At 57.7% G+C, this 57,671-nt stretch carries 52 protein-coding genes (1 of these 52 running past the window's edge); 26 read left to right on the top strand and 26 right to left on the bottom strand.

From position 1 onward, the window contains the following. Positions 1-433: 433 nt before the first annotated feature. The 10 genes from FHP24_RS21800 (at position 434) to FHP24_RS21755 (ending at position 12,370) form a co-directional block, all read left to right on the top strand. On the top strand, positions 434-2,089 hold the full coding sequence (locus tag FHP24_RS21800; RefSeq protein WP_139678333.1) for an ABC transporter substrate-binding protein: 1,656 nt from the start codon (positions 434-436) through the stop codon (positions 2,087-2,089). A 35-nt stretch (positions 2,090-2,124) separates the two neighbouring features. Beyond that, on the top strand, positions 2,125-3,135 hold the full coding sequence (locus FHP24_RS21795) for an ABC transporter permease (RefSeq protein ID WP_139678332.1): 1,011 nt from the start codon (positions 2,125-2,127) through the stop codon (positions 3,133-3,135). Next, positions 3,132-3,980 (top strand): ABC transporter permease, encoded by an 849-nt coding sequence (locus FHP24_RS21790; protein WP_139678331.1) that lies wholly within the window; start codon positions 3,132-3,134, stop codon positions 3,978-3,980. The genes FHP24_RS21795 and FHP24_RS21790 overlap by 4 nt, the downstream gene beginning before the upstream one ends. After that, positions 3,959-5,683 carry a dipeptide ABC transporter ATP-binding protein gene (locus FHP24_RS21785; protein WP_139678330.1) on the top strand — a complete coding sequence of 575 codons (1,725 nt, stop codon included), beginning with the start codon at positions 3,959-3,961 and terminating at the stop codon, positions 5,681-5,683. Before FHP24_RS21790 ends, FHP24_RS21785 begins: the two co-directional genes overlap by 22 nt. Next, positions 5,680-6,768, top strand: coding sequence for an LLM class flavin-dependent oxidoreductase (locus FHP24_RS21780; RefSeq protein ID WP_139678329.1), 1,089 nt, complete (start codon positions 5,680-5,682; stop codon positions 6,766-6,768). The genes FHP24_RS21785 and FHP24_RS21780 overlap by 4 nt, the downstream gene beginning before the upstream one ends. A gap of 152 nt (positions 6,769-6,920) precedes the next feature. Beyond that, on the top strand, positions 6,921-8,024 hold the full coding sequence (locus tag FHP24_RS21775) for an LLM class flavin-dependent oxidoreductase (RefSeq protein ID WP_139678328.1): 1,104 nt from the start codon (positions 6,921-6,923) through the stop codon (positions 8,022-8,024). A 115-nt stretch (positions 8,025-8,139) separates the two neighbouring features. Further along, positions 8,140-9,321: an acyl-CoA dehydrogenase family protein gene (locus tag FHP24_RS21770; protein WP_139678327.1), complete on the top strand. Its 1,182-nt coding sequence runs from the start codon at positions 8,140-8,142 to the stop codon at positions 9,319-9,321. Between the two features lie 64 nt (positions 9,322-9,385). Further along, a complete protein-coding gene (msuE, locus tag FHP24_RS21765) occupies positions 9,386-9,946 on the top strand; it encodes an FMN reductase (RefSeq protein ID WP_139678326.1) in 561 nt (186 codons plus the stop codon). 19 nt (positions 9,947-9,965) lie between these two features. Continuing rightward, positions 9,966-10,967: a C-terminal binding protein gene (locus tag FHP24_RS21760; protein WP_139678325.1), complete on the top strand. Its 1,002-nt coding sequence runs from the start codon at positions 9,966-9,968 to the stop codon at positions 10,965-10,967. 185 nt (positions 10,968-11,152) lie between these two features. Continuing rightward, positions 11,153-12,370, top strand: a complete 1,218-nt coding sequence (locus FHP24_RS21755; RefSeq protein ID WP_139678324.1) for an SfnB family sulfur acquisition oxidoreductase — start codon at positions 11,153-11,155, stop codon at positions 12,368-12,370. A gap of 53 nt (positions 12,371-12,423) precedes the next feature. Here FHP24_RS21755 and FHP24_RS21750 read toward each other — a convergent pair whose 3' ends face one another. After that, positions 12,424-13,098 (bottom strand): RBBP9/YdeN family alpha/beta hydrolase, encoded by a 675-nt coding sequence (locus tag FHP24_RS21750; RefSeq protein WP_180356080.1) that lies wholly within the window; start codon positions 13,096-13,098, stop codon positions 12,424-12,426. 250 nt (positions 13,099-13,348) lie between these two features. Between FHP24_RS21750 and FHP24_RS21745 the strand changes: the two genes are divergently transcribed. The 3 genes from FHP24_RS21745 to FHP24_RS21740 all read left to right on the top strand — a co-directional run bounded on the left by FHP24_RS21745 (position 13,349) and on the right by FHP24_RS21740 (position 14,246). Continuing rightward, the gene (locus tag FHP24_RS21745; RefSeq protein ID WP_139678322.1) at positions 13,349-13,537 is read left to right on the top strand and encodes a hypothetical protein; all 189 of its coding nucleotides are present in this window, start codon (positions 13,349-13,351) and stop codon (positions 13,535-13,537) included. A gap of 70 nt (positions 13,538-13,607) precedes the next feature. Further along, on the top strand, positions 13,608-13,784 hold the full coding sequence (locus FHP24_RS28805) for a hypothetical protein (protein ID WP_180356079.1): 177 nt from the start codon (positions 13,608-13,610) through the stop codon (positions 13,782-13,784). 171 nt (positions 13,785-13,955) lie between these two features. Then, entirely contained in the window at positions 13,956-14,246 is a 291-nt protein-coding gene (locus FHP24_RS21740) for a hypothetical protein (protein ID WP_139678321.1), read from the top strand. 43 nt (positions 14,247-14,289) lie between these two features. Here FHP24_RS21740 and FHP24_RS21735 read toward each other — a convergent pair whose 3' ends face one another. From FHP24_RS21735 to FHP24_RS21690, 10 genes are all read right to left on the bottom strand, one after another. Next, the gene (locus FHP24_RS21735; RefSeq protein WP_139678320.1) at positions 14,290-15,168 is read right to left on the bottom strand and encodes a MurR/RpiR family transcriptional regulator; all 879 of its coding nucleotides are present in this window, start codon (positions 15,166-15,168) and stop codon (positions 14,290-14,292) included. Positions 15,169-15,182: 14 nt separating this feature from the next. Next, positions 15,183-16,250: an ABC transporter ATP-binding protein gene (locus tag FHP24_RS21730; protein ID WP_139678319.1), complete on the bottom strand. Its 1,068-nt coding sequence runs from the start codon at positions 16,248-16,250 to the stop codon at positions 15,183-15,185. Further along, positions 16,247-16,996, bottom strand: coding sequence for a glycerophosphodiester phosphodiesterase family protein (locus tag FHP24_RS21725; RefSeq protein ID WP_139678318.1), 750 nt, complete (start codon positions 16,994-16,996; stop codon positions 16,247-16,249). Before FHP24_RS21725 ends, FHP24_RS21730 begins: the two co-directional genes overlap by 4 nt. An 18-nt stretch (positions 16,997-17,014) precedes the next feature. Then, a complete protein-coding gene (locus FHP24_RS21720; RefSeq protein ID WP_139678317.1) occupies positions 17,015-17,824 on the bottom strand; it encodes a carbohydrate ABC transporter permease in 810 nt (269 codons plus the stop codon). Next, entirely contained in the window at positions 17,814-18,683 is an 870-nt protein-coding gene (locus tag FHP24_RS21715) for a carbohydrate ABC transporter permease (protein ID WP_139678316.1), read from the bottom strand. Before FHP24_RS21715 ends, FHP24_RS21720 begins: the two co-directional genes overlap by 11 nt. Before the next feature lie 61 nt (positions 18,684-18,744). Continuing rightward, positions 18,745-20,004: an ABC transporter substrate-binding protein gene (locus tag FHP24_RS21710; RefSeq protein ID WP_139678315.1), complete on the bottom strand. Its 1,260-nt coding sequence runs from the start codon at positions 20,002-20,004 to the stop codon at positions 18,745-18,747. A gap of 166 nt (positions 20,005-20,170) precedes the next feature. Further along, the gene (locus tag FHP24_RS21705; RefSeq protein WP_139678314.1) at positions 20,171-23,359 is read right to left on the bottom strand and encodes an ATP-binding protein; all 3,189 of its coding nucleotides are present in this window, start codon (positions 23,357-23,359) and stop codon (positions 20,171-20,173) included. A gap of 136 nt (positions 23,360-23,495) precedes the next feature. Continuing rightward, entirely contained in the window at positions 23,496-25,301 is a 1,806-nt protein-coding gene (locus FHP24_RS21700) for a hypothetical protein (protein WP_139678313.1), read from the bottom strand. A 251-nt stretch (positions 25,302-25,552) separates the two neighbouring features. After that, positions 25,553-26,155, bottom strand: a complete 603-nt coding sequence (locus tag FHP24_RS21695; protein ID WP_139678312.1) for a nuclear transport factor 2 family protein — start codon at positions 26,153-26,155, stop codon at positions 25,553-25,555. A gap of 13 nt (positions 26,156-26,168) precedes the next feature. Then, the gene (locus tag FHP24_RS21690; protein ID WP_139678311.1) at positions 26,169-27,590 is read right to left on the bottom strand and encodes a hypothetical protein; all 1,422 of its coding nucleotides are present in this window, start codon (positions 27,588-27,590) and stop codon (positions 26,169-26,171) included. A 448-nt stretch (positions 27,591-28,038) separates the two neighbouring features. Here FHP24_RS21690 and FHP24_RS21685 point away from each other — a divergent pair, with 448 nt between their 5' ends. Continuing rightward, positions 28,039-30,771 carry an ABC transporter transmembrane domain-containing protein gene (locus FHP24_RS21685; RefSeq protein ID WP_139678362.1) on the top strand — a complete coding sequence of 911 codons (2,733 nt, stop codon included), beginning with the start codon at positions 28,039-28,041 and terminating at the stop codon, positions 30,769-30,771. Positions 30,772-30,815: 44 nt separating this feature from the next. Beyond that, entirely contained in the window at positions 30,816-31,271 is a 456-nt protein-coding gene (locus FHP24_RS21680; protein WP_139678310.1) for a cyclic nucleotide-binding domain-containing protein, read from the top strand. Between the two features lie 130 nt (positions 31,272-31,401). Here FHP24_RS21680 and FHP24_RS21675 read toward each other — a convergent pair whose 3' ends face one another. From FHP24_RS21675 to FHP24_RS21660, 4 genes are all read right to left on the bottom strand, one after another. Beyond that, positions 31,402-32,601 (bottom strand): OFA family MFS transporter, encoded by a 1,200-nt coding sequence (locus FHP24_RS21675; protein ID WP_139678309.1) that lies wholly within the window; start codon positions 32,599-32,601, stop codon positions 31,402-31,404. Positions 32,602-32,702: 101 nt separating this feature from the next. After that, positions 32,703-33,440 (bottom strand): LytR/AlgR family response regulator transcription factor, encoded by a 738-nt coding sequence (locus FHP24_RS21670; RefSeq protein WP_139678308.1) that lies wholly within the window; start codon positions 33,438-33,440, stop codon positions 32,703-32,705. Further along, the gene (locus tag FHP24_RS21665; RefSeq protein WP_139678307.1) at positions 33,437-35,089 is read right to left on the bottom strand and encodes a LytS/YhcK type 5TM receptor domain-containing protein; all 1,653 of its coding nucleotides are present in this window, start codon (positions 35,087-35,089) and stop codon (positions 33,437-33,439) included. The genes FHP24_RS21670 and FHP24_RS21665 overlap by 4 nt, the downstream gene beginning before the upstream one ends. Before the next feature lie 203 nt (positions 35,090-35,292). Next, positions 35,293-35,922: a GntR family transcriptional regulator gene (locus FHP24_RS21660; protein ID WP_139678361.1), complete on the bottom strand. Its 630-nt coding sequence runs from the start codon at positions 35,920-35,922 to the stop codon at positions 35,293-35,295. Between the two features lie 114 nt (positions 35,923-36,036). On the opposite strand from FHP24_RS21660, the gene FHP24_RS21655 reads away from it, so the two are divergent. The 5 genes from FHP24_RS21655 to FHP24_RS21635 are packed head-to-tail and all read left to right on the top strand — an operon-like array spanning position 36,037 to position 40,565. Then, a complete protein-coding gene (locus FHP24_RS21655) occupies positions 36,037-37,464 on the top strand; it encodes a M20 family metallopeptidase (protein WP_139678306.1) in 1,428 nt (475 codons plus the stop codon). Further along, positions 37,461-38,180 carry an ABC transporter permease gene (locus tag FHP24_RS21650; RefSeq protein WP_139678305.1) on the top strand — a complete coding sequence of 240 codons (720 nt, stop codon included), beginning with the start codon at positions 37,461-37,463 and terminating at the stop codon, positions 38,178-38,180. Before FHP24_RS21655 ends, FHP24_RS21650 begins: the two co-directional genes overlap by 4 nt. Next, positions 38,180-38,902: an ABC transporter permease gene (locus tag FHP24_RS21645; RefSeq protein WP_139678304.1), complete on the top strand. Its 723-nt coding sequence runs from the start codon at positions 38,180-38,182 to the stop codon at positions 38,900-38,902. The genes FHP24_RS21650 and FHP24_RS21645 overlap by 1 nt, the downstream gene beginning before the upstream one ends. Beyond that, on the top strand, positions 38,899-39,681 hold the full coding sequence (locus tag FHP24_RS21640; protein WP_394344654.1) for an ABC transporter ATP-binding protein: 783 nt from the start codon (positions 38,899-38,901) through the stop codon (positions 39,679-39,681). Before FHP24_RS21645 ends, FHP24_RS21640 begins: the two co-directional genes overlap by 4 nt. A 47-nt stretch (positions 39,682-39,728) precedes the next feature. Beyond that, positions 39,729-40,565 (top strand): transporter substrate-binding domain-containing protein, encoded by an 837-nt coding sequence (locus FHP24_RS21635; protein ID WP_180356082.1) that lies wholly within the window; start codon positions 39,729-39,731, stop codon positions 40,563-40,565. Positions 40,566-40,724: 159 nt separating this feature from the next. Here FHP24_RS21635 and FHP24_RS21630 read toward each other — a convergent pair whose 3' ends face one another. From FHP24_RS21630 to bglB, 7 genes are all read right to left on the bottom strand, one after another. Beyond that, positions 40,725-41,564 carry a D-hexose-6-phosphate mutarotase gene (locus FHP24_RS21630; protein ID WP_139678302.1) on the bottom strand — a complete coding sequence of 280 codons (840 nt, stop codon included), beginning with the start codon at positions 41,562-41,564 and terminating at the stop codon, positions 40,725-40,727. Between the two features lie 484 nt (positions 41,565-42,048). Continuing rightward, positions 42,049-43,308 (bottom strand): ABC transporter substrate-binding protein, encoded by a 1,260-nt coding sequence (locus tag FHP24_RS21625; RefSeq protein WP_139678301.1) that lies wholly within the window; start codon positions 43,306-43,308, stop codon positions 42,049-42,051. Between the two features lie 54 nt (positions 43,309-43,362). Beyond that, complete coding sequence (locus tag FHP24_RS21620; protein WP_139678300.1) at positions 43,363-44,478, bottom strand: ABC transporter ATP-binding protein; 1,116 nt, start codon at positions 44,476-44,478, stop codon at positions 43,363-43,365. A gap of 4 nt (positions 44,479-44,482) precedes the next feature. Further along, positions 44,483-45,391, bottom strand: a complete 909-nt coding sequence (locus tag FHP24_RS21615) for a carbohydrate ABC transporter permease (protein ID WP_139678299.1) — start codon at positions 45,389-45,391, stop codon at positions 44,483-44,485. Positions 45,392-45,393: 2 nt separating this feature from the next. Continuing rightward, positions 45,394-46,278 (bottom strand): carbohydrate ABC transporter permease, encoded by an 885-nt coding sequence (locus FHP24_RS21610; RefSeq protein WP_139678298.1) that lies wholly within the window; start codon positions 46,276-46,278, stop codon positions 45,394-45,396. Further along, positions 46,275-47,669 carry a family 4 glycosyl hydrolase gene (locus tag FHP24_RS21605; RefSeq protein WP_139678297.1) on the bottom strand — a complete coding sequence of 465 codons (1,395 nt, stop codon included), beginning with the start codon at positions 47,667-47,669 and terminating at the stop codon, positions 46,275-46,277. The genes FHP24_RS21610 and FHP24_RS21605 overlap by 4 nt, the downstream gene beginning before the upstream one ends. A 96-nt stretch (positions 47,670-47,765) precedes the next feature. Then, complete coding sequence (gene bglB / locus FHP24_RS21600) at positions 47,766-48,854, bottom strand: beta-galactosidase BglB (RefSeq protein WP_342782352.1); 1,089 nt, start codon at positions 48,852-48,854, stop codon at positions 47,766-47,768. A gap of 289 nt (positions 48,855-49,143) precedes the next feature. Here bglB and kdgR point away from each other — a divergent pair, with 289 nt between their 5' ends. Next, complete coding sequence (kdgR, locus tag FHP24_RS21595) at positions 49,144-49,932, top strand: DNA-binding transcriptional regulator KdgR (RefSeq protein WP_139678296.1); 789 nt, start codon at positions 49,144-49,146, stop codon at positions 49,930-49,932. A gap of 41 nt (positions 49,933-49,973) precedes the next feature. Here the strand turns inward: kdgR and FHP24_RS21590 are convergent, their stop codons facing one another. Next, on the bottom strand, positions 49,974-51,206 hold the full coding sequence (locus FHP24_RS21590; RefSeq protein WP_139678295.1) for a M24 family metallopeptidase: 1,233 nt from the start codon (positions 51,204-51,206) through the stop codon (positions 49,974-49,976). A 264-nt stretch (positions 51,207-51,470) separates the two neighbouring features. Between FHP24_RS21590 and FHP24_RS21585 the strand changes: the two genes are divergently transcribed. The 5 genes from FHP24_RS21585 (at position 51,471) to FHP24_RS21565 (ending at position 56,414) form a co-directional block, all read left to right on the top strand. Then, complete coding sequence (locus FHP24_RS21585; protein WP_139678294.1) at positions 51,471-52,952, top strand: ABC transporter substrate-binding protein; 1,482 nt, start codon at positions 51,471-51,473, stop codon at positions 52,950-52,952. A gap of 81 nt (positions 52,953-53,033) precedes the next feature. Beyond that, positions 53,034-54,008 (top strand): ABC transporter permease, encoded by a 975-nt coding sequence (locus FHP24_RS21580; RefSeq protein ID WP_281287465.1) that lies wholly within the window; start codon positions 53,034-53,036, stop codon positions 54,006-54,008. Between the two features lie 104 nt (positions 54,009-54,112). Beyond that, on the top strand, positions 54,113-54,862 hold the full coding sequence (locus FHP24_RS21575; RefSeq protein WP_394344655.1) for an ABC transporter permease: 750 nt from the start codon (positions 54,113-54,115) through the stop codon (positions 54,860-54,862). After that, positions 54,859-55,668, top strand: a complete 810-nt coding sequence (locus tag FHP24_RS21570) for an ATP-binding cassette domain-containing protein (RefSeq protein WP_139678292.1) — start codon at positions 54,859-54,861, stop codon at positions 55,666-55,668. Before FHP24_RS21575 ends, FHP24_RS21570 begins: the two co-directional genes overlap by 4 nt. Then, positions 55,665-56,414: an ABC transporter ATP-binding protein gene (locus tag FHP24_RS21565; protein WP_139678291.1), complete on the top strand. Its 750-nt coding sequence runs from the start codon at positions 55,665-55,667 to the stop codon at positions 56,412-56,414. The genes FHP24_RS21570 and FHP24_RS21565 overlap by 4 nt, the downstream gene beginning before the upstream one ends. A gap of 23 nt (positions 56,415-56,437) precedes the next feature. On the opposite strand, the gene FHP24_RS21560 is transcribed toward FHP24_RS21565, so the two are convergent. From FHP24_RS21560 to FHP24_RS21550, 3 genes are all read right to left on the bottom strand, one after another. Next, positions 56,438-56,833, bottom strand: coding sequence for a hypothetical protein (locus FHP24_RS21560; RefSeq protein WP_139678290.1), 396 nt, complete (start codon positions 56,831-56,833; stop codon positions 56,438-56,440). Positions 56,834-56,930: 97 nt separating this feature from the next. Continuing rightward, on the bottom strand, positions 56,931-57,125 hold the full coding sequence (locus FHP24_RS21555; protein ID WP_139678289.1) for a hypothetical protein: 195 nt from the start codon (positions 57,123-57,125) through the stop codon (positions 56,931-56,933). A 235-nt stretch (positions 57,126-57,360) separates the two neighbouring features. Next, positions 57,361-57,671, bottom strand: the 3' portion of a protein-coding gene (locus FHP24_RS21550) for a trans-sulfuration enzyme family protein (protein WP_139678288.1). It continues 934 nt past the right edge of the window; the window shows 311 of its 1,245 coding nt (coding positions 935-1,245); its start codon lies off the right edge, out of view — the gene reads right to left on this strand; the stop codon is at positions 57,361-57,363.

The following is a 57,671-nucleotide window of genomic DNA, read 5'->3' as shown; positions in this document are numbered from 1 at the left end:
TTTCCTTCGGGGCATATCGTCCAGGCGCTCCACAACCAATCTCCAACACCTCTGAAACACCAATCCCAATGACCTCACAAACTGCGGCAAATTAATCCATTAATTCCATAGAAAAAGAATAACCAGTCTTTCTCCGTGGCGCTGTGCTGATAGGCTGTGCGCCATGATCTTCTTGTCGAAAAGCAAAAGGACCGCGTCATGAACGGAATATGTACCGCCGATTGCGCTCTCCGCTCGAAACAGCCGTCCAAGGCTGTCTGACAGCGGCAACGCTGCACCCCACTCATCAGGATTTTTATCCAGGCATTCGCCTGCTCGGCAAGGAGCGGCAACGGGTTGCCGCGCGCAATTTTCCCGCATCGCGGATGAGCTTGCGTGCGCTCGGTAAGAATTCTGCAGACACAAGCTACGCCCAACCCATCAGGATCGCCCCATGACCGAACGTTCTTCCCTCCTCAGCCTTTCCCGGCGCCGTCTGTTGATCACGACATCCGCAGTGGCTGCCGCCGCCCTTCTCGTCTCGGCGACAGGCTTTACTCCGGCTCAGGCAGCCGACACTCCGAAAGACGGAGGTGACATCACCTTCCTGATCGACTCCCTCGGAGATAGCTGGATCCCCAACAATAGCGCGATCTCCAGCTTCCAGGGTCATATCTGGGGCCATGTCACCGACAAGCTCCTTTATGTCGATGCCGAAGGCAAGGTCAGCCCCTGGCTCGCCGAGCGCTGGGAGCAGAACGACAACGCCACCGAGTTCACGCTCTATCTCAAAAATGGCGTGACCTTCTCCGATGGCGCGCCGCTCGATGCAGCCGCCGTGGTTGCCAATCTCGACATCTGGTATGCCGGTCGCAAGAACGAAGGCATCAACCCGATTGGTCTCTTTCCCAAGACCTATGATCGCGCTGAAGCAGTCGACGCGTCCACGGTAAAAGTGTTCTTCAAGAAGCCGACACTCGGGTTCATCCCGACTTTGGGCTATCACGGCTCGATCCTGATCTCGCCCAAAAGCATTGGGCAGCCCGCTTCCGAACAGGCCGACCTGAGCAAGACCGCCGGCAGCGGACCCTATGTGGTCGAGAGCTGGAAGGAAGGCGATCATGTGACGCTGGTCAAGCGTAAGGACTACAACTGGGGGCCTGCGGCCGTCGGCCATACCGGCCCGGCCTTCCTCGATAGCATCACCTACAAGCTGGTGTCCGAACCGTCGATCCGGGTCGCCTCGGTCCAGTCCGGTCAGGCTGATGTCGCCTACAACGCATCCCCCCAGGAACTGAAGTCGCTAAAGGAAGAAGGCTTTACGATTGCAACGCCGCGTTATCTCGGTTTCGTCAATGGGTGGGCGGTCAACACGAAGATTGCACCCTATGATGACGTCAAGGTCCGTCAGGCGCTGCAGACCGGCATCAACCGTCAGGAAATCATCGACACGGTCTATACGCCTGACTGGAAGTTGCCGACGTCCTTCATCCAAAGCAACGTGCCCGGCGCCACCGACCATGGTGCATTATTGGCTTATCATCCCGACAAGGCGGAAAAGCTTCTGGACGAAGCAGGCTGGGTAAAGGGCGCTGACGGCATTCGTGTCAAGGACGGCAAACCTCTGACGCTGACGCTTCATTCAAACCCTTATCTCGCCACCTCCAAGTCGGTGGACGAACTCATCTCCCAGCAGCTCGGCAAGCTCGGCTGGAAGGTCAACATCCGGGCCTATGACGTGGTCACCTACGGCGAGAAGGTTAAATACGGCGGCCCGGCAATTCCGACCTACGAGGTGACACGCAGCTTCATCGATGCGGGAACCGTCGCCGGCATTTTGACCAATGCCAACAATGGCGAGAATTGGTTCGCTCTCGATGACCGCGATACGACATTAAACGGACTGCGCGACAAGATCGCCGGCGCCGGTTCTGCCGAAGAGCGGAACCCGCTCCTCGATACATTGCAGGAATACGTTCTGGATCAAGGCTATTTCATCCCGCGCACCCAGATCGTCCAGCGCATCTACGTGCAGTCACCGACGCTCAAGGGCGAAGTCTATAACGGCGTCGCCTATGCCAGCTACTACACGGCCTTCATTGCCGATTGACGCGTAACACAACCGAACCAATGCGAGGCACCGGCATGAGCAATGCCTACCTAACCTACGCCGCGAAACGGCTCGGCCAGGCGGTCGTCGTCATCCTGCTGGCCTATGTCTTCACTTTCGTGGTCGTCAGCATCCTGCCTGGCGACCCGATCACCAGCGTTCTGCGCAATCCGCAAAACGGTTTCAGCGAAGAAGAGATCGCCGAAATCATCGCCGCGCAGGGTCTGGACAAACCGGTCATCATTCAACTCTGGAACTCGCTGACCGGTTTTCTCACCGGCGATCTCGGCATGTCGATGCGGTCCAACAGGCCCGTATCGACCCTGATCAGCGAAGTTCTTCCCTCGACGCTCATTCTTGCTTCTGTGGGACTGGCTGTCGCGCTGATCCTGGCAATAGTGGTCGCCTACGGCACCCGTTTTCTTCCCAAACGATACGGACAGGGCCTTCTGCGTGGTTTTCCTTCGCTGTTCCTGTCCGTGCCGAATTTCGTCATCGGCCTGGTGCTGATCCATCTCTTCGGCTTCCAGCTGGGCATCTTCCGCGTCATCAATCCCGACAGTTTCTGGGCGACACTGTTTGCCGCGATCGCGCTCGGCATCCCGATTTCGGCACAGATCGCCGAAGTTCTCATCGCAAACCTCGATAAAGAGGCGGAGCAGGAATATGCCGCCGTCGCCCGCAGCCGCGGCCTGGGTCAGGCGCGCCTCTTCGCAAAGCACCTGCTCAAACCGGCCTCGCTGCCCGTCGTTACCGTCATCGCCCTTACGATCGGCGAACTTCTCGGCGGTTCGCTGATCACCGAGACTGTCTTCGGGCGAACGGGCATCGGCAGCCTGGTGCAACGTTCGGTGAGCACGCAGGACCTGCCCGTGCTGCAGGCAATCGTCTCGCTCGGGGCCGTGATCTTCGTCCTCGTCAATCTCGTTGCCGACCTTCTCTACCCACTGCTTGACCCGCGCGTAAAAATTCTTGGCGGGCAGAAACGCCGCCCAACCACGGCCGATGAGCCCTCCATCGGATCAACCAAGGCGGTAACATCATGACCTTCGCCTCAAACTTGACTCTGTCGGCATCCACTCGCAACAGCTGGGCGGAAGCCCTTCGTATGCCGGCGATTGTCGCGCTTTCCTTCGTGGTTGTTGCGACCATCATTGCCTGGTCGGTCGCACCGCAATTGTTCACGACCTACAGCCCGGTCATCGGCGTTCCGGCGGACAAGCTGCTTGGTCCCAGCACCGCGCACTGGTTCGGTACCGATCATCTCGGACGCGACCTTTACGCCCGCGTTGTCTATGGCACGGCGTCTTCGGTATCGAGCGCACTTGTCGCTGTCGTGATCGGCGTTTTAGCCGGCGGCTTTATCGGATTGCTGGCGGGGTTCCTCGGCGGCTGGGTCGATGTCGTTCTGGCACGACTTGTCGATGTCCTGCTTTCCATTCCGAAATTCCTGCTGGCGGTCATCGTCGTCACCGCCATCGGATTCGAGACGATCAATGCCGCAATCGCCACCGGCGTATCGGCCGTTGCCATCTTCGCACGCGTTACGCGGGCGGAGGTCATCAAGACCAGACAGGCGACATTCGTCGAGGCCGCGTTTCTGTCGGGCGGTTCGCGCTGGTACATCCTCTGGCGCCACGTCCTGCCGAATGCCTCGCGTTCGGTGCTGCCGCTTGCAGTCCTGCAATTCGGTGAGTCCATCCTGGTGATCGCCAGCCTTGCCTTCCTCGGTTACGGCGATCCACCGCCGGCTTCCGACTGGGGCCTGCTGATCTCGATCGGCAAGGACTACCTCAAATGGCCGTGGCTCGTTTATGCGCCCGCTTTCATCACGATCTTAACCGTCCTCTCAGTGAACAGGATCAGCCGATGGCTTCGCAAGACAGACTGACCGACACTCTCATTCGCGCCATCACCATTGCTCCCGCGCCACAACCAGCCGCACCGCTTCTTCGCGTCGACAATCTGTCGGTTTCCTATGGGCGGCAGGATGTCGTTCACGATGTCGGGTTCGAGCTCGGACGCGGCAAAAGCCTCGCCCTGATCGGCGAGTCCGGCTCCGGAAAATCGACTATTGCCCGCGCCGTGCTGCGGCTTCTTCCAAACGGCGCAAGAGCCTCCGGTGCTGTGCAATTCAATGAGCAGAACCTGCTGGCACTCCCCGAACGCCGGTTCCGGCCCTTGCGCGGCCGACAGATCGGCTTTGTCCCGCAGGACCCCGGCAACGCACTTAACCCTGTACGCACGATCGGTGTGCAGGCGATGGAAGCCGCAGCATTGACCGACGAACCCAGCGTAGCCATCCGCAGGGCGCTGATCCTCGATACATTCGCTAAGGTAGGGCTCGACAACCCGCAGCGGGCCTATGATTCCTATCCTCACCAACTATCCGGCGGCATGCTGCAGCGTGTGCTGATCGGCCTTGCGGTCCTGCCACGTCCTGCCCTTCTGGTTGCCGACGAGCCAACGTCTGCGCTAGACGTCACGATCCAGAAGCGGATTCTCGATCTCCTTTCCCGCTTGCAGCATGATCTGAATATCAGCCTGCTGCTGATCACCCATGATCTCGCCATCGCTGCCGAGAGAACGGATACTCTCGTCGTGTTGAAAAACGGTGTCGTGCAGGAAGCGGGCAAGACATCGGCGGTCTTTTCTTCTCCGTCGTCAGCCTATGCCAGAAAACTCCACGCCGATGTCCCGGCTCTCAACCCGGATCGTTACGCGAGGCTGCGGGAGACCGGTTTGCGTTTGCACCGTACTGAGGAAGCCCCGAAGATCGAAGTCAGCGCTGTCACGAAAAAATTCACGGTCGATGGCAAGGTACTGACAGCTGTCAACGATATCTCCTTCGCCGTCGCCCCCGGCACTACTCATGCCCTGGTTGGTGAGTCGGGCTCCGGCAAGACGACCACGATCCGGCTTCTGCTTGGGCTCGAAGAACCGGATAGCGGTGAAATCTCGGTCGCCGGGGAGCAAGTTTCCGGTCGTTCCCGCGAGTCGTTGCGTGCCGTCTGGCGGCACCTTCAGCTCGTCTACCAGAACCCGTTTACCTCGTTGGACCCGACATGGACCGTCGAACATCTGGTTCGCGAGCCTCTCGACCGTTTCAAGATCGGAACGTCTAAAGAAAGGGCCGAGCAGGTCCGTCAGGCAATCGCCAATGTCGGGCTCGACGAACACCTTTTGACCCGCAAGCCGGGCGCACTTTCGGGCGGACAGCGGCAGCGTGTGGCGATTGCAAGATCGCTGGTCCTGAAACCGGATGTGATCGTTCTCGATGAACCCACATCCGCACTCGATGTCAGCGTTCAGGCGGATATTGTCGAGGTTCTGCTGTCACTGCAGGCAAGGCTTGGCCTGACCTATGTTTTTGTCTCGCATGATCTGGCGCTGGTTCGCCAGCTCGCACACACCGTCTCCGTCATGCAGCGAGGCAGCATCGTCGAACATGGGACCGTCGCGGATATTTTTGGCAATCCCCAACATCCCTACACCGCATCACTCCTGGCTTCGATCCCGGGCGGCATCGCCGATCCGGTGCGCATGACGCATCCGAAGCCCCGGCAAGTTTTCCGAAAGGAGCAGATCGCATGACCATTGCGGTGCCCACCAGCACTCTACCTGCTTCGTTTCGTCCGAAACAGCGGCTCGGTTTCAACACACGCGTTTCGTTCAATGACGATGCGGGTCCGGCGCAAGGGCTGCGCGACGGGATCGAACTGTTCAAGCAGGCCGAGCAACTGGGCTACCAGTCAGGCTGGGCCTATCAGCGACACTTCGACCACTATCTGTCGTCGCCGCTTCCCTTCTTCGCCGCCGTCGGCCAGCACACCCAGCACATCACGCTCGGATCGGCGGTCATCCCGATGCGGTACCAGGACCCGATCTTGCTCGCAGAAGCTGCCGGAACGACGGATCTGCTGATCAACGGCCGACTCGAGCTGGCAATCGCAACCGGAGCCAACGGAGCTTTCGACGCCGTCTTCGGCACCGTCGATACCGACGCTCGCACGGAAGCCAAACGCCGTCAGGCGCGCTTTCTCTCTGCCATCTCTGGCGAAGTCCTTCATACCGTTACCGAAGCGGGCCAGGGAGCGCCGCAAGGTGCGGAGTTGCGGGTAACACCCTATAGCCCGACCTTGCGCGCCCGCATTCGACAGGGTTCGGCAAGCCTCAGCTCAGCCGTACAGGCTGCCGAACTCGGCATAGGGCTCATCTCAGGAACCGTCCTGCATGATCATGACGAAGGCGAGACATTCGGCGAGTATCAGGCCCGCCTTATCGATGTCTACCGTACGACCTGGCGCAGACTCTGGACGACAGAGCCGCCACCGGTCGCCGTCGCCGCTTCTATTCTCGTCGGGACGACCACCGAACTACGTGAAAAATATGCCGCTTACGATCTCGAGCGCCGCATCAACGGAATTGCCGCGTCGCGGCCCAAGGGGGCGCTCGCGCCTCCGAGCCAACCTGCCGGAGCGCAGATATCTCCCGTCTTCCAGGGAACGCCCGATCAGGTGATCGAAGCTGTTTTCAACGATCCCGGCCTTAGCACTGCAGACGAAGTGGTTCTCTTTTTGCCACCGGCCTTCGGCCTTGCCGAAAACCTGCAGCTGTTGAGTGATCTCGCCCATACCGTCGCCCCAGCATTTGGCTGGTCTCCTACCCCGCAGCATTGAATCCAACCGCAGTCGCGGTAAGGCCACCTACTTCACGGCCGGCTGCGGTGAATATTTTCTACATATTGCATAGAAAAAGAACGACCTGTCTTCCTCATTAATCCGCCGCTGCTTACCCTCTTCGCATCGGCCGGCAACCTCAAGGAGCCCACATGACCGCGGAATTTATCAGTGTAAGTTTCCCCAATGCGTCAAACGACCTGAACCCCATTCCCGACGCCCCTGTGGATCCACTTTTTCTGGAGCGCTATGCTCGTTCCCTGGATGATTACGGCTTCAACTATACGCTGATCCCTTACTCATCCTCCTCCTTCGACCCTTTCACGCTCGGCGCGACGGTGCTCGCGCATACGAAGCACATCAAGATCATCGTGGCGCTGCGGCCCAACACCGTCTATCCGACGGTTGCCGCCAAATCCCTGGCAACGCTTGATCAACTGAGCGGCGGCCGCGTCGTCGTCCACTTTATCGCCGGCGGCAGCGACGAAGAGCAGGCGCGTGAAGGTGACTTCCTCAACAAGGAAGAGCGCTATGAGCGGCAGGAGGAATATATCCGTATCCTGCGCCTCGCCTGGACATCGAAGGAGCCCTTCGATTTCGACGGGAAATATTACCAATTCAAGCAGTTCCGCAGTGCCGTGCGCCCGACCAATGGGCTCATCCCGATCTCGCTCGGTGGTTCGTCCGATGCCGCCTATCGCATCGGTGGCTCTCTCTGCGATATTTTCGGGCTGTGGGGCGAGCCGCTTGCCGAAACGAAGCAGCAGATCGAACGTATCTATGCAGAGGCGGCAAAAGCCGGTCGGACGGATCGCCCACGCATCTGGGTAACCTTCCGGCCGATCGTGGCCGAAACCGACGAGCTTGCCTGGGAGAAAGCACACAAGGTCCTCGATCAGCTGAACGCAAACCGCCAGAAAGGTCTGGCACGTGCTCCGATCAACGCGGCCCCACCGGCCAATGTCGGATCGCAGCGGCTTCTGGATATCGCCAAACGCGGCGATGTACATGACCGCGCCCTCTGGTATCCGACCGTCACGGCCACCAATGCCAGCGGTGCGACTACGGCACTCGTGGGTTCGCCGCGTACGATCGCGGACTCCATTCTCGACTACATCGATCTCGGCGCCGATCTGATCTCGATCCGCGGTTATGACAATTACAACGATGCAGTCGATTACGGGCGTTATGTCCTTCCGCTTGTGCGCGAAGGCATTCGTGAACGGGAAGAAGCCAAGAGAAAAGCTGCTGCGTGAGCGCGGAAGGTCCGGTCAGAGCGCCGGACCTTCGCCTGTTCCATGCGAACCACGACATCTTTTATTTTTCTCTTGAGCGAAAAACTCTATCGCAATCCGGAAAGCCTCGAACCGCATGTCCCATGATCCAACCGTCCTCGACGATACCGCGCGCATCCTCGCAGACGCCGCACCCGATGCGGATCAGACCGGTCAGTTTCCCTGGGCCGGTATCCGTGCCGTTCATAAGGCCGGCCTGCTGGAAAGCACCGTGGCCACCCGGTATGGTGGTGAAGGCGCGACGCTGAGCGATGCCGCTCATATCCTTGCGGCACTTGGGCGGGGTGACCCGTCGGTTGCCCTGATCAGCGCCATGACAATCTTCAACCACCTGGGACAGGCGACAAAAAGCCATTGGCCAGATGATCTCTACCGGCGTCTGCTGGGTGAGGCCAAGCAACGGCCGCTGCTGCTGAATGCTGCGCGCGTGGAGCCTGAGTTAGGCTCGCCGGCGCGCGGTGGCCTGCCGGCGACGATCGCGTGCCGCACGGCAGCCGGCTGGTCGATTTCCGGTCGCAAACGTTTCGTGACGGGTGCCCATGGACTCACCCATTTCCTCGTCTGGGCGCATACGGACGAAGTACCGTCGCGGGTTGGAACTTTTGTCGTGGCCAACGGCCTGCCCGGTATCGAGGTCATCGAGAACTGGAAAAGTCTCGGGATGCGGGCGACCGGATCACATGACGTCGAATATAAGAATGTCGAAATCCCGGCAGAAAACGCTCTCGATCTCGTCGATCCGTCGGTGGCTCAACAGGATAACCGCGCCCATGCGGCGATCAATCTCGCACTGACCGCCATTTATCTCGGCGCTGCGGAGGCTGCACAGGCTGCTTTCATCCAATTCGCGCATGAACGCGTGCCGGCCAATCTCGGCCATCCCATCGCCCGCACCGAACGGTTCGTGACCCTTTCCGGCGAAATCGATCTGCTTGTCTCCGGCGCCCGCCAGATCATTTTTGGCGCACTCGAGCACAATACCGGCGATGCGGAGCCGCTTATACGGGCAAGGCTGCTTGCCGGCCGACAAATCCGCAATGCCGTGGAGACGGCAGTCCGCGGGATTGGCAATCCAGGCCTCAATGCCGATCTGGGCCTTGAACGACATTTTCGGGACATCCAGTCCGTGCTCGTCCATGCCCCGCAGGAAGATACATCCGTCTCCATTCTAGGTCGCGCAGCTTTCGATCGATGGAACAAGAGCAAGGTCGATCGGTCTGGTGATGCAACCAATGTCCCCATTCTCAAGATGGCCTGAAGAAACAAGAAAATGATCGCTTGCGGCTGATTGCCGGTGAACGCATTTCTGAAAGGGAATTTGAATGAGCAACAATCTGATTGTCGGCTTCTCGGGCAATATCTCCCGTCCGTCGGGCACGAGACGTTTCGTGGAAAACGTGACGGAAGCATTGGCGGCGCAAACCGGCCTGCAGCATGTGGTCTTCGATGTGGAAGATTTCGGGCAGTCCCTTGCGACGGCAAGGTCGGTGGCAGATCTCGATCCCTCAGCACGCAAAGTAGTTAGAACGATTGTCGAAGCCGAGGCACTCGTCATCGGCTCGCCGACCTACAAGGGAAGCTACACGGGCCTGTTCAAGCACGTTATAGACCTGCTGGACCCCTCGGATCTGCGAGGCAAACCGATCGTTCTAACGGCGACGGGCGGTGGGGATCGGCACTCGCTTGTCGTCGAGCACCAATTGCGGCCGCTCTTTGCATTCTTCGAAGCCTTTGTGACGCCCACCGCAATCTATGCCTCGGGCCGCGACTTCACCGACGGCGCGCCATCGCCCGCCATCCTCGGTCGTGTAAACCAGGCGCTTGCGGAAGCTTCACTGCTTATCACTGCCCGTTCGCTCTCGGCCGCAATCGCCGCGGAATAGACGGCAGGGATAGGAAAGAATGACAGCGAAGAAATATGTGGTCGGAATTACCGACCACATGATCGGCATGCCCGATCTGGAAGCCGAGGTGCTCGGCGATGACGTGGAGATCGACTTCTTCGCCAGCGCGGACGAGACATCGTTTGCACCCGATCGCTTGACGAGGCTCGATGCCCTGATGGTCTGGGGCGCGCGGCTGGGAGAACAAAGCATCCGCCATCTGGCCCGTTGCAAGGGCGTGGTGCGTTATGGCGTCGGTTACGAGAAGATCGATCTTGCTGCCCTTGATGCCGCCGGCATCCCATTCGCCAACAATCCCGATTATGGCACGGAAGAGGTCGCGGATCATGCGATCGCAATGATCCTTTCCCTACATCGACGCCTCTGGGAACATGATGCGCGTGCTCGCGGATACAGTTCCGGATGGCAGATCCACAGCCTCAAGCCGCTTCCACGCTCGAACCGGGCCACGGTTGGCGTCGTTGGTGTCGGCAGGATCGGGACGGCAGTGATAAACAGGCTGAAACCTTTCGGTTTTCGTATCCTTGGTTACGATCCTGGCCAGCCGCCGGGACATGAGAAAGCCATCGGCTATGAACGGCCGGAGCGACTGGAGGAGCTTTTCGCCCAATCAGATATTGTGACCCTTCATTGCCCGGCGAATGCCCAGACACGCGGTCTTCTGGACGTTGGAGGTCTCGCCCGATTGAAGCGCGGAGCGATTGTCGTCAACACTGCTCGAGGAGAATTGATCGAGGATCTCGATGCGCTCGAAGCCGCGCTTCGTAGCGGGCAGATTGCGGCAGCCGCCATCGACACGCTACTGAAGGAGCCGCCCGGTGATCATCCTCTACTGACCGCGTGGCGTAACCGTGAGCATTGGCTTGCCGGCCGGCTGGTAATCACGCCGCACAATGCCTTCTATTCCGATCATGCCGCCGTCGAAATGCGTCGAAACGCTGCAAGGACGGTCAGGCTATTGCTTGATGAAGGTAAACTGCGCAATCAGGTCACGGAGTAAAATTGCCGGTCGAAATTGCAGCCGCTTGATCGTCACTTTACCCGGCTGGCCGGCAAATTGCAGTTCGTTACCCGGCAATGCCTCAAAAAGAAAAATACCCTCCGCTCGCGGCGCTATTTGAAGGTTTATTCCTTCTATCCTGACTGAGACCGTGGCTCAATGCCACCTCTGTACAGGAGGTTACGATGAGCAAGGTCATCAAGTTGGCAGGAAAGCTCAGGGCTGTTTCCCCTTACATCAGAACGGAAGACGAGGCGATCGAGGCTGCCAAGGCTTTGGCTGGCGAGATTCGCACCGGATCCAGTCTTCGGGACCGACAGCGTATCCTGCCGCATCACGAGATGGAGCTTACCGCCCAATCCGGCATTCTGGGTGTCACCGTCCCATCGGAATATGGTGGTGCCGACATTTCCAATCCGTTCCTCGCCGAGGTGCTGGCGATATTGTCTGAAGCCGATAGCTCCGTCGGCCAGATTCCGCAGAACCATTTCTATATACTAGAGGTCCTCCGCCTCGCCGGGACCGAGGAGCAGAAACGGTATTTCTTCACCCGCGCATTGGCAGGCGATCATTTTGCCAACGCGCTTGCCGAAAAAAATGGCGAGGCAGCAGGCATGATCAGTACCCGTCTTGTGCCGGATGGCCCGGGCTATCGCATTTCAGGGCAGAAATATTACTCAACCGGCGCACTGTTCGCCGACTGGATTGCCGTCTTCGCGCAAGATGAGCAAGACCGCATCGTGATGGCGATTGTACCGCGCGATACGGATGGCCTGATGATCACCGATGACTGGGCAGGTTTTGGTCAGCGGACCACAGCAAGCGGCACAGTGATCATCGACAACATCTACGTATCGGCAGATTCCGTGATCGCTCATTACAGGGCTTTCGAACAGCCGACGACACTTGGCTCGCTGGGTCAATTGCTCCACGCTGCCGTCGATCTCGGGATAGCCCGCGCGGCTTTTGCGGATATGATCGATTTCGTCAAAACGAAATCGCGCGGCAATCGCAATATTGATATCGAGATCGCAAGCGCCGACCCCCTGGCGATGGCCAAAACCGGATCGATCGCCGTTAAGATCGAGGCAGCGGCCGCCGTCATCGAACGCGCGGGGCGAAAGGTCGACATCGCCCAGATATCACCATCAGCAGCTGCGGCGTCGGACGCATCGCTTTCCGTGGCGGCCGCGAAAATCCTGACGACGGAGGCCGCGCTTGATGCAACCAACGCACTTTTCGAGCTCGCCGGAACGTCGGCAACGGACGAAAGCCTGAACCTTGATCGCCACTGGCGTAATGCGCGCACGCACACCGTTCATGATCCGGTGCGCTGGAAATATCACGCCATTGGTGATTTTCATCTCAACGGCCGGCTTCCAAGACCGAATGGTCAGTTCTGATTGGTCATTCCGTCGATAAGGCTACGAAGGCGGCCTGCGATTGAAGCGGTGGCTTAGAAGCTGGATGATCGAATCATAGCGCCGTGCGACACAGCAGTGGATGTCCATCTCTGCGAAAACATCGAACGTCGCACCAAGTGTTCAAAAAAGTCATATCCTTGGGCCCAATGTCCGAAGCCGCTTGCGACATTGATATGGCCGGCAAAGCCGATGGTCGACAGCTCGCTGCCCCAGGCTTTCACATGACGTTCCAGCTGTGGGACGCTCATGTAAGGGTCATTGAGGCTGCCGACGACGAGGCTTGGAAACGGAAGGCGCTCCAGGGGTTCAATGCCGAAATCAATCATACAGGGATGCATCTTCAAAGTTGTTTCCAGTGAACAGGGAGCGACCAGAAGCGCCCCGCGGATAAGGCCTGCCTGATGACGGTTGGCATAACTTGCGGCCAGAAGACATCCAAGGCTGTGCGCAACGAGAAAGGCGCCGTCGGTATTCGACAGCGCCTCATCAAGCTTCGCCTGCCAATGCGCCAAAACCGGACATGTCCAGTTTTCCTGTTCGACGACCGACGATTGTACATTCTCGCGCGTCCAGTGCCGCTGCCAATGTTCGTCGGAAGAACCGTTCAACCCCGGAATGATAAGCGTCTGGATCATGACCGACCTCACTGCCTTTCTAACGCAATGAGAAGATAGACAGCCGGTGACGTTGCGTCGGCGAAAGCGCATCCAAAATCTATTAGAAAGATAGATTAATTTGCCTCGTGGCACGAGGCATGCTCGGATAAATTATGGCGACGAACAAAGAATGAATGGAAGTCGGACATGAAAAGCTTCAGCAATGCAGGCCAAGGCAAGACCAGCCAGTTTGTGGAATCGTCCGTATTCCGATGCCACCTCCACTCCCGAATGCAGATGTGTATTGCGCCCCTCACGGCCGACAACATTGAACATAGATTGCGAGATTGGAGTATTGGACATGCAGAAGCAGGTCATTGAGCATGGCGGATTGCCAGTCGGCATAGCCATTCCGGATAGCGGAAAGCTGCGTTTTATTGCTGTGAAGTTTCACGTCATCGATCTCGACGATCGGCGTTTTTCCACGGTTGGGGAACTGAGGGCCGCGATCAGCGACCATATCAGATCTCAAAGACCGATCGCGGCCTGACGAAAGATCTCGCAAAAGCTTGATCGTCGGCGTCATGCGCGTTCGATAAATTCGTTCCCCAGAGAGCTACATGAAAGACATTATGAAATTAGCCGGCAACCGGACGATGACGGTCGGTGCAACGCTAATCGTTCTGAGCCTGGTTTTGCGCAGTCTCGACACCGGCATACCCAATTGCCTCATCGCGGCCGCTTTGGCAGCAGGTTTGGTTTCGGTGATCTTTGCCGCCGGGCGAATGGCCGACTAAGACGCTCTGACGCATCTGGGTTCCCCGATTATCGGACAGCCGAAAACGACAGACCTCGATAGGATCGAAAGCCAATCCACGTAGGGGATTTCGGATCAAAACGCCTCGGAGGCCTGCGTCTTGATTGCAGATATGCTTGTTTAATCCAGACGTTCAACGAGAAAGAGGCCGATGCGCAATCTTGACGAACCTGCCTTACCACCCCACATCCGGCGCGATTGGGACAAGATGCATCGCATGAAAACATTTCTAGAAAAGACGTTCGGCCCGACCGAACTCGCAATTGTTGAAACAGCGCTCGGCGAGTGGATTGATGAGGCTAATGTCGAAAGACAAAGTCCTGAGGCCGAATTGGCAGCGGCGATCGTCATCAACCTGTTCCGCGAAGGGAATGATACGGTTCCAGCGATGCGGAAAGCGATCTCTGCCCATCGCGGATTGAACGACCTCCGACACCCATAAACTCGTCGTGTGGCTGGCCCCACCTATTGCTCGGCGGCCAGCTTCAGCTCATCGTCAGACCCGACGACGCCCGGAATGATCGAAATTCGTTGAGCGCTTTTATCGACCGACCTTCATCAATCGATGCGAGATCGAGTATGATAGCATTGGCGATTGTCATCGGCACGACAAGAGATTGAGACTCGCCCGGCTCGCCGCGCGACACAAGAATCTGGTGATCCGGAACCGGATCAATGCGCGTCCCGCCGACATCGGTGATCGCAAGGGTCGTTGCCCCACATCTTGCCGCGACGCCACGCACTTCGTGAAGCAGTGGAGGTGCTCTGCGAAAAGCGAGAAGCCAGACAACGTCACCGGAAGAGAGCGTGGAAAGCAGTTCGGGGAGTTGATGCACCTGACTGCCAAGATCGACGGCTTCATATCCGGAGCGGTTAAGGCGCAGCGTAATCAAACTGCAAAGTGAGGCGAAATGGCCGCGCCCAAACACGAAAATCTTCCGGCAGTCTCGCAGACGCTCCGAAAAGGCGCGGATATCCGCGTCGGAAACGCTGTTGCGGGTCTGCTGGAGCGCCGAAATCTCGCTATCGAGCACGGATGCCAGCAACCCGTCGCTTTCGGCTTTCACCAGCCGAGCGGCCATACGGGCCGCGGGACTTTCGAAATCATTGCCGCCTTCGGTGAGGCTGGATTGCAGAAAACTGCGAAATTCCGGGTATCCTTTGAAGCCCAGCCGCCGTGCAAGCCGCACGGCAGACGCGGGATGAACACCGGCACGGAAGGAAACATCTTTTCCATTTTCCAGCGCAGCCCGGATAGGGTCTTGGATCAAAACGTCCAGCAGACGCGTATCTGCGTCCGTCAGCCGCGTCGAGTGACGGCTGATCAGGTCGCTTAGCGCAAGTGGAGAACCTGGCGTGTTCATCTCGTCGTCAACCCTCAGTTTGCAGCGGCTTCCCCACCATCCAGAACGATATCCATCCGATCGCCGCTTTGGCTATCAAAAAACAGAGCCCGATCAAGATCGTAGGAGATCCACAAGCTGCTTGTGTCGGTGGGAAGATCGCGTCGAGCGGTCGTGACTGTCAATCGTCCCGCCGGACTTTCACAATGAAGCAACATCTCCGAACCGGTCATTTCCGACAACAGGAGACGAGCGGGCAATGCGTTACCTCCCGGATTCTCCCCATGGACAGTGAGAATTTCAGGACGCAGCCCGACAGTCAGTTCTTGCAAAGATAGCTTCTTACCCTGCAGGCCGGGGAGCGCTTCGGCGGCCACAAAATTGATCGGGGGACTACCGAGAAAGCCCGCGACGAATTGATTGCATGGCCGGTCATAGATCATGTCCGGCCGGTCGAATTGCAGGACATGTCCGCCCTTCATAACGGCCACCTTATCGGCCAGCGACATCGCTTCGGTCTGGTCATGTGTGACGTAGACGATCGTCGCTCCTAACTGCCGATGCAATTCCTTGATCTCTGTCCGCATGGAGATGCGCAAGGCGTTGTCCAGATTGGACAAGGGTTCATCCATCAGGAAGATGGATGCGTTTCGAGCCATTGCACGGCCCATGGCAACGCGCTGGCGCTGACCACCCGAAAGCGCCGCGGGTTTGCGGTCAAGGTAAGACTCAAGCTGCAGCGTCTTTGCAACATCCAGGGCCCGCTGCTCACGCTCAGCTTTGCGCATGCCGCGCAGTTCAAGTCCGAAGGCTATGTTTTCGCGCACCGTCATGTGCGGATAAAGCGCATAGTTCTGGAAGATCATCGCGATATCGCGGTCTTGCGGAGCAAGGTCGTTGGCAAGTCGCCCACCGATTTCGATCCGGCCTTCTTCGCAGCGATCCAGACCGGCGATCATCCGCAACAATGTGGACTTGCCGCAACCGGATGGGCCGACGATGACCACGAACTCACCCGGCTCAATATCAAGCGACACACCATGAAGAATGCGCGGCCCGTTCGGATAAGACTTTCGGATATCCTGAAGCGAAATCCCGCTCATGCCGGGTTCCTCTCGTGATGGCTGTTGCGGACGGAGATCGCCAGTGTCGGCCGGTCTGTCGTGAAGACCTTAACGCCGAGATCGAGAGCCCGCTTGATCTGCTCGCTCGTGTGAGCAGCCCAGCAGCCGAACTCGATGCCTGCGGAAACGAATATTGCCTGCAGCTCTGCATCCGCAGTGTCGATGTGAACCCCAACTTCTGCAATGCCGTGAGCCTTTGCTACCTCGATCACCGTTTCAGGCCCCAATTGGCGCAGGACGGGTGGGCTGACCAACCATAGCCGCGGACGATTGGTAGCCGCCGCGATGTCATCCATGGATCGTACCAGAAACGACGAAAAGGTGGTGCGGTCCAGCATCCCATATTGCTGCAGCATCGAGACGACCTTGGGTACGAAATCAGGATAAGGGATGCCATCAGCGCCCGGCTTGATCTCGCAGCGGAAACCGACCCTGCTCTTTGCAAAGATCAAGCATAGCTCTTCGAGTGTAAGAGGATTGGCACCCGCGCCGTAACGGATCGTGGCCTTCTTTACCTCGGAGAGAGCCATATGCGCGATTGCGCCGCTCATATCGGTCGTGGCGTCGAGCGTCGGATCGTGATGGACGACGATGGCACCATCCGCGGTCGGATGGACGTCGAATTCCACCTCCTCAAGCATCATTTTTACGGTCGCGGTAAAGCCCTGCAGCGTGCTGTCACCAAATTCAAGCGTGCCGCCGCGATGGGATGCAATACGTGTCATGTCTGTGATGTCCTTGATTTATTTGACGGCGCCCATGGTGATGCCGCGCACGAGGTGGCGCTCGACCAGGAGGAAGCCGCAAAGAACCGGTAGAATGGTGATCGTCGATGCGGCCATGACGAGCGGCCAGTCGACCAGCCCCTCACCCGGATTGATGCGGTAAAGACGCGCCAATCCAATCTGCAGCGTGTAGAGATCCTGATCGCCGACCGCGACGAGCGGCCAGATGTAGCTGTTCCATTCCGTCATGAAGATATAAAGCGCCATGGATGCGATCGCAGGGCGCGACAACGGCACAATGATGCGCCAGAGTACCTGCAGCGGCTTTGCCCCATCCATATAGGCCGCCTCATCCAGCGCTTTGGGGATGCCGCGGATATACTGACGCAGGAAGAAGGCGGCAAAGCCATTGGAGATCGCTGGCAGGATGAGACCGGCATATGTATCCAGAAGTCCCACTTTTGCCAGCGAAAGATAGTTCGGGATCAGGCTGATATGGCTCGGGATCATCAGCGTTGCCACCGTTGCGCCGAACAGAAGATTACCTCCCCGGAACGAATAACGGGCGAAAGCGAAAGCCGCCATCGTGGCGAATGTGATACCGAATAAAGTCACCAGCCCCGAAACGATCAGGCTGTTCAGGAGATAACGGGCGAAATTATACTGCCCGACGGCACGCCCGTAATTGTCCAGCGTGAATCCAAGTTCACCCGCGTAATAGGCATCTGCCGTCTGGAACGAAATCCAGACCGAATAGAGGACAGGCGAGAGAAACAGGAGGCCGGCAATCAGGGCAAGGCCTGCGAGAAAGGGATTCTCAGGCTTCATAATGCACCTTTCTGCCGATGATGCGGGATTTGAGTATCGCCAGTGCGACAAGCAGGACGAACAGCATGACCGCGAGCGCGGAACCACGTCCGATATCGAACAGCACGAACCCGATCTCGTAGAGCAGGTTGACCAGCATATCGGTTGCGCCGGCGGGGCCGCCTCGGGTCATGACGTTTACGATCGTGAACACTTGAAACGCTTCGATGACCGAAATGACCAGAAGGAAATAGGTCGTTGGCATGACCAGCGGCATCGTGATCCGGCGAAAGACGTGGAAACGGCGACCGCCATCGACGGAAGCTGCATCATAGAGTTCCCGCGGGATGGCCTGAAGCCCGGCTATATAGATGACAATGTCATAACCCATCTGCTTCCAGGTATTGACGAAGATCAGCACCCAGAGTGCGAGATAGGGATCCTGCAGCCATTGCACCTTGCCGAGGCCAAGCGTGCCGAGGATCGCATTGACCATGCCGTAATCCGTCGAGAACACCCAGGAAAAGACAACGGCGATCGAGACCGTCGACGTTACCGACGGCAGAAACAATGCGCCGCGCAGAAGCCGGGAATGCACAGACTCGCGAACCAGATAGCTGGCGATAAGAAGAGCCAAAGCAAGACGCAGCGGCACGGACAGGACGGCGAAGAGCGTCGTGACCCAGAGCGAATTCCACAATTCGCGAGAGGACAGCAATTGCTCGTAATTGCGAAGTCCAACGAACGGCATGTCGGGAGAGAGAAAATTCCACTCCCGGACACTCAGATTAAGGCTCGCGAGGATCGGAATATAGGTGAACAACGCGATGGAAATCATCAACGGTGCCACGAAGAGGTAAGGCGTAAGTTTGCGAAGCATGATTGGAACCGCACCGGCAGAGCGAGAAAATCTCGTCTCCGCCGGTGCCCTTTAGAGAGGATCAGTTGCCGACGCGCTTTTCTTCGGCGCGCGTCTGCTCGGCGAAGTCCTTCATCGTTTCGTCGACCTTCCGCTGGCCGAGCGCCATCGCCTGCCACATCTTGTACTCGGTGGTCCGCATCCAGGTGACGACGGTCGAGCGTGCACGCCCATGGGCGTTCGGCAGAGACTCGATCGCAACCTCGATACCCGGCTGCGTTGCAAGCGCTTCCTTGGCGACAGGAAGTGCTACGCTTTTCTTGTTGATCGGCAGATAACCAGTGGCAGCAAACCAGATCGCATTGGCCTCGGGCGATGCAGCGTAGCTGACGAACTTGTAGGCTGCGTCCTGAACATCCTTCGGCGACGTCGCCATGATGCCGATACCCGCGCCGCCGATCGGAACCGAGCAGGCCTTATTGCAGGGCATTGGGCGGACGACGAGATTGTCACCGATCGCCTTTTTGGATTCTCCGTAATTGCCGGTCGAATTGAACATGATGCCGACCTTCTTGGCGAGGAAGGCGTCGCGACCATTGTCTTCTTCCGTCACGCCATCCGGCGAGGCGACCTTGTTTTCATGAACCAGCGATGCCATCCACTGATAGGCTTCGATCGTATTCGGCTTGTCGAGAAGGATCTCACCTGATTTGGGATCGACCAATTCGCTGTCGTTTGCCATGACAAGACCCCAGCGAGCGAATTGTCCGGGAGCAGCGATGCCGGAAATACCTTCCGAACCGAGTTTCTCGCTTATCGTCTTGGCCGCCGCCGTGATTTCATCGAATGTCTTCAGTGGCGTATCCGCCGAAAGGCCGGCGCGCTGGAAGATATCCTTGTTGAAATAGAGAACCGGTGTCGAGGAATTGAACGGAACGATATAGTTCTTGCCGCCGATCACACCGACTTCCTGCGCATAGTCGTAGAGATCTGCCTTTAGCGGATCGGCATCGAAATAAGGCGTCAGGTTCGTCAGGATATTGTTGTTGGCGAACAGGCCGTAGCGAGTAACTTCCAGAATAACGGCATCCGGCGCGCGACGGGCCGGAATCGCGGCCTGCAACTTTGCAATGATATCGTTGTAATTGCCGATGAACTCGGCCTCGACATCGATACCCGGATTGGCGGCCTCGAAGTTGGCGATGATCTTATCCAGTGCCTGACCGCTCGACTTGTTGAAACTATGCCAGAATTTTACCGTCGTTGCAGCCTCGGCGGCCCCAACGCTGGCGACGAGGGCGATCATACTGGCTACAACTGTGCTCTGAAATTTTCGTGACATCTGCATCTCCAATGCAAGTGAAATTGCAATGAGATTGAGCTAGCAATCGCAAGCGACAGTTTCTTGAAGCGCGTGTGAATGTTTGATGACGAACGCAAACCGGCGCTGAAGGCACCAGTGCCTCCTCGCGAGCCAGCTGGTTCGGTCGAATGACATCAACTTCTTCCTAGCTGGCAGCGTGATGTCCTGATGCTGCAGCCTGATTGCCGTCCAACGCCAAAAGCGCCCGCTTCGTTCGGATCAACCACGTTTTTGCTCCCTGCCGGCGCGCGATTGCTGCCGATCTACGCAGGTCCGCCTTCGCTTCGGGTATTCCCGCGACTGCGCGTGCTTGCAGCTCTCCGCTCAGTCGTAGCAGTTCGGCGATGAAATAGCGTTCGCCGGTTCTCTCGGCCAGAGAGAGTGCTTGCTCGATCGTTCGCATCGCCTCGTCTTCTAATCCCAGGCTGAGATAGCTTTCAGCGAGAATGCCAAGAAAACATGTCTTGTCTATTTCTTGTTCGCCCATGGTGTCGCAGATGCGTCGCATTTGCTGAAGCCCTGCTGCGCTGCGATTGGTCATGACCAACATCCAGCCTTCAAAGAACTCCGCCATATTCTGCCAGAGTTGAAAGCCGTTACGGCTTGCCAGAGGAATCAGTTCTTCGACCATCGGCGCCACCAGTTCAAGATCGTGCCGCAGGGCCATAAGTATGCAGCCATCACCAAGGCAGGCTGCGAGTCGGTAGTCCGCCTGCCGGCGTGCCTCTGCCTCAGCCTCCAGGAAGAGCCTCATCGCGTCGTCCTCGTAGCCGAGTAGCTGAAGCGTCCAGGAAAGGTAGATCATCGACATGCTGGGATAATCGCTTCCAACGACATCGGCAGCCGATCGGTATCCCAGCGCCTGATCGAGATAGGCCTTAGCCTGCCGGAGCCGGCCGCGCGCGAAAGCGCACATGCCCAGAAACTGCGTGCCGAGAACGAGAGCTTTGATATTGTCCTGTTTCCGGCCAATCGCCAGAAGCTGATTGCTGGCCCATTCGGCATCGTTGAAACGGGCAGAGTTGAACGCCGTGCCGAAAAGTCCATCAAGCGCGCGGATGGCGGCTTCGGCATCGCCGAGGGTTTCGCTTAGCCTCATGACATTGCGATAAGCGGCGCTTCCCTCGCGGGTAACGTAACCGCGGGCTGCGTACAAGACGTCACCACGCTCAAGTTCCAGCCGCAATTCCTTGCCATCACGGTGAGATGACGGAGGCAGCCTGCGCAGACAGTCCAGCCCCTTGGTGAACATGTTCGCCGCCTCGACTTTCGCCCATGTCTGCCCGACCTTGATACCAGCCGCCAACCATTGATCGGCGGCACGCTCGTAATTCCCGGCCTCCGCAGTGTGCTGCGCCAATATTTCCGGATGCTCGATTGCCACGTCCGATTGCGCTTGTTCGATAAACGCTGCGACCTTCGCATGGAGTTGCCGGCGCATCTCCCGAAGCAACGTTCCTCGCGCGGCCTCCTGAATAAGGACATGCGCGAAAGCATATCTCGGTCGATCCCCCAGCGACTGATGTGCGATCAGGCCAACCTCTGTCAGCCGTTCCAGTTGCGGTGCCAACAAATCGGCCGGTACATTTGCGACATCAGCCAGCATCGCAATGTCGAACTCGCGGCCGATCACAGCAGCGATCTGGGCAATTCTTTTGCCTTCGCCTAGCCTGTCCAGTCGTGCAAGCAATGCGGATTGCAGATTGTTCGGAACGACCAGTCCGATTTCATGTCCATCTTTCGCTCCATCGCCGGCGACCACAGAATCCAGTGCTGAACGCGCCAGTTCTTCAACATAGAGTGGCACACCTTCCGCCTTGCCTAGAACGGAATGATAGACGCCTGGAACCAGTTTCACGCCGGATGCGAAGCTATCGAGGAGTGAGCTAGCCTGCTTGCTGGTGAGCCGTTTGACAGGCATGGTTTCAAGGCTGGCTTGCGATTGTCCAAGTCTCATCCTTTTGTCGCGGGTCGTTATCAGCACAAGAGCCGGAAAATCCGGATTTTCCTCATAAAGCGCTTCGAGAAGATTGATGGACGAGGGGTCCATCCATTGGGCATCTTCGATCGCCAGCAGGAGAGGTTCCTGATGAGCGAGCCGATGCAGCCAATCAAGGAAAGTCTTGCGGACGATGGTTTGTTGCTCGATCACTGTAAGAGGGCTGGGCAGATAGCCCGACGTATCCATCCCGAGAAGCCTTGTCATTATCGGCATGGAATCTGCCAGGGGTATGCTGTTCGCAGCCAGCAACGTCTTCAGCTTCTCTCTTGCGGCGACAGGCGGTGCGCCTGAGAAAGAGCACTCCTGACGCAGCAGCTGAAGGAAGGGAAAAAGGGCGCTGTCGGAATGGGCGGCGTGACATTGCGCCGTCAAAGTTCGTGCTGCCGGTAGCCTCCTTGCCACTTCAAAAATGAGCCTCGACTTTCCGATACCCGGCTCTCCTGTCAGAACAAGCCATGAGGCGGAGCGACCGGCAGAAACTTGCTGCCATAGCTCCAGAACTTTTTCGATCTCCTTTTTGCGAGCGACAAACCGCGTAAGCTTGGCTCCGCCAAATCGGGTGCCGCCGTCCAGAGGCTTGCCGGCACGCCAGGCATGGGTCGGTTCGGAAAAGCCCCTCAAGTCGATGACGCCGAGATCTTGAAATCCGAACGAGCGTCGAACAGAGGCGTAAGTGTTTTGGTCGACGACAATTGTATGCGGATCGGCGAGTGCCTGCAGTCGCTGCGCAAGGTTTGGTACCGGCCCAAAGGCGACGGTAGACACTCCTTTCGGCGCTCCCCTAACATCGCCGACAACGACAAGACCACTGGCGATGCCTATCCGGACCTCCGGCCGGACGCCATCGGGGGTCTCGATCCGGGGAACCGCCTCTACGAGCTCCAGCGCCAGGGCAAGCGCACGCTCTGCATCATCCTCTTCGGCCAGTGGATAGCCGAACAGAACCTGGAGCGCGTCGCCAACGTAGTTTGCGACAAACCCTCCGTGAGATCTCGCAATCGTGCCGCATCGAGCAAGGTAGTTTTGAGTGAGCTCGCTGAAGTCCTCCGGGTCTAGCTGGGCAGCATAGCGGGTGGAATCCACCATATCGCAGAACAATATCGTCAGTTGGCGGCGCTCGCGTTGTCCATCTTTAAGCGCGGCTGCCGGCGGGTGGCTCATCGCCGTAAGCGCAGCAATTAACTTTCGCCTCGGTCCGACCGGGATCTGCATCTCCCGAAGGTCCTGATCTGTGACGAGTTTCAGTCCCTCGAAATCGATCTCGGCGCGAGCAAAGGTCTGCGCGAGATGCGCAAGTCCTATGTCGATCAGCCATTTGTCGATGTTACTCATCGCAGCTCCCTCACAGGGCGACGAAGATCGGGCGCTTCGGCATGCGCACCAATTTCAGCAGGCTACATGAAGGATAAGAAATATTCAGAATTTTGTCGATGCCAAGCGTCAGGTCCGTCGCCTGCCGAATGCAAGCTCAGCCGCATCGGACATCGACATAGGTGAGGTAGTCCTTGGGCCCATAGGCCAGCACCTGCTGGTCGAAACAATATCGTTTTGGCGCGATCCGAACGAGATAGCGCCGATTGCACCTTCCGGGCAGATCGAGCTGAAAGTGTCGCGGATCTGCAGACGGCACAGGATCGGTAAACTTCGCATGTCCGAGATAGGACAGGTTGCGAACGAGTATCGACGTCCCCGAAGTTCCGATTTCGCCGACAAGATCGACGAAGCCATTGCCGGTAACCTCCTCAATCGAGGGGTAGCTTTCGTACAAAGCCGTGCCACCAGCGGCCGGTATCTCCACGGATTTTACGGCAACGTCGAAACGGACGTCGTCCCGTTGCGGTATCGAGCCGTAACCATTGAGATATTTCCAGGTCAGCCGGAGCAGGCGATAGCCATTCACCTCCGCAACCGTGAGGGGCAACACCCGGGCGGTGAGGCCGGAAGGCTCGGACGTATCGCCGTCTGCCGCACCGGGCTTTGGGCAAGAGGTGTACAAAGGTCGGTAGTCACATTCCGCTCCGCCGGCGTTCCAAAGGCAATTGCTGAGGATCTCCCAGTCTGAAGAGCTGATTTCCGAAGCAAAGCCCGCAAGGTCGTTCCCCTCGATCGGCACCATCCAGGGATGGATTCGCCCCTCGCCCGACCGGCTTGCCCATTGGGTGCGATGCGTGTCGATTTCGCGCAATTTGCGCTGTTCTGCCAGCAGTTGCAGATATTGCGATCTGTCCGGCTGTTGGATGCTGGGCGCCAGCCCCACCGCATCGGCGGCAAAGCGCTGACCAGTCACCTGTGTCGTCAGCGTGTGGCAGCCGGTACAATTGCCTGTCGGGTCCCGGATGGTCATGGCGCGGCTAAGCGCGACGCGGTGGGTGGCGGTATAGCCCGATCCAATCACTCGAAACGGCGTCGAGCGATTTCGCGGCAATGAAGGAAGCAGGGTGCCGAGGCTGAAGGCAGCCTTCGTCAAATCGTGCGTGCCGGCGAATCCGACACGCGCCTGCTGGATACTAGGCGTAATGACGTAAGGCCCTTTGTTATCGTGGCAGGCAGAGCATTCTATCTGAAACGTTGGATCATAAAGCGCCTCGGCGGCCGTGCGGCCCTCATGATCCGCATAGGAGCGGCCCCCGGGTGGAGCAAAACGGGTCGACCAGTCGAACTCACCGCGATCCTTCCTGCCGTCGAAAAAAGCGATCTCGCCCGTAAGGCGGTTGTAGCCGATCACTCCGAACAGCGCGAATTTGGGATTGGAACGCTGCCAGTAGGGAGTAGGCTGCACTTCTCCACCAGGCCCCGATTTACGGCAGAAGAACAGCCACTCAACGGGGCCGCTTTCACGCCGCGTCAGCCGCGAGTTGATACCGCAATAGGAGGCGCTTCCGGCAAGCGAGGGTTTGTCGCATTGGAAAATATCGGCGGTCCATTTTACGAAATTTCCCGCGGGATCACGGTGCTCGAATTCGAGCGGATGCCCATCCTTGCCCAGGTTTGGCTTCAGATCGACGATATTTCCATCGATCTGTACCGGTACGATTGTGGCTGCGTCATCAGAACAATCGCCCTCCGGGATTTCGCCGAATACGGCGCGCATCTCGTCGCCGAAACGAGTAACCGTATCGGTACTTGCCGACGCGGGCGCCCAGAGATAGGTGCCGTTCCACTGTTTGACCGTTTCCGCTAACAGCAGTTCTTCGGCCCCGGCAGGTCGGTAGCCGACCGGCCTGATGTTTCCTGCTCTGGCACTGTTTGACTGCAGCGTCAGACGTCTGCACATCCGAAAGGCTTCCAGATCGCTCAAATATCGCTTGTGGTCTTGCGTGGGCGCAACGCAACCGATCGTTCGGTCACAGAACGCATCCCGTTTACAGGCGCGGCTGTCCAGCCTTTTATTCGATTTCTGAGAATCTGGATCGCTGATCGCATGTTCGATGCGCCCGTTCGAAGCCAGAGAGCCGAACATCACCACGAATACGGCCACCATCATGGTGATCTGGCCGGAAGACCGCATCACCATTCTCCCGGCCTTTATCGGGCTCGCAATGTAAGCTGGGGGCCATCGACGATCAGCGTCATTTTGGAAAAGCGCCAGACATTCGCCAACTTCTCGAACTCGGTCCGGAGTACACCGGTGTAATCAAGCACCGGTGTCTCGATATCGGAATGCTGAAGCGTCACCACGACCGTTGTCTTGCCCTGCACGGTATTGGCGTCGACCGCGTGAAGAAGAGTATTGCTCTCAATGTGGCGTGGCTGGCTCTTGTAAACGTCAAACTCGTCGAAGTAATCGTTCAGATAGCCCTGCAGCTGTCCCTCCCCGTTCTTCTGAGTAAGCTGTTCGCCGGCCGCATTACACAACTCGTAGAAAACGGAACTCGAAAAAAGATCAACCAGCATCGCGGAATCATGCTTGTCCAATGCCCAGTTGTAGAGATGGATCAACTTGATGATCGCGCGCTCATCTGCAGCAGGCGGATCATTGGCAGTTTCCACCCATCCTTGGCTCGGCTTGTTGACACAATCAACGGCCTGCGCCTGATCGGCGGCGAATATGAGGCCACCCGCCGTTGCGATTGCAAAAGCAGCCCTCATAGCGTCGGCAGCAAAAAGCTTCTGATATAGCACCGGCATCAACGCCTCCCTTTTATTTGGAGCGACATTCGTCCATACAATGGCTGCACTGAACTCGGATTCTTTTCAGATGCAGCTGCCCATCAATGTGTTCCAACCGATGAGTGGCGCGGCTGGGTGATCGATCTTCCTCGCCATCATCACCCGGAATATCCCCGTCTTCAGGCTGGCCGAATTCGACCAATCCTTCCATGAACAAACGCTCCACGAATGTCCGTGCAGCCTCTTGAGCCGTCAGGGGAGAAAATGCGCCGCCCTCAGGCACGCCACTCCGGGCCCGGCTCTCCGAGGGATCTGCGGGTGCCTCGACGACGATCGGCTGATCAATGCTATAATGGGATATCAAAATCGAAATGAGCCGCGGCGAGGAGCGACGCTCTTCGCTCCTGATGGCCACATCTATCTGCCCCTCGACCAACGGCACCAATGGCGGCTCGATCGGGGAATTCGGCGCGAGTATCAGCCGTCTGACAAACACGCCGCGAAAGATGGCCGTATAGGCGGGATTTCTGCTTCCGGCCGCCAGCACCATCTCCGTCGCAAGCGCGGCATAATACTGCGGAACGAAAGGAGCAGATCTGACAGATTCAATGATGATGTCTCTCAAATCCAAGGTCGCATCCCGCAAAAGATTTGGAGTGGGCGCAGGATGCAAAGCCAGCATTCCGGACAGTATCTCCAGCATAGCCCCAGTAAAAATCCGCGAAAAGGAATGCGGTTTGGCCGTCAATATCGAGGAGGGGCCGTTGGAAGGAAGAGTGGACGGTGGTGTGTAGCAGAACGCATTATAAGCGTTGCGAAGGCAATCCGGTTCCGCATCATTTGGAAAGAGAGTGTAAAGCGCCGAGCCAAATTTTTCTGCGATGCGCGAAAGCCGCGAATTGCAGAAAATCTCACCGGCGCCGGCCGCTAGGATGGCAACCCGGATCGTCTCGACCTGAAGCGCACACAAAATGGCGCTCAAGTCTCCGAATGCTTCTTTGAACGCAGCAATCTCCGTATCGCATAAACTCCATAGTGGAGGCTGAACGGTATCAAGAACTGCATGCCCGAGTTCGTGACAGAGAATGTCGGCACTATCTGCCGTATATAGGAAAATTCCCGGTTTCAGCTGACCTCGGTAGAAGATAAGCGATTGACGATTATATTCCGCATTCCAGCAGCTGAGGACATTCGACAGCTTGACACTGATGCGGGAGCCGCAATGCCAGTCTGCCTTGGGCGCTAGAGCAACCGCCCAGAAGTCGGCGCCGCGTCTGAGAGCCTCGGCAGCATTCCAGTATCGGAAGTTGCGCGTCGTGGTATCCGGATCGACAGGGAGTTCGGGCAACGGAAATGAAAAACCGAACGGAATTTGCGTCACATCGGGTTTGGGCGCGCTAACGAGCAGGCCTGACGCGGGATCCTTTTCCCAAACCTGTATCTGCCCTGGCATGATCCCCTCCCAGATGACATGAAACCGGGCACAAGATGCATTGCGCTTACAACCGACAGCTTATCACAAATCAAAATACATTCAATCAAGCTGATAAATGTGGGCGTAAGCTGAGTTCGTATGTCCCGCGTCATGACTTCGGTTTCCAGAAGAGTGAAACGGCGTAAGAAACCCGATACCCATTTGAAGTATTTGCCGTGTGAAACCGTTCAATGATTCCGGTTCAAACTCCGGCGGATGGGCCGTAAGCCGCATTGGGCCGAAAGGCGCATGCAACAAACATGGCACCGATGATTACAGAGTAGTCTTGAAGCCGCTTTACGTTCGCACAGGCACAGCTCCCATTTGCGAGTCCATGTTATGTGTCCTATGCTCGGCATCCCATTCGGCAATTCGTCTCAGATCTACCTTTGTTGTGACCAACCTTAGTCTCGAACGGGTCGATGCGATGGAAAGGAGCCTGCTCCGCTACATCTGGAGCCACACCCGCAGGCAACAGCTGTGGATCCTGCTCGTCGTGGCGGCATCCATGGTCCCCTATTTCTTGGCTTTCGATTTACCGAAGCAGATCGTCAATGGACCGATCCAGGGCAATGGCTTTGAAGCGACCGATGCACGCCAGCCATTTTTCCGGATTGCCTACGAACTCCCGCTGATCGGGCATGTCGAGCTTGCCAATGGGATCGATCTCGACCGGCCGCAGACACTCATGGCGCTAAGCACTGTCTTTCTGGTCCTGGTGTTGATAAACGGGCTTTTTAAGTTCTACATCAACACGTACAAGGGCCGGCTTGGCGAGCGGATGCTGCGCCGCATCCGCTTCGAACTCGTCGACCGGGTTCTCCGCTTTCCTCCCAAGCATTTCAAGCGACTCAAGTCCGCCGAGATCGCGACCATGGTCAAGGACGAGGTGGAGCCGCTCGGTGGCTTTACCGGTGACGCTTTCGTTCTACCCGCTCTCCTCGGCGGCCAGGCACTTACGACGCTTGGGTTCATTTTCGTTCAGAACGTCTGGCTCGGCACAATCACTGCCGGCATCGTGACGATACAACTTAGCATCATACCACGGATGCGCCGAAGGGTACTGGAACTGGGGCGCCTGCGCCAACTGACGGCCCGCGAGCTATCGGGGCGTGTCAGCGAGATTGTCGATGGCATCGGCGCAGTTCACAGCAACGATACGTCCAATCTCGAGCGTGCCGATATCGCCTGGCGGCTCGGCCGGATCTTCTCGATCCGCTACGACCTTTATCAATGGAAGTTTCTGGTAAAATTCATCAACAACCTGTTCTCCCAGGTCACGCCATTTATTTTCTATGCCTTTGGCGGCTATTTCGTCCTGCTGGGAAAACTCGATCTTGGGCAGCTCGTCGCCGTCATCGCTGCCTACAAGGATCTTCCCAGTCCGTTGAAGGATCTCATCGACTGGGATCAGGCGCGTCAGGACGTACAACTCAAGTATGGGTCGGTTTGCGATCAATTCAGCGTTGAACCACTCATCGCGCAGTCGGTCCACGAGCTTGCGAGCGGCCCGGTCGCGCTCCTGGAAACCTCCGTCGTCGTCCGTAACCTCACACTTGTCGATGATAGCGGCGCGAGACTATTGGACGATGTTTCGACCGAGATTAAGCCTGACGAGACCGTCGCGCTCGTCGGCGCTGCCGGCAGCGGTGCCGAAGCGTTCGCAGAAGCCCTTGGCCGTCTCATTTGGCCGGAATCCGGTAGCATGATGATTGGCGATCGAAATCTGCTCGAAATACCGGAATCCATTACGGGGCGCCGCATCTCCTACGCATCAGGTGAGCCGTTTTTGTTGCATGGTAGTCTGATGGACAATCTGCTCTATGGGCTCAAGCACGCACCCCAACCAAACGTGGCGGCGAGCGACGAAAACCCCGCTGAACTTCAGCGCTATGCGGCGGAGGCGCGCAAGGCAGGAAATGTCGTTTTTGTTCCGAGTGGGGATTGGGTGGACTATCAGTCGGTCGGAGCGAACGGGCCGGACGATCTTCTCCGTAAAATCCTGCCTATACTTGATGCCGTACAGATATCGGATGACATTTTCGGGCTGACGCTGCGCTCGACGCTAGATGCCGAGGTTTATCCGATCATCAGCGAACGGATCGCCGAACTGCGCCTTTCTCTGCGCAAGCGGCTTGTCGAGGAGCGGCTAGAAGATCTGCTCGTGCCGTTCGACTTTGATCGTTACAACATTCAGGCAAGCATCGGAGAGAACCTGCTCTTCGGCACCAGAAGCCAGCGGATCGTCGATGACAAGGATATGGTTGCTCATCCATATTTTCAGCTCCTTCTGGAAACCACAGGCCTTGATCGCGGCCTGTATGATATGGGCCTGGAAATCGCTGAAACAGCCGTGGAACTGTTTCGCGACCTCGCGCCGCAGCATTCATTTTTCCGCAGACTGACATTCATGACTGCAGAAGAAATCCCGGTCTATCAGGCAACGCTGTCGCGATGTCGTGGTCAGCATTTCGAGGAAGTTTCTTCCGAGGACCGCGCATCGATCACCGTGCTCAGTCTGTCGTATATCGAGCCTAGCCATCGCTTCGGTCTTCTAAGTGAGGCACTGATGGAGCGACTGGTGGCTGCGCGCAAGCTGTTTCATACCGATATTCCCGACGACATGGCGAGCTTGATAGATCGTCACGATCCAGAGCGCTTTACGGCATCCGCCACGTTACTCGACAATGTATTGTTCGGCCGGGTTGCGCATCAGGTGGCCGATGCAGCCGAACATATCCGGACGATCATGAAGGAGCTGTTTTCCGCGCTCGGCCTCTATGAGAACGCTCTGGCGATTGGTCTTCAGTTTGATGTCGGCGCGGGCGGAAAGCGGCTGGCATTGGCGCAGAGGCAAAAGCTCAATCTTGCTCGCGCATTGCTGAAACATTCGGACTTTACCATATTGAACAGGCCTCTGTCGGCGCTAGACCAGCGGATTGAAGAGGAGATCACGCGGTGTATTATCCAGCAGCGGAGCGATATGAAGCGGGCTTCCGCGGTCCTGTGGGTTATTTCCGATCCGCATATCGCTCGGATTTTCGATCGAGTCCTGCTCTTTCAGCGTGGTTCATTGATAGGCAGCGGTGACTACCTGGAATTATCGCAGTCAAATGCTGCTTTTCGGGAGTTGATGGAGTTGCAGTCGCGTCGTCTGTGAAAATCCACGTGACATGGGAAAAGGGGATTTCCGGAGAAACAAACTTGCTCAGCGATGAAGTCAAAACATTGAGGGAAGTGCCGATTTTCGCCAGCATCGAGCCAGCGAAGTTGAAGCTGCTTGCTTTCGCCTGCGATCGCGTGACCTATCGCCAAGGCCAGGATCTCTGCCGTCAAGGTGACCAGGGCGATGCAGCCTATGTGCTGCTGTCCGGCGCTGCGGATGTGATCGTATCGTCTGCTGCCGGCGACATCAGGGTCGCGGAAGTCGGACCCAATGCAATTGTTGGCGAAATGTCGGTTCTCTGCAATATTCCTCGCACCGCAACCGTGCGTGCCACGTCGAAACTGGAAGCCTTACGCATAAGCAAGGATCACTTCCTGGCGTTGACGAGCGAATTTCCCGAGGTCGCAGCCGAGATCATGCGCACGCTCGCGACACGGTTAAGCCGAACGACGGCCGAACTGGCCAATGCGCGTCTTTCGCCCCCCACGCACTGACCGAAACCCGGCTCGACGCGCTGTGGCGGTTTCGTGTTCCTCATCCGCCTCGTACGCAGGTTGGTCGAATTCGCATATGGAACGCCGCCCGCCTTGCGGCGGACGGCTGATGACTAATGGCGGTCGATGTTCAGTGAGCTGTTACAGTCGTTGTTCTGTGTGACAGGCTCGGCCACAGGCTGATCGAGCATAGAAGCGAGGCAAACAGCAACAGTAGTGACAGGTAGAAGGTCGGAAGGAAGCCTCCTAGCGCGAAAGAGACGATCGAGCCGATGACGCTGCCGATCCCGAAGCCAAGATAAATCAGGCCGTAGTTGCGGGCGAGGTTGGCCAGACCGAAAAAGTCACTGACCAGGCCGGGATAGACGGTGATCGTGCCGCCGAACGAGAAGGCAACGCAGGCGACCGCGAAGAAGAAAGAATACTCGTTCAGAGGTACAAAGAGGAGGAGAGCCATGCCGACCAGCGCGCAGGCGAGCGCTATGCTGATGATATGGATCCGGGCGATCTTGTCCGACAGGATGCCGAGCACAAGCCGGCCAAGCAGGTTGGCAGCAGCGATGATGGCAACGGTATCGGCTGCAACCGAGGCCGAAAGGCCGACATAACGCTCTCCGACATCCTTGGCGACGCCGATCAGGTAAAGTCCGCTCATGCAGACGGCGAGGAACATCAGGGCAAGCAGCCAGTATCTGGGCTGACGCACGGCCTCTGCCAGCGTGTAGTCCTTAGTGCCTGCGCTGACCGCGTGACCGCGGGCTTGCGGGGCTTCGCTGATGAGCAGAGCACCGCCGACAACCAGTGCCAGTGCAGCAATTGCCCAGATGCCGAAGGCGCTTTCCATTCCAAAGCGGCTGATCAGCTCGAGGTTGAGGTATTTGAAGCCGAGACTGCCAAGACCGTAGGCGCCGATCGAGAAGGCAGAAGCCAATCCCTTACGCTCAGGAAACCATTTGACGCAATTCGACAGGGTCAGCAGATAGCCGGTGCCGTCAGCTGCGCCGACAAGAATGCCGCCATAGATATAGAGCAGGGTAAGATTGCTTGCAGTCGAGGTCAGATAAAGGCCGAGCCCGAGCGCAAGACCGGCAGTGATCGCAACAGTGCGCAAGCCGAATTTCTCCTGCAGACGGCCCGACAGTGAAGAGCCGACGGCAAGTGCCAAGCTCAGAAGGCCGAAAGTGAGCGCAACCTGGGTGAGCGGCTCCGACAGTTTCGACGACAGGCCTTCGTTGAACAGGCTCCATGTGTAGACCGAGCCGAGGCCGAACTGGCACAAAATGGTGCCGACAAGGGTGTAATAACGTTTTGAAATGGGAAGAGCGGTCATCCGCGTTTCCTCCTTTATGAATACGGAGGAAATCTAGCCTTCTCATTATTCCTGCCGTTCGAAAAAGGCGTGAACTGCCCGATCCTTGGAATGAGTTGCCGTCAGAGCTGCATGAGTTGCTTGAACTCTTTCAGATGCGACCGGCTGACGGGAATTTCGACGTCATCGAAATTGTGCAGCTTGATGACGTAGGTGCCGTTAAACCAAGGCGAAATCTCGCGGATCTTAGCCGTGTTGATGCACCATGACCTATGGCAGCGGAAGAAGGTGTCGGCGGGCAGCTTTTCGGCGAAATCGCCGATGCTGGTCGGGATGACGAAGTGGCCCTTTACGGTGTGCACGTAGGTCAGTTTTTCGTCGGCGCGGGCGTAGTAGATGAGGTCTGCCGGCAGCACAAGGATACTGTCCTTGCGGGGAATATTGACGGTCCTCTTGGTCGCGGCAACCGGCTGATGCGTCGGCGCAGACGGAGCCGCCGAGTTTGAGTTGTTTTCCAGCCTCCTCAGCGTGTTGGCAACTCGCTGCTCATTAAACGGTTTAAGAATATAGTCGAAGACTTCCAGTTCGAAGGCTTCGGCGGCATGCTCTTTGTACGCGGTGACTATGACCACCTTCGGCGGGTTGGCCTGCTTGTGCAAATTGCGAGCCAGAGTCATGCCGTCGATCGAAGGAATATTGATATCGAGAAAGACGACATCAAGGTCGTTTTCCTGCAGATAGCGTAGCGCCGCCAAACCGTCTTCCTCGGTTGCGACCACCTTGATGGAACTGTGTTTTTCGATCAGCCATTTCAGTTCGTCACGTGCGAGATATTCGTCTTCAACGATCAGGGCTCTCATGCAGTTTCCCTGTTTTCGAGCGGCAGGTCGAAGCTCACCGACGTGCCGGGTTCGAGTCTCTGGATATTCAACCCGTGGCCATGGAGCAGTTTCAACCGTTCATTGACATTCATCAATCCGATCCGGTCACGCACGGCCTCCCCGTTTTCAACCGCCTTGATGACCTCGGGATCGATACCTTTACCTGTATCGCGGATGGTGACGCTGACACTATCGGCAAGGCGCTTGACCGCGATATGGACCTCGCCCGGACGTGGCTGGGATTGGATGCCGTGCAGGATGGCGTTCTCGACGAGCGGCTGGAGCGACAGGCTCGGAATATCGATATTTACGTTATCGACATCGAAGGTGACCGTCAGCTTGGGCCCGAAACGGGCCTGTTCGATCGCCACATAATCACGCACCTGCCGCAGCTCGTCCTGGATGTCGATCATGCCGTCGCTGAGCGAGAGATTCTGCCGCAGGTAATCGGCCAGCTTGGCAATGACTTGGCGAGCCTCGTCCGGACGAAGGCGGACAAGGGAGGAGATAGCGTTAAGCGCATTGAACAGAAAATGCGGATTGATCTTGCTTTGGAGGGCGCGGAATTCCGCCTTTGCCGCCATTTCGCGCAAAGCCTTCACGCGCGACAGTTCTATCTGCGTGGATATCAACTGTGACAGGCCGACGCCGAGTTCGCGCAGTGAATCGGTAATCATGTCCGGCTGGGTGAAGAAGATTTTGAGGGTACCGGTAACGAGGCCGTTTTCGCGCAGGGGCACGATCGCAACCGAGCGGAAATCAGCAGCCGGATAGCGATGCAGGTTATTGTCGACGGTGATCCGGTCGTTGCGGATGGCGTCGGCAGTCAGATCGCTTAAGTGCTTATGCTCCTCGTCGTAATACTCATGGCCGATGCCAACATAGGCCAGCACGTGGTCGCGATCTGTGATTGCCACCGCGTCGGCCTCCAGGCACTCGTGGATCACTTCGCAGACCTTGGCGAGCGTGTCATCCTGTACGTTCTGGAAAAAGGGCAACGTGCGGTTGGCAATGATGAGGGCAAGCCTTGCCTCATTGGCCGCGGTCAATTCCTTCTCGTCCTCGATATCCTGTATGCGCTTGATGATCATGCCGGTGCACATCGAGCCGATAATCATCGGCCAGGCAATTTCCGACACGATGGCAATGCCGACGCCGGCCGGGGCAAAAAGCAGGATGAGCAGCATGGTCAGGCATTCGCAGGCCATGCCGGCAAGACTTCCGATCAACCAAAGCCATCTGCGGCGACCGTGATAATGGATCGCCGTCGATAGAAGGCCGGCGCAGATGCTGCTGATCAGACAGGCGATCGCGGATGGACCATGGATGTCGATCAGAAAACGGTGCAGGCCGGAAATGATACCTGCGGGGATGCCGACCCAGGGGCCGAAGAGGATACCGCCGGACATGATTGCGATCGTGCGGACATTAACCAGCGCGCCTTCGACCGGAATGCCCATATAGGTGCCGCCGACGGCAAAGCCGGAAAACAGTGCGGAGAGAAAGGCAAGTTCAAGGCCGCTGAGCTTGCCTTTCCAGAGCACGTTCTTGAACAGGCGCGTGCGCCCGAGAAAGAACAGCACCATCAGCATCAAGGCTGCGCGTTCGAAAAGAGCGAGTAAAATCATAATAAACCGAAAAGCGGACAGCCTAGCCGAACGTCGGCTGTTCTGTAAGACATAAGGAAACGAAAGTGATGGGACTGTGCGACTTTTAGGATCGAATTGAAACCGGGTTTTCCTGGCGGGAAACGATTAGCTCTATCTGTTTAACACCATCCGCTCGATGCGAGATTATCACGAATCCCCTGGCTTAAAGCATGGTCAGTCGGTCACTTTTGCCGGATATGCTGTTCGACGAGCAACTTTAGCCTGGACTCGTCTTTTTCCTCGATAGAATCGACCATGCGGTGATGCTCCGCGGCCGAAACCTCTATTCTCAAACGCGTATGCCACTGCGAGACTGGCGCTGACGATGTACGTTGCCGTAGTTCGGCAATCACGCTGTGCATCTCCGCATTTCCGGCAAGATCGACATAGGCGCGGTGAAAGGCCAGATTTGCCTCATAAAGCTCAAGCACCGTGCCTGAAAGAAGTAAGCTTTGAAAGCGATTGGCCAGTTCTCTGAGCGCGGAGATATCCGTCGGCGTTGCGCGCTCGATCACTTTGGCGGCGATCCCCGTCTCCAGCATGATGCGGATTTCGGCGATGTCGTCCCACTGCTTTCCGTCGGTCAGATAGACATGGTATCCACGGTTCGGCACATGTTCGACAACCCGCTTGAGAGCGAGCCTATCCAACGCACGGCGAATCTCGTTGCGACCACGGCTGTAACGGGTCTCGAGGTCGATCTGCTTCAGCCATGTGCCTGGCGCATATATACCCGACTGAATATCCTGCAAGATCAATTGGGTAGCATCCAACTCTTCATCCACGTCGTTCGCCGCCGGAGAACCCGTCATCACCACCCCCGAAATCAGTGTCTTTGCACAATAAACAATCAAAAATAGATGTTGCGCAAATGTTATTCCGTCAATACGATTGGTACCAATTTTGTCAACAAAAGATCGCAGCGCATGAAGAACTCCGACGCCGTATGGGAACTGATCGACAAGAAAGCTCCCGACTACGCCCGCTTAAGTGATAAGGTCTGGGATACGCCGGAAGTGAATTACGAGGAGTTTTCCTCAAGCGAGGCGCATTTGGCGCAGCTTGCTGCTGAAGGATTTCGCATTACCCGCAATGTCGCAGGCATGCCGACGGCAGTGATGGGCGAAGCCGGCGAAGGCGGCCCGGTGATCGCCATTCTTGGTGAATACGACGCCCTGCCCGGCCTCAGTCAGGAAGCTGGCGTCGCCGAGGAACGCCCGCTGATTGCCGGCGGTCACGGCCATGGCTGCGGTCACAACCTGCTTGGTTCCGGCTCGCTGCTGGCAGCGGCAGCGGTGAAGGATTATCTGGCCGCCAACAACCTGCCCGGACGTGTCCGTTATTATGGCTGCCCGGCGGAAGAAGGCGGTTCATCCAAAGGGTTCATGGTTCGCGCCGGCGTGTTCGATGATGTTGACATTGCCATCTGCTGGCATCCGGCCGCCTTTGTCGGCGTTAATAACCCGGTCTCGCTCGCCTGCAATGAGTTGAACTTCTATTTCTCCGGCCGCGCCTCTCATGCCGCGGCAACGCCTCATCTCGGGCGCTCCGCTCTCGACGCCGTCGAACTGATGAATGTCGGCGTCAATTATCTGCGCGAACACATGCCTTCGAGCGCGCGCGTCCACTACGCCGTCACGGATACCGGTGGCAACGCACCCAATGTCGTGCAGGCCCGCGCCACAGTCCGTTATCTCGTGCGCGCCCGTGACCTGCCGGACCTTCTCGAACTCGTCGAGCGCGTCAAGGATGTCGCGACAGGCGCGGCACTGATGACCGGCACGACAGTCAGGAACGAGATCATCAGCGGTGACGCCAACCTCGTCGGCAACACGCCGCTCGAAACCCTGATGCACGGCCATATCGAGCGTATCGGTCTGCCGGATTTCGATGATGCTGATCGCGCCAAGGCGGCCGAATTCCAAAAGACGTTCACGCCGGCCGACATCAAGTCCTCCTTCCAGCGTTTTGGTCTTAAGCCCCGTCCCGGCGTATCGCTTTGCGACCTCATTTTCCCGCCGGAAAGCGGCGATACGTCGATCGTCGGCTCCACCGATGTCGGCACCGTCAGCTGGGTGGTTCCGACCGTGCAGGTACGCGGCGCGACCTATGCGATCGGCACGCCCGGCCATTCCTGGCAGCTGGTCGCACAGGGCAAACTGCCGGCGGCCCACAAGGGCATGACCCATGCTGCCAAGGTGATGGCCTCGACAGCTGCCGATCTGTTTGCCAATCCGGAACGGATTGCCGAGGCAAAAGCGGATTTTGCCTTCCGGCTGGAAGGTACGCCCTTCGTCAACCCGATCCCGGATGACGTCGATCCTCCGATCCCGCCCGTCCAGGATGCTGCATGACACAGCCTTCTTTCCTTGATCTGATCGGCAGCGGGCCGGATGGCTGGGGGCCTGCCCTTGCCGCCGGCGCACTGATGACGATCCTGATCGCGTTGGCCGGTTATGCCATCGGTATGGTGTTCGGCGCATTGGGCGCATGGGCAAAAATCGCCGGCGGTCCTATCTCCCGTAGCGTTGCCGGCACCTACACCACCGTGCTGCGTGGTATTCCCGACCTTCTGGTCATCTATCTTTTCTATTTTGGCGGCAGCACGGCCATTTCCGCAGTGGGCCATCTTTTCGGTGCAAGCGGCTTTATCAGTTTTCCTGGCTTTCTTGCCGGAGCATTGGCCGTTGGCGTCACCTCGGGCGCGCAGCAGACGGAAGTCTTTCGCGGTGCTTACAAGGCGGTTCACTCGGGAGAGCTTGAAGCCGCCATTGCCTGCGGCATGTCCCCTTTCCTGCGCTTCAGCCGTATCATCGCGCCGCTGACGCTGCGTTATGCTTTGCCCGGCATGGGCAATGTCTGGCAGATCGTGCTGAAAGAATCCGCTCTGGTGTCGATAACCGGTGTGGTCGAGTTGCTGCGCCAGTCGCAGATCGGCGCCGGCTCCACCGGTCGGCCCTTCGACTTCTACTTCATCGCCGCCATGATCTATCTCGCCATCTCGACCCTATCGGGTGCGCTGCTGCAGTTCGGCGAAAAGCGGTTCACCCGCGGTGTTCGGAGGGGCTGATGGATTTCGTTTTTCTCTATGAGACTTTTATCACGCTGATCTCGGCCATTCCGATGACGCTGCAACTGGCTGCAACGTCGGTGGCGCTGGGAACCGTTCTGGCACTCGGGTTGGCGCTGTGTCGCGTCTCCGGCATTGCCCCGCTCAACTGGCTTGCCCGCGCCTATATCTTCATCTTTCGCGGCACGCCGCTGCTCGTGCAGATTTTTCTGATCTATTATGGCCTCAGCCAATTCCGCGGCGTGCGCCGCAGCATGTTCTGGTTCATCCTGCGCGACCCCTATTGGTGCGCGATCATCGCACTGATGTTGTGCACCGCCGCCTATTCCGCAGAAATCATCCGCGGCGGCCTGCTTTCCGTGCCGCATGGTCAGGTGGAAGCGGGACGCGCATGCGGCATGTCGCGTTTTCTGGTGTTCCGCCGGATCGTGATACCACTCGCAATTCGCCAGTCGCTGCCAGCTTACTCCAACGAAATCATCTCCATGGTGAAGGCGACGTCGCTTGCCTCGATCATCACCATCATGGAGATAACCGGCGTCGCAGCGAAACTGATTTCCGAAACCTACCGGGCGATCGAAGTGTTCATCGTTGCAGGCGCGATCTATCTCGCCATCAACTTTCTGCTGACCCGCATCGTCGTGCTGATCGAATACCGCCTGAGCCCGCATCTACGACAAGCGCCCGCCCTGCAGCCCGTTGCGGCAGGAGAAATGAGATGACTGCGATGACACCCATCACCACCACCCCGGCGATCGAAGTCCGCGGGTTGCGCAAGAGTTTCGGCCCGATCGAAGTGCTGAAAGGCATCGACCTGACAGCCCATGAAGGTGAAGTCATCTCGATCCTCGGCTCATCGGGTTCCGGCAAATCGACCATGCTTCGCTGCATCAACATGCTGGAAACGCCCGATGCCGGCGATATCAGCGTGGCCGGCGAAAAGATCGGCCTCAAGCGTGACGCGAAGGGCCACGGACAGGTTGTTGACCGCAAACAGGTACAGCGCATTCGCTCCGAACTCGGAATGGTCTTCCAGAGCTTCAATCTCTGGTCGCACAAGACGGTAATCGAAAATATCATCGAAGCGCCGATCCATGTGCAGAAACGGCCGAAAGCGGAAGCCATTGCGGAAGCCGAGGCATTGCTCGAAAAAGTCGGCATTGCCGACAAGCGAAATCATTATCCGGCGCATCTTTCCGGCGGTCAGCAGCAGCGTGCAGCGATTGCGCGTGCGCTCGCAATGCGCCCCAAGGTGATGCTGTTCGACGAACCGACATCGGCCCTTGATCCGGAACTGGTCGGGGAAGTGCTGCGTGTCATGCGTTCGCTGGCCGATGAGGGCCGCACCATGCTGGTCGTCACCCATGAAATGGCCTTTGCGCGCGACGTTTCCAGCCGGGTGATTTTCCTCCACCAGGGCGCCATTGAGGAACAGGGCAGCCCTGGGGAGATGTTCACCAATGCGCAGTCGGAACGCTTTCGAAAATTCATCAGTGCCTGATGACCAGGATAAACCCAACAAGGAGACGGGGAACTACAATGACATTCATGAAAACACTGGCTGCCGGCATGTTCGCAGCGGTTACACTTGCGACCGGCGCTTTCGCGCAGGAAAAGACGGAAATCACCATCGCCACTGAGGGCGCATTTCCTCCCTATAACCTGACCAAGCCGGACGGCACACTGGACGGCTATGACGTCGAACTGGCGCATTATCTCTGCGACCATATGAAGATCAAGTGCACGATCGTCGCGCAGGCTTTCGACGGCATGATCCCTGCCCTCAACGCCGGCAAGTTCGACGCCATCATGGCCGGAATGTCGGCCACCGAAAAGCGCAAGGAAGTCATCGATTTCTCGATGTCCTACGGCAGCACGGGCCAGGCTTTTGCAGTTCTGAAGGATAGCGACCTTTCCAAAATGCCGCTGAAGGATGCTCTCTTTTCACTCGCCAGCAACGAGGAAGGCGCTCGCAAAGCCGTCGAGGAACTGAAGCCGCTGCTGAAAGGCAAGATTATCGGCGTGCAGACCGCATCGATCGCCTCGCGCTTCATCGATGAATACCTCAAGGATACGGTCGAAAAGCGCGAGTACAAGACCACTGAACAGCATGACCTCGACCTGCTTGCGGGTCGCGTCGATGTGATCATGGCCTCCATGGGTTACTTGAAGACCGCCGCTGAAAAGCCGACCAACAGCGACATGGAAATTGTCGGCCCGCGCTTCCAGGGTGGTTTCCTCGGCGCCGGCAGCTCGGTCGGCCTGCGCAAGAGCGACACCGCGCTGAAGGCCAAGTTCGACGAAGCGATCACCGCCGCCAAGGCTGACGGTACGTTGAAGACCCTATCGATGAAGTGGTTCGGCTTCGACCTGACCCCGCAATAAGCTTTGCATCCGACAATAAAGGGGCCGCGGATATCGCGGCTCCGCGATCAGCGCGGCGATCGATGCTCATCACGCCGCTTATGTTCGCTTTTCTGATTTCCCAAGCACCGTTCGATCAGGCTGCGCCGGCTGATCGGTAACAATGCTCAAGCGGATTCATCAATCGCCTTGAATATCCGTTATTTTTTGGACTCCGCGCCATGTCGCTCCAGGAGCGAGAGAGATAGGGATATCAATGGCCGCCGCCTCGATGCAGACGAAATGTCTCCAGGCGTCATCTGGGAGATCGGCTATTGTCGCGCAACGCTCCGGACCGGGATTCCATACGACCGTATCGGGCATTCCCTGCGCTGAGATAAGCAACCGGCGCTCACCTTCCTCCAGTGTCAGTTCATCCGTCGTGTTGTAATAGATGCGGTCGAGCGGACGGTCGATCAGCAATCGCTCGTTCGTTTCAGCAGCGATGACGTTATCCTTGAGCTTGTCCAGGTAACGAATGTTCTGCAAGCCGGCAATGCTGACGTTCTCGATTGCGGTCACACGGAAGTAGGTGTGGAGCGCCGCGGTGAAAGAGAAAACCTCGGATCCGGTATTCAGCACCGAAAAGGCAACTTCCAGGCTGCGATCGGTCAGCGTCACCTGAAGCTCGGCTTGGAAAGAATGCGGCCACAGCGCGCGCGTTTCGGGTGTGTCGGTAAGCTGTAACCGAGCGACCTCGGCTCCGTCGGCACCACTCGCGACCGGCGTCCACGTCTGGTTGCGGAAAAAGCCATGCAGCGGCAGATCACCGAGGGTGGAAAACTGCGGAAAGCAGATGGGCGCACCGCCACGTACGGAGCTACCAGGCGAAAAATCGGCAAGTTCAGAGAGATAGATGTTTTCCGTCCCTTTCGCGGACCGCCAAGAAGCCAGTTGGGCACCATGGTGCAGGACCGAGGCTGCAGCTCCTCCCGGCGTCGCCAAATGCAGTGTGGCGGGATCTTGTTGAAACGAATTCATGACGTTCTTTCTTCGATAGCGTCGCACCGCGAGATGGTTGGCGCGGATTTTGTTGCGGCAGGCTCATGCCCTTGGGTAAGCGGCGGTTCGTCACGAACCCATCAATGAAATGGGAGGCTTTCCTGACGGTTAGGGATAACTGTGTTTCGAGCAGCTCGGTCACATCACAGGTACGGCCTATCGACGACGACTTTCGCCCTAACGCTGACGTTCTCCTCGACACCCAAAGTGATGTAGGAACGTCGAAAATAACAACATGCCATATGTGGTCAATCCAATGAAGGCCGCTGGCTTGACCTTTGGTAACCATGCGGCGTTATTACGTTTTTGATCTTGAGGTGGTGCTACCACGCGGGGCGAGCCGCCGCGCCGAGCGCCCTATGTGGAAGCGCTATCTTCGGGAGTAGGATAAGCGCCCAACCGACTGCCAAGCCGTAGAAGTCAAAAAAAGGCCCATGCCTTTCGGCATGGGCCTTTGCAATGATCAGAGACGGCGAAGCGCCTTGGTCAGTCCGTCAACGATTTCCTGGCCGGCTTCGTCGGCTGTCAGCTGGCCATAGGCAAACTGCTCGATAACATCCTTAAACAATTCCTGCACAGTCGGATGTTCGATCAACGGAGACATGACGGGTCCCGTTGCTGCAGCAACGATCTTTGCGCCCTCGAGACGCTCAGGTGTCAGCTTCCCTGCCGCTTCCAGCGTTGCCTTGGCGATTGCCGAAGCCGGCAGGCCGCGGCTGTCACCAAGTATCAGGATCGCATCCTTGTCGTTCAGCAGGCAATTGATGACCTGGGCTGCAGCTTTCGGGTCCTTCGAATGTTTGGAGATCGAAAAGACCATGGACGGCTTTTTGTAGACGCCATCGGACTTCGCACCCTTGATTTGTAGCGGAGCTGCCGGCACCAGCTTCCCGACCGTCAGCGGATCATTATATTTCGAATAGGTCGAATCCCAGAAATAAGTGCCGCCGATCCTGCCCGATACCCAGGCCGGGTCGTCAAAAATCTCGATATTGCCAACACCCGCGGCATCCTTGGCGGAGCGCACGATGCCGTTATCCACCATCCACTGGTAATGCTTGAGCGCGCCGGCAATATCCTCGGCCGTCCAGGCAAGCTCATTGGTACCGGGCTTGACGAATTCCTGGCCGGAAATCTGCGCTGTAAAGGCTTCGATCATCAGCATCAGGATGACGCGGGTGCTATCGAATGGGTAAAGGCCCTGGGGATTCAGCTTCTTGGCTGCGGCAGCAAGATCATCCCAGCTTTTCGGCGTGTCGATCCCTGCCTTTTTGTAGATTTCATCGTTGAAATAATAGGTGGCGCCGGTCACGGAGACAGGCAACCCGTTCAGCTTGCCTTTGATTGTGGCAGGCGCGAGCTGGCTATCATTCCACTGGGTCAGGTCAAGTTCGCCAGCGAACTGCTTGAGGTCGGCGAACCCGGTACCATCCTTGGAGAACTGGAAGAGCCATGGCCAGTCTACCTGGATGATATCGGCCTCGGTGCTGCCGGCCATCTGCGTCATCAGCTTTTCCAGATAACCTTCAAAGCCGGCAAACTCCGCCTTGACCTTATGCCCGGTCTTGCCCGTGCAGTATTCCAGCGCCTTTTGCGTGGCGACATGGCGACCATCGCCTCCCCACCAGGACATGCGCAAATCCGCTGCCGCCGCGAAGTTTGTCGCGACCACGGATGCAGCCAATGTTAGAGACAGAACATTCAGTATCGATTTCTTTCTCATGATGCGTTTTCCTCCTGAAACCCTGCATCGGTGACATGGTCGTCAGTCGCACCCTCAGGCGAGGCTGACGTTCAGACCGCTTGTGCGGTCGAAGATGAAAACCCGTTCCTCTTCCGGGCGAATACGAATGGCGCCATCGACATTCGCCTTGCGGAAATCCTCGACGGGTAGGACGATGGTAAAACGCTGGCCGCCAATGCTGATATGAACATCCACCTCATGGCCGAGGAAATCCGCCTTGCTGACCTTTGCTACCAGCGCGTGCTCACCCGCTTCCGCCAGACGGAAATGCTGCGGCCTCACGCCGAAGGTGACATCGCCGGCGGTACCGGCTTCCAGGCGTCCTGCGAGATTGTCTCCAAACTGTATCGACTGGTCACCGAAGGTTACCACCGGCCCGCTCTCGCCCTGGCTGAGCGTGGCATTAACGAGGTTCATTTCCGGCATGCCGATAAACCCTGCGACGAAGGCATTTGCCGGTCGGGCATAGAGCGTTTCGGGATCGTCCACCTGCATGATGCGGCCGTCCTTCATGACGCAGATCCGATCCCCCATGGTCATCGCCTCGACCTGGTCATGGGTCACGTAGACGACAGTCGATGACTGCCCCTGTTCCTTCAATCGACGATGCAGATCGGTGATGCGAACGCGCATGGATGCGCGCAGCTTGGCATCGAGGTTGGAAAGCGGCTCGTCGAACAGGAATACTTCCGGTTTTTTGATCAGCGCACGGCCCAGCGCCACACGCTGCGCCTGACCGCCGGAAAGTTGCTTGGGCAAGCGGTCGAGCAGCGGTTCGATTTCCAGCACTTCGGCCACTTCCGCGACACGCTTTGCAATCTCTTCCTTATTCTCGCCGGCAAGTTTAAGCCCGAAGGAGAGGTTCTTGCGGACCTTCATATGCGGATAGAGCGCATAGTTCTGGAACACCATGGCAATACCGCGGTCCCCCGGCGGCAGGTTGTTGACCACCCTTTCACCGATGGTGATGTGGCCACCGGAGACCGTTTCCAGTCCGGCAATCATACGCAGCGTCGTCGACTTGGCGCAGCCGGAGGGACCGACCAGGACCATGAACTCGCCGTCCTTGACGTCGAGATTGATGCCATGGAGTGCCTTCACGGTGCCGCTATAGACTTTTTCGAGGTTGCGGATAGTCAGTTGTGCCATTGGATTAACCCTTTACGCCACCAGCAGAGATGCCTTCGACGAAGTATTTCTGAGACATGAAGAACACCAGCAATGACGGCAGAAGCGTCAGGACTGACATGGCAAGGATACGGTTCCATTCGAACGACTCAGCGGTGTCGATCGACAGCTTGAGAGCCAGTGAAACAGGAAACTTTTCGACCGAGGAGATGTAGATCAAGGGGCCGAGAAAATCGTCCATGGTCCACATGAACTGGAACAGCCCCACGGAGATCATCGCAGGCACCAGCATCGGCACGACCACATAGATCAGCGCCTGGAAGCTGGTGGCACCGTCCACGCGTGCCGCTTCTTCCATGTCACGGGGAATGGACCGCAGGAACTGCAACAGCAGGAAGACGAAGAAGGCATCACCGGCAAAAGCGGACGGCACCCAGAGCGGCAGGTAACTGTCGAGCCAGCCAAGTTCGTTGAAGAGCATGTATTGCGGGATGCGGGTAACCACGTTCGGCAAAAGCAGCGTGCCGATCACGGCGGCGAACAGGATCTTCTTGCCGGGAAAGTCGAAACGGGCAAACCCGTAGGCGACCACCGTGCACGAAATCACCGTGCAGATTGTCTTCGGCGCGATGATCAGAAACGTGTTCCAGAAGAAGCGGCCGAACGTGTAGGGCGTCGAGGTCTGCCAGCCTTCGGCATACCCGTCCATTACCGGGTTCGTGGGCATGAAACCGACGCCGCCAAAAATTTCCTCGTTGGTCATGAAGCTCGCGCCGACCAGCCAGATCAACGGATAAAGCATGATGAGGCCGACAATCGTTAGGATGGTATAGCGGATGGCAAGCGAGATGTTTTCACGGCGCTTCTGTGCGGCCAGATACCGTTCGGCCTCTTCGATGGCCTTGTCGTCGGAGTGAATGATACTGTCACTCATGGTCAGCTCCTCTTGTCGCCGGCGTAATAGACCCAGTATTTCGACGACCAGAAGGCGATCAGCGTCAACGCCATGATAACTGTGAACAGCACCCAGGCGATGGCGGAGGCATAACCCATGTCGAATTTCTTGAAGGCCATTTCATAGATGTAAAGCGGCAGCAGATAGGTGGACTTCAGCGGGCCGCCGCTGGTGATCACATAAGGTCCGTTGAACTCCTGGAAGGCTTGAACCATCTGCATGATCAGGTTGAAGAAGATCACAGGCGTCAGAAGCGGCAGGGTGACGGCGAAGAAGGCTCGCCAGGGTTTTGCGCCGTCGATGGCCGCGGCCTCGTAGAGTGACTTGTCGATCGACTGAAGTGCAGCGAGAAAGATGACCATGGCCGAACCGAACTGCCAAAGACGCAGAAGCGTGATGGTGAACAGTGCAGTGCCGGGATTGCCGAACCAGTTGATGGCTTTGAAACCTAGTCCAGTCAAAACCATGTTGACCATGCCAACATCGGCAAACATGTAGCGCCACAAAACCGCGACGGCGATCGAGCCACCAAGAATGGAAGGCACATAATAGGCGGTGCGGAAAAAACCGATGCCCTTGAGCTTGGCGTTAAGGATACTGGCGATAAAAAGCGCGAACGCGAGTTTCAACGGCACGGTCAGCGCCACAAAGAGCATCGTCACCTTGAACGAGCGGGCAAACGTGCGGTCGCTCGTCAGAATGTCGGTGTAATTTTGCAGTCCGACAAAATCCATTCCCTGCATCAGCCGGTAATCGGTAAACGACAGATAGAGCGATCCGAGGAATGGTATGGCCGTGAAGACCAAGAGGCCGATCAGGTACGGTAGAACGTACCAGAAGCCGAGAAGTCGACTGTCGCCACTCATGCAGATAGCCTCCTGAGGTTCTCCGGCAGGCGCCCGGCAGTTGCGGCAACCATGGCTCGGAACAGTTTTGCGGCACGGTCCTGCCCCAGCGGAACAACCAACGGATCGGAGAGGAACAGGCCTTCGAGCGTCGCGCCATCACTGGCGAGCACCGCTTTCAGCACTGCGTTCTGGCGTTCCGCATGCGGCTTAACCAAAGCCTCAACGGCGGCCGGCAAACGGCCGGCATGGATCGGGCGCACGCCATGACCGGAGAACAGCACATTGGTCTCGACGATTGTACCCGGCGCAAATCCTTCCATCTGCCCGGTATTGGGCATATTGGCATTGACGATCAGCGTTTCGCCGCGTGTCAGTGCCCGGATCTGCCCCACAAGAGCCTCTTCGGATACGGCTCGCAGCGGCGGTACCTCGCTGGCGGTTTCTGCTGTACGTGCATCTTCCCGGCGCTTCGCCTGGTCGCGACGGCGCCAGTCCACAGGCGTGAGGCCAAAGCCCCATTCTCCAGCGTGGCCGAGATACCAGCTCGACGGTAGAAATTCGGCAAGATGCCGATCACCTGCCGCCGCGGCGATGCCGAAGCGCGCCGCGAGATCGAACTTGACCCGGTTGACATCCTCGAAATAGCGCTGGAATTCATCAGCCGGATCGAGTGGCACGGCCCTCCATCCTTTCGCGCGGTTTTCTGCAGCGAAACTCAGATAGTCCGGCAACCAGTCACGGCCGCCCACAAAGGCGCGATCGACCCAGGTGAAATGGTTGATGCCTAGAACATTGGCCTGCACGTCACGAAAGTCGTAGCGGATCGAACCTTCCGCACGATTGGCAAGCCAGGCTATGATGTGGCGCAGTTTGGTGACCTCATGGCACTCGCCCCAGGCCCTGATTTCGGGAAAGGCTGCGTAAAGTGCGCCGGTCAACACCGACATCGGGTTTGTGAGATTGCAGACATAGGCCTTGGGCGCATAAGTCCGGATAGCTTCAGCGATTTCCGCCATGGCCGGGATTGCCCGCATGGCGCGCACCAGGCCACCCGGCCCGACCGTGTCACCCACCGACTGGATGATGCCCTCGGATTCCGGTAGTTCAATATCCTTGGCCATATCATCGAACGAACCCGGTAGGATCGATACGACGACAAAATCCACTCCCCTTAGCGCCGAAGCGATTGTCTCGCTTGCCGTGTAGCGGATCGAAAGCCCGTGGGCTTCGGAGAGGCGATTGCCGATCGCGGCATTACGCTTTGCAGCCTCCAGATTGAGGTCGAACAGACGGATTTCACCGGCAACCGTGCGGTCATGCACGAGATCGGCCATCAGCACCTGGGCCCAGTTCAGCGAACCGCCACCGATATAAGCTAATGTAATTTCAGAAACAGATTGCGAAGACATGCTTTCCTCCTCCTAAAAGGACAGCGTCCACCGGTCCGGCGCCAGCGCCGGACGTATGACAAGGTCATAAAATTCCCGGCAAAACCGGGTGGGTCGTTAAATGTAGGAACGAAGATATTCCGACAGGCAGAGGATCGCCATCGCCTGCCCATACGGCATCGCCGTCAGCTTTATCTGGCGGTAATAATCGAGATCCGCCCCCATGGCCGTGCCGAAGGAGGTATTTTGCAATTCACCGGCCGCATCGATATGGCCGATCACGCCCTGCACGGCGCGCTCCGCGACGGCCAAATATTCCGGTCCGAGGTAACGCTTGCGCACGGCCTTCATCAACCCGTAGCCGAAACCGGCAGCCGCCGAGGATTCCACATAGCTCTGCGGATCATTGATCAGCGTGTGCCACAGACCAGATGACGACTGGTGCTCTGCAAGCGTTTCCGCCTGGCGCTTCAGGGTCGAAATCAGATGGCGGCGGAATGCATCGCCTTCCGGCAGGTCGAGCAGATCGAGAAATTCCGGAATGGCAATGGTGATCCAGGAATTGCCACGCGCCCACAGCGCCTCTGCAAAATTATGCTTGTCCTCGAAGGTCCAGCCATGGAACCAGAGACCGGTCTTCCGATCGGCAAGATACTGGGTGTGAATGAGGAACTGGTATTTCGCCTCTTCCACATAATCCGGCCGATTGAGCAGCAGGCCGATTTTGGCGAGCGGCATGACGCTCATCATCAGCGTGTCATCCCACATCTGCTGATAATTGACGTTATTATAAACGATGTGCTGAATGCCACCTTCGCTCGTACGCGGCATCTCATGCATCACCCATTCCGCCCAGGTTTCCAGATAAGGCTTCCAGGCGGGATTGGGGTTGAGCTCATATAGGCATGCAAGCGTCAGGAACGGGCAGACAGTGTTGACGTTCTTGGTCGGAGTGCCTTCAGCAAGACGCTGATCGAACCACGATGTAATAATGTCGAGCGCCTTCTGATCGCCGGTCTGCTGCCAGTAATTGAAGAGGCCGTAAAGTCCGATCCCGTGGGTCCATTCCCAACCAGCCCAGCCCTTGGTGTCGATCACCCGGCCGTCTTCCAGGCGCAGCAGAAATTCGCCCGTCTTGTCCTCAATGGCGACGAGATTGTCGGCAAGCCGCTGGATAAGACCCACAACTTCTTGTTTGGGCGCCACAAAACTCTTCTGCCGCAGGAGCGCATGCATAGTCAAAGCCACTTCCCTCCAGTGCCGCCGGGCCTCCTTGCCCGAACGCGAAATCGGAACACGATTTCATTCTTGAAATGAAGGAAGCATACAAAAAAATGGAATGCAATGGGTGCTCAAATTTTATCGCACCAAACCTTTCAAACGGCAAGAACAAAGCGTTTTAGCCGAATTTGTCGAGTTTTTCTAGATATTTGACGCGACTTGACAACGCGCGACAATATTTTCAGAATGCAATTCTATTTTTTTGGAGTTACCGATGTCCGACGCTTCTCGCAATAAATCAGACAATGTCGCTGCGGTCCTTAAAGTCTTTTCGGTGCTCGAAACGCTGGCGGAAGAAGGTCGCTCGAGTCTCGGCGATATTGCGCAGAGAGCCATGACCTCCAAGGCCACCACGCACAGATTGTTGCAGACCATGGTCGATCTTGGTTATGCCGAGCAGGAGGAAGAAACTGAAAAATACCGGCTGACACTGAAACTGTTCGGGCTGGGTGCGCGCACGCTACGCGGACAGACACATCTGCTGCAGGTAGCCGACCGCGCCATGGGCATGCTTTCACGCGAGACCGGCGAGTCCATCAATCTCGGCGTGATGGACGAACGAGAACAGCGCGTCGCATACATCCATAAATACGACAGTGCCTACAGCCTTTCGATGAACTCGCCGCTCGGCAAACGTAACCCGCTGCACAGTACCTCCCTTGGCAAGGCGCTTCTGGCCTATCGCGATGAAACAGAGATCGCCGACCGCCTATCGAAAATGACGTTCGAGAAGCTGGCGCCGAAAACGATCACGGACGTTGAGACGCTGCGCGAACAATTGATCCGTGTCCGCGAGGACGGTTACTCGGAAGAATTGGAGGAAAGCGAAGTGGGTGTGCGCTGTATGGCCGTGCCGATCCGCGACCACCTTGGGAAGTCGATCGCAGCGATCAGCATTTCGTTCCCGCTGTTCCGTTTCGATCCGGCGCGCAAATCCACTTATGTGCGGATCCTGCTGGAAGCCGGGCAGATGGCCTCGAAAAGCCTTGGCTTCAGCGGCTGATCCAGCAGCATTTGAAGTGTGACATTACTGATGCACCGGCCTCAAGCCTCGGATACATCGACTAATCTGCGCGGCAGACTGTTCATGCACTCGACGCCATCGGCCGTGACAAGAAACTGGTCCTCGATCATCAGCGCGCCGAGCCCCTGACCATAGAACGGCGCTTCCAGCGCAACGACCATGTTCGCCTCGATGACTTCCGGATTGTCGGCTGAAAAGAACGGCCATTCCTCGATACCGACGCTACCACCGACCGAATGACCGAAATGGCCGCGATAATATTCGCCAAAGCCGTCCTTGCGCATCGATTGCAACATGGCGGCATGGATTGCGCCAAAGGTATTTCCGGGGCGAATCTGTTCTAGCCCGGCCTCAAATGCGCTCTCGAGGGCCTTGAAGACCTCGGTCGCAAGACCTGATGTTCGACCAAACGTGAATGTGCGCGCACCATCGGAAGAATAGTCCTCTACGAGCGTTCCGACATCCGCTTTGATAAGCGCGCCTGGCGTTACAAGCGCCGCCATATCGGAAAGGTCTGCCCCGACCGAAATGTAATCCCAATGACCGCTGAGAGAAAAACTGCCCTCGGCGGCCGCGGACTGCGCGCCGGCCTTCCATGCGGCCGAAAGCGCTGGAAGCGACACACCCGGCCTGATTGCCTGCGCCATATATCTCAAGCCCGCTTCCGCAGCTTGGGAGGCACGGCGCAGGCGTTCTATTTCGAGCGGAGTTTTTACCGCCCGCAAACGCCGCAACACCGTCGAACCATCCAGCCATTCGGTCTCTGGCAGCGCAGTTTTCAAAGCCTCGAAATCGGCCGCGGGCATGAATTCGAGATCGACGCCGATGCGCGCTTTCGAAAGACCACGATCGTGAAGAAGTTCGCACAGAAGGCGGAAGACTGCAGACCTGTCGAATGTTTCGGGGCGCGGCCCACCAAGGTCGAAACGCCGATAGGCGTCGTCGATCTGCGTCACCGTTTCGGCGCCTGTCACGTCGAGCATATCGATCCATATGCGATGGGTGCGTACATCAACTTCGGGTGCCAAGCGTCGCACGGTGGCGGCGGCATGATCGCTGACCACAGCTGCAAGATCGGCATCCACCTGCGCCGGCACGAGTGCAACCGCAGCCCCTGCCCGGCCCCACATGGTAGCGACGCCGGCCGGCGCGCCGACAGCGTAACGAAAAGCTTCCGGCTGGAAAAGCACAAGCGCGTCGATGCCGGCGTCAGTCATCAGACGGTTTGCCCGCTGCCTGTCGATATCACTCATTGTCTGTTCCAATCCATGATCTGTGTGAAGGACTTAATCGGAGTGATGGCGAAGTTCCAGCGCTGGAACAAAATTCTTCAGTGCCTCCTCTGGCGGAGCAGCGCATTCTCTTCAAGTTCATTTTTTTGCCCTCGCCGCCCTTCCGATGAATCGGTACTAGGCTATTCTTCGCAACATGTGTGATGGCCGGAATGGCCGGTGAATTGGAGTTTCAAGATGAGTGGTTTGACGACCCGTACGGGCTCAACCCTGGAGAGCAGACAAATGCGTGCTCGCACAGCACTTGCAGCGATCCTTATCGGCGCGCTGGCCGCCGGATCTGCACTGGCTGCGGATTTCGATGCGGACGCCACGATCAATATCGGGTCGCTCTACGAGCCGCAGAACCTCGACAACACGGCCGGCGCCGGCCAGGGTATCAACGAGGCCTTCAACAACAATGTCTACGAAGGGCTCTTCCGTCTTGCCGATTCAGGCGAAGTTGAACCGGTTCTGGCCAAGGATTTCAAGGTCAGCGACGACGGCTTGACTTACACATTCACCCTGCAGCCGAGTGTAAAATTCCATTCCGGTGAGCCGCTGACCTCCAAGGATGTGAAATTCTCGATCGAACGCGTCACTTCAGCGGAATCGAAAAGCTCGCGCAAGAACAGCCTGAAGCCGATCGCCGGCATCGAGACGCCGGATGATGCGACCGTCGTTATCAAGCTGTCGTCGCGTTCCATCTCCCTGCCCTACAATCTCAGCTATGTCTGGATCATCAACGATACCGCCACCAATCTGACCGCGACCGAAGACGGTACCGGACCTTATGAGCTGGCAGACTGGCGTCGCGGTTCGTCGCTGGCGCTGACCCGGTTCGACGGCTATTGGGGCCAGAAGCCAAGCAATGGCGACGTCGTCTTTCAGTATTTCACCGAGGCGACCGCCCTCAACAACGCGCTTCTGACCGGATCCGTCGATATCATCACCTCCGTGCAGAGCCCGGATTCGCTTGCCCAATTCAAGGACAATGCCGACTTCACGGTCGCGGAGGGCAAGTCGACCACCAAGCTGCTTCTGGCTTATAACGATCGCGTCGCGCCGTTCGACAACGTCAAGGTTCGCAAGGCGCTGGCCCGCGCGGTGGACGATGCAAAACTGCTGAAAGCCGTGTGGGGCGATTACGGCACGCTGATCGGCTCCATGGTGCCGCCGACCGACCCGTGGTTCATCGACCTGACCAAGACCGATGGCTATGACGTCGAAAGCGCCAAGGCGCTTTTGAAGGAGGCCGGTTACCAGGATGGTTTCTCCTTCACCATCGACACGCCGAATTACGATCCGCACCCGATCGCCGCGCAATTCCTGCAGGGCGAACTCGCCAAGATCGGCGTCAAGGTCAACATCAACGTCATCACCGCCAACGAATGGTATTCGAAAGTCTACAAGGCGCATGATTTCCAGGCGACCCTGCAAGAGCACGTAAACCACCGGGACATCGTGTTTTATGGCAATCCCGACTTCTACTGGGGTTACAACAACCCAAAAGTCGTCGACCTGATCAAGCAGGCCGAGGCCAGCACCACGACCGACGACCAGACAACCAAGCTGAAGGAAGCCAACACGATCATTGCCGAGGATGCGGCCAGCAACTGGCTTTACCTCTATCCGCAGATCGTGGTGTCGGCAAAGTCGGTTACCGGTTATCCGCTCAACGGCCTGAACGCACAGTTTTTCGCCGGCGGCATCAAGAAAGCCGATTGACCGTCATCTTGCTCTCGGCAAATCGAAAATCTGCGTTATAAGGCAGCCGCCCGGTTTTTCCGGGCGGCTTTTCCATGAAAGGTGCCGACCATTCTTTCCTATCTCTTGCGTCGTCTGGCCATCCTGCTGGTCTCGATCGTGATCGCGGCTGCCGTACTGTTCGTGCTGTTGCGTCTGCTGCCCGGCGATCCGGCCAATGCGCTGGTCTCGGTCGGCGCCGATCCCGAGCAGATCGAGGCCGCACGCCGGCAGGTGGGGTCTGACCTTTCGCTTTCGCAACAGTTTGTCCGCTTCGTTTCAAGCCTTGCCCGCTTCGATCTCGGAACATCCTTTGTCAGCCATGCGCCCGTTCTGCCTGAGATCGGCAAGCGTCTGGCCATCACCGTGCCGCTGACGCTGATGGCATTCGGGCTGGCGATCGCCATCGCACTGCCGCTCGGCATCATCGCAGCGGTGCGCGCCAATCGTTGGTACGGCTCGCTGATCTCCGTCGTGTCACAGCTCGGCATCGCCGTTCCAGTGTTCTGGATCGGCATTCTTCTGGTCACGGTGTTTGCCGTCAATCTCAGGCTTTTCCCCTCCGGCGGCTTTCCGCCGCGCGGCTGGGCACGACCGGACGCCGCATTCACCGCGCTGGTGCTTCCGGTCATTACCATCGCCATCGTGATGTCGGCATCGCTGATCCGTTATGTGCGCTCCGCCACGCAGGACGTGCTCGGCAGTGATTACCTGCGCACTGCCCGCGCGCTCGGCGCAAGGTTCCCCGAGGCGCTGATCCGCCACGGCATCCGCAATGCGTCTGTGCCGGTCATTTCCATCATCGGTATCGAGCTTGCCTCGACCCTGCTTGGAGCCGTCGTCGTCGAGCGCGTGTTTTCGCTGCCCGGTCTCGGTTCGATGCTGCTTCTGGGCATAGAACAACGCGATTATCCCAATGTGCAGGGCGTGCTGTTCATCTCCACACTTCTGGTCCTGCTGGTCGGATTTCTCGCCGATCTTGCCCAACGTCTGATCGATCCACGCCTGAGAGACCGTAGCGGGGGAGCGTCACGATGAGCGAAAGCACCATCATCATCGCCTCGGTCGAAGGCAAAAAACGGCGCTCGTGGACGTTCACGATTGGCGCCATCATCGTCGGCCTGCAAGTAGTGATCGGCCTGATGACCTTGATCTGGACGCCGTTCGATCCGTCCGCCATGTCGGGTGGGCGGCTGGGGGCTGCATCGCTCGTCCATCTCGCCGGCACAGACAGGCTCGGCCGTGACCTGTTTTCGCTGATCATGATCGGCTCGCGCATCGCCCTCACCGTCGGCAGCGGCGCAATCGTCATCGGCGGGCTGATCGGCATCACCATCGGGCTGCTCGCCGCTTTTGCCTCCAAGACGCTGGACGATGTGCTGGCCGCCGGTCTCGATATCCTGATTGCGTTTCCGACGTTGCTGCTTGCGATGCTGATCGTCGCATCCAGCGATGGTGCCAGCCTCACAACCGCGATCGTGGCAATCGGAATCGCCAATTCCGCCATCGTCGCGCGGCTGACACGTATCCTCGCCAAGCGCGTGCTTTCGATGGATTACATCACTGCGTCGCGGATTTCCGGCACGTCGTGGCTGGGTGTGGTGATGATCCATGTCCTGCCAAACATCTGGCCGACGCTGCTCGTCAATCTGGCACTGCAATTCGGGCTGGCCGTGATTGCCGAAGCATCGCTTTCCTATCTCGGCCTCGGCGCACCACCGCCAAACGCCTCATGGGGCCGGCTGCTGCAGGAAGCGCAGGCAACCGTCTATACCGCGCCGCTCGGGGCAATTGCGCCGGGTATCGCGCTCGTCTCGCTGGTGATCGGCATCAATCTTCTCGCCGACGGCCTGCGCGATCTCGCGGACCCAACCCGCAGGAGTCGCCGATGACCGCACTCCTCGACATCCATGATCTCGCCATCCGGACCGGGAGCAAGTCTCTAGTCGCAGACCTGTCGTTTTCCATCGCGGCCGGCGAACGGCTTGGGCTGATCGGCGAGTCCGGCTCCGGCAAATCGTTGACCGCGCTGGCCGCCATCGGTCTGCTGCCGGAAGCTCTGATGGCTTCGGGGTCCATCCTGCTCGACGGCCACCAGCTTGTTGGTGCATGCGACCGCGAGCTTGTGCCGTTGCGTGGCACCGCTGCCGCCGTCGTGTTTCAGGAACCGCTCACCGCGCTTGATCCGCTCGCCAGGATCGGCCGGCAGGTCGGCGAGGCCGTCAGGCGCCGCGCGAAACGCGATGGCGCCGCGACCGACAAGGCAAGCATTACCCGCGAAGTATTGTCCCTGCTCGACCAGGTCGCACTGCCCGACACAGGCCGCATTTTTAATGCCTGGCCACACGAGATTTCCGGCGGCCAGCGGCAACGTGCCGCCATTGCCATGGCGCTTGCCTGCAAACCCAAATTGCTGATCGCCGACGAGCCGACCACTGCACTGGATGTCACGACTCAAGCCGAGATTCTCGCGCTGCTCAAACGGCTCGTTCGCGAGCGTGACATGGCGCTGCTGTTCATCAGCCACGACTTGCCCGTCGTCGCTGGCACGGTGGATCGCGTGCTGGTGATGCAGCATGGCCGGATCGTCGAAACGGGCGCAGTCGCCGACGTGTTCGCACAGCCACAGCATCCCTACACGCAGAGCCTCGTCGTCGCCGCACGTGCATTCGACGACGCGCTGGAGATGACCGCATGAGCCTGATCGACGTTCGCAAGGTATCGTTTTCCTATACGCGCGCAAACAGCACGCTTCACGATGTCAGCCTCACACTGACGAAAGGCCGCAATCTCGGCATTGTCGGCGAATCCGGCTCCGGCAAGACGACGCTGCTGCGCATCTTGCTCGGCCTCAATCAACCGACCAGCGGCAGCGTCACGTTCGAGGACAATCTGCTCGATCTAAAGAACCGCCAATTGATGCGGCGCTTTCGCTCCAGCGTGCAGGCGGTTTTCCAGGATCCCTATTCATCGCTGGACCCGCGCCAGCGCATCTTCGACATGGTTGCCGAGCCGCTACGTTCGCTGGGCATCGAAGGCGACAGAAAGGCCGCCGTCATGCAGGCACTAGAGGCCGTCGGATTGACAGCCGATGCGGCCAATCGTTACCCGCATGAGTTTTCCGGCGGCCAGAGGCAGCGCATTGCGATTGCGCGTGCCATCATCTCGCAGCCGGATGTCATCCTTGCCGATGAGGTGGTCAGCGCGCTGGATCTTTCCACCCGCATCCGCATCGTCGAGCTGTTAAAGGAGCTGTCGCAGACGATCACATTCGTGCTCGTCTCGCATGATCTGAGCCTGGTGTCATCACTCTGCGAGGAGATGATCATTCTCGAACGCGGCCGCATCGTCGAAAGCGGCCGAACACGCGAAATCCTGTCGAGCCCAAGCCACAGCTACACGCAAAAACTGTTGGCGAGCATCCCGCGAATGCCCAGTTCGTAAACTGAGGTCGTCACAACAACCGCCTACTGCGCGGCATCTCCGACGTAGGGCGGTATAGCGGCTTTTAGCTGGCTCGGATCGAGCTCAGATCGCTGATCTTCCAATAGTCGTTTCCGGACGAGCACGCTCATCACCCGTGCTGCGGTCGAAAAGGCCATTTCGTCCAACGGTCCCTCGCCTTCCCATGGCTTCGTCAGCCTGTCGGCTACGCTGCCGACGATGTTGGCCGGCACAATATCCGAGCAGCCTTTCAGGGCTTCAAACACTTCCGATATTCTGACGGCGTGCTGCCCAAAACTAACTCTTGGTTCCTGAACGAAGATGCCCCAGTCCTCGAACTCGTGGAGGGCGTCACGAAAGAGATATTGCAGGGTGATCGGTGCATGTCCGTTTTGTAGGTCAGGCAAGGTCGAAGTCATGATTGTTCTCCCTTTTCGATCTTCAGAAAACTTCCGGTTGAAATACCGTAATTAGAGACGGGCCATTCAGTGCGGTGCCGTCAGATTGCCAGCCATTTCAACAGGGCAAATGAATTCCCCAATAGAAGCTTTCGGGATGCCTGGCTTCCGCCAATCGCTCGTCGTCCCGGGCTTCATCAAAATCGCGGCCAACTCGCTTTTCAGGCGGCTCTTCTATTTGCTGTGCTTCACGAGGCCGTGCCGAAAACGCAAAAAGGTCAAACCCAAATAAAGGCAGGCTGCTTGCAATCATGGTCACCTCCGCCACGTGGTCTTAATAACTTAAGATGCTCAGGCAGAAAGGCTTTATGGTCAACATTCTCTACAGAATTTGCGCACTATTATGCAGGCAATCTCTAGTAACGCCGTGCTTCAGAACGGGACGAGAGAGATTTCTGTTTTTTGCAAGCGATAAGCCTCGCCATCCACCCATCATGAGCGGCTCGCATGACGCATCGACGAACATGATGCCTCATGAAGGCCCACAATCAGCGTCGATCCCCGAGGGCCCCGGTTTGCTGACCTTCCTCGCCGAACGTGAGGTTAAGAGCAGCTGTAATGTCGGCGATGAGATCATCCGTATCCTCGAGCCCGATCGACAGGCGCAGATGACCGTATTTGCGAAACTCCTCCGGCCAACGGTCGGAGCCACCTCTCGCTGTTGCGCCAACGTGGACGATCAGGCTTTCATCATGTCCAAGTGAGACCGCCGAGGTAATAACCTTAAGGTTGGAGACGAAGCGGTTCTGCGTCGCAGGATCACCATCGACCGCAAACGCGATAACCGCGCCATATCCTC

Origin of the sequence: Aliirhizobium smilacinae (assembly GCF_006335145.1) — a bacterium.
Taxonomy (GTDB): Bacteria; Pseudomonadota; Alphaproteobacteria; order Rhizobiales; family Rhizobiaceae; genus Neorhizobium; species Neorhizobium smilacinae.
This window is presented reverse-complemented; position numbering and strand designations above follow the sequence as displayed.

Excerpts from the sequence above, each read along its gene's own strand:
- FHP24_RS21745 (WP_139678322.1), top strand. The coding sequence starts at position 13,349 with ATGCAGAAGCAGGTCATTGAGCATGGCGGATTGCCAGTCGGCATAGCC.
- FHP24_RS21795 (WP_139678332.1), top strand. The coding sequence starts at position 2,125 with ATGAGCAATGCCTACCTAACCTACGCCGCGAAACGGCTCGGCCAGGCG.
- FHP24_RS21655 (WP_139678306.1), top strand. The coding sequence starts at position 36,037 with ATGAAGAACTCCGACGCCGTATGGGAACTGATCGACAAGAAAGCTCCC.
- FHP24_RS21710 (WP_139678315.1), bottom strand. The coding sequence starts at position 20,004 with ATGTCACGAAAATTTCAGAGCACAGTTGTAGCCAGTATGATCGCCCTC.
- FHP24_RS21740 (WP_139678321.1), top strand. The coding sequence starts at position 13,956 with ATGCGCAATCTTGACGAACCTGCCTTACCACCCCACATCCGGCGCGAT.
- FHP24_RS21695 (WP_139678312.1), bottom strand. The coding sequence starts at position 26,155 with ATGCCGGTGCTATATCAGAAGCTTTTTGCTGCCGACGCTATGAGGGCT.
- FHP24_RS21615 (WP_139678299.1), bottom strand. The coding sequence starts at position 45,391 with ATGAGTGACAGTATCATTCACTCCGACGACAAGGCCATCGAAGAGGCC.
- FHP24_RS21760 (WP_139678325.1), top strand. The coding sequence starts at position 9,966 with ATGACAGCGAAGAAATATGTGGTCGGAATTACCGACCACATGATCGGC.
- FHP24_RS21610 (WP_139678298.1), bottom strand. The coding sequence starts at position 46,278 with ATGAGTGGCGACAGTCGACTTCTCGGCTTCTGGTACGTTCTACCGTAC.
- FHP24_RS21555 (WP_139678289.1), bottom strand. The coding sequence starts at position 57,125 with ATGATTGCAAGCAGCCTGCCTTTATTTGGGTTTGACCTTTTTGCGTTT.
- FHP24_RS21730 (WP_139678319.1), bottom strand. The coding sequence starts at position 16,250 with ATGAGCGGGATTTCGCTTCAGGATATCCGAAAGTCTTATCCGAACGGG.
- FHP24_RS21750 (WP_180356080.1), bottom strand. The coding sequence starts at position 13,098 with ATGCGCTTTCGCCGACGCAACGTCACCGGCTGTCTATCTTCTCATTGC.
- FHP24_RS21635 (WP_180356082.1), top strand. The coding sequence starts at position 39,729 with ATGAAAACACTGGCTGCCGGCATGTTCGCAGCGGTTACACTTGCGACC.
- FHP24_RS21735 (WP_139678320.1), bottom strand. The coding sequence starts at position 15,168 with ATGAACACGCCAGGTTCTCCACTTGCGCTAAGCGACCTGATCAGCCGT.
- FHP24_RS21585 (WP_139678294.1), top strand. The coding sequence starts at position 51,471 with ATGCGTGCTCGCACAGCACTTGCAGCGATCCTTATCGGCGCGCTGGCC.
- FHP24_RS21685 (WP_139678362.1), top strand. The coding sequence starts at position 28,039 with ATGGAAAGGAGCCTGCTCCGCTACATCTGGAGCCACACCCGCAGGCAA.
- FHP24_RS28805 (WP_180356079.1), top strand. The coding sequence starts at position 13,608 with ATGAAAGACATTATGAAATTAGCCGGCAACCGGACGATGACGGTCGGT.
- kdgR (WP_139678296.1), top strand. The coding sequence starts at position 49,144 with ATGTCCGACGCTTCTCGCAATAAATCAGACAATGTCGCTGCGGTCCTT.
- FHP24_RS21690 (WP_139678311.1), bottom strand. The coding sequence starts at position 27,590 with ATGCCAGGGCAGATACAGGTTTGGGAAAAGGATCCCGCGTCAGGCCTG.
- msuE (WP_139678326.1), top strand. The coding sequence starts at position 9,386 with ATGAGCAACAATCTGATTGTCGGCTTCTCGGGCAATATCTCCCGTCCG.
- FHP24_RS21770 (WP_139678327.1), top strand. The coding sequence starts at position 8,140 with ATGTCCCATGATCCAACCGTCCTCGACGATACCGCGCGCATCCTCGCA.
- FHP24_RS21560 (WP_139678290.1), bottom strand. The coding sequence starts at position 56,833 with ATGACTTCGACCTTGCCTGACCTACAAAACGGACATGCACCGATCACC.
- FHP24_RS21705 (WP_139678314.1), bottom strand. The coding sequence starts at position 23,359 with ATGAGTAACATCGACAAATGGCTGATCGACATAGGACTTGCGCATCTC.
- FHP24_RS21605 (WP_139678297.1), bottom strand. The coding sequence starts at position 47,669 with ATGTCTTCGCAATCTGTTTCTGAAATTACATTAGCTTATATCGGTGGC.
- FHP24_RS21650 (WP_139678305.1), top strand. The coding sequence starts at position 37,461 with ATGACACAGCCTTCTTTCCTTGATCTGATCGGCAGCGGGCCGGATGGC.
- FHP24_RS21785 (WP_139678330.1), top strand. The coding sequence starts at position 3,959 with ATGGCTTCGCAAGACAGACTGACCGACACTCTCATTCGCGCCATCACC.
- FHP24_RS21700 (WP_139678313.1), bottom strand. The coding sequence starts at position 25,301 with ATGTGCAGACGTCTGACGCTGCAGTCAAACAGTGCCAGAGCAGGAAAC.
- FHP24_RS21670 (WP_139678308.1), bottom strand. The coding sequence starts at position 33,440 with ATGAGAGCCCTGATCGTTGAAGACGAATATCTCGCACGTGACGAACTG.
- FHP24_RS21725 (WP_139678318.1), bottom strand. The coding sequence starts at position 16,996 with ATGACACGTATTGCATCCCATCGCGGCGGCACGCTTGAATTTGGTGAC.
- FHP24_RS21645 (WP_139678304.1), top strand. The coding sequence starts at position 38,180 with ATGGATTTCGTTTTTCTCTATGAGACTTTTATCACGCTGATCTCGGCC.
- FHP24_RS21800 (WP_139678333.1), top strand. The coding sequence starts at position 434 with ATGACCGAACGTTCTTCCCTCCTCAGCCTTTCCCGGCGCCGTCTGTTG.
- FHP24_RS21640 (WP_394344654.1), top strand. The coding sequence starts at position 38,899 with ATGACTGCGATGACACCCATCACCACCACCCCGGCGATCGAAGTCCGC.
- FHP24_RS21660 (WP_139678361.1), bottom strand. The coding sequence starts at position 35,922 with ATGACGGGTTCTCCGGCGGCGAACGACGTGGATGAAGAGTTGGATGCT.
- FHP24_RS21590 (WP_139678295.1), bottom strand. The coding sequence starts at position 51,206 with ATGAGTGATATCGACAGGCAGCGGGCAAACCGTCTGATGACTGACGCC.
- FHP24_RS21675 (WP_139678309.1), bottom strand. The coding sequence starts at position 32,601 with ATGACCGCTCTTCCCATTTCAAAACGTTATTACACCCTTGTCGGCACC.
- FHP24_RS21620 (WP_139678300.1), bottom strand. The coding sequence starts at position 44,478 with ATGGCACAACTGACTATCCGCAACCTCGAAAAAGTCTATAGCGGCACC.
- FHP24_RS21755 (WP_139678324.1), top strand. The coding sequence starts at position 11,153 with ATGAGCAAGGTCATCAAGTTGGCAGGAAAGCTCAGGGCTGTTTCCCCT.
- FHP24_RS21630 (WP_139678302.1), bottom strand. The coding sequence starts at position 41,564 with ATGAATTCGTTTCAACAAGATCCCGCCACACTGCATTTGGCGACGCCG.
- FHP24_RS21790 (WP_139678331.1), top strand. The coding sequence starts at position 3,132 with ATGACCTTCGCCTCAAACTTGACTCTGTCGGCATCCACTCGCAACAGC.
- FHP24_RS21780 (WP_139678329.1), top strand. The coding sequence starts at position 5,680 with ATGACCATTGCGGTGCCCACCAGCACTCTACCTGCTTCGTTTCGTCCG.
- FHP24_RS21565 (WP_139678291.1), top strand. The coding sequence starts at position 55,665 with ATGAGCCTGATCGACGTTCGCAAGGTATCGTTTTCCTATACGCGCGCA.
- FHP24_RS21570 (WP_139678292.1), top strand. The coding sequence starts at position 54,859 with ATGACCGCACTCCTCGACATCCATGATCTCGCCATCCGGACCGGGAGC.
- FHP24_RS21575 (WP_394344655.1), top strand. The coding sequence starts at position 54,113 with ATGACCTTGATCTGGACGCCGTTCGATCCGTCCGCCATGTCGGGTGGG.
- FHP24_RS21665 (WP_139678307.1), bottom strand. The coding sequence starts at position 35,089 with ATGATTTTACTCGCTCTTTTCGAACGCGCAGCCTTGATGCTGATGGTG.
- FHP24_RS21775 (WP_139678328.1), top strand. The coding sequence starts at position 6,921 with ATGACCGCGGAATTTATCAGTGTAAGTTTCCCCAATGCGTCAAACGAC.
- FHP24_RS21625 (WP_139678301.1), bottom strand. The coding sequence starts at position 43,308 with ATGAGAAAGAAATCGATACTGAATGTTCTGTCTCTAACATTGGCTGCA.
- FHP24_RS21720 (WP_139678317.1), bottom strand. The coding sequence starts at position 17,824 with ATGAAGCCTGAGAATCCCTTTCTCGCAGGCCTTGCCCTGATTGCCGGC.
- FHP24_RS21715 (WP_139678316.1), bottom strand. The coding sequence starts at position 18,683 with ATGCTTCGCAAACTTACGCCTTACCTCTTCGTGGCACCGTTGATGATT.